Source organism: Weissella oryzae SG25 (assembly GCF_000691805.2).
GTDB lineage: Bacteria > Bacillota > Bacilli > Lactobacillales > Lactobacillaceae > Weissella > Weissella oryzae.
On sequence record NZ_DF820488.1, the window covers coordinates 1 to 57,671 of the forward strand.

Genomic DNA, 57,671 nt, shown 5'->3' on the forward strand with positions numbered 1-57,671 from the left:
ATTCTGCAAATGACCTTATGTCTCCAAATCAGAAAGAATCAAATTTTCATACCAATCATTAAATCAAAAACTGTCTACTTTATTGACATTTGTCCACTTCTACATCTCAGAATTAGAAATATCCGGAATTTTACCAATAACTTCATTATTAGACTTGGCTGACTTATAATACTTCGACTTGTCAAAGGTCCGATATAAGTCAAAAATTCTTGAAAGCGACATATTATCAAATTTTTTTGCCATGAATAACCGAATTAACTCTTTAGACTTTTCAATATCTTTTAGGTCTTGATTATTCTTAATAGCAAGAAGCTGCATATAATTTTTTTCGGTTATTCTTACCGTTCTCATTTGATTTTTCTTTCCCATTTTTAAAATTATTTTGTTTAGTCTCTAATTCATTCATCGATAAATTGATTATCTGTATTGGAACTAAAAAACATTCAGCAAAACCATTACTTCTATGATAATCAGCGTTATAACGGCTCTTTTTACAGAGAAGTTTGTACTTTTATAGGGTATAAAGTACGTACCAAGAAGCCATAGAAAACTAACCAGAATATTGACGAATATATAATCATAAACGTTAGGCATATATTTACTACTTACAGATTCAAGTTCAAGCGCCTGATCTATCGACCACGTATTTTCTATCAACCGTGTATTTGACGAAATTATTTCCTGACATGCTCTAAAGAAAACCCAACTTATCAAAATTTGAGAAATGACCAAAATTAAATCAAATGCCATTTTCTTTATAAACATTTTTTTCGTGTATACAAAGTTTGAAAGTAAGGCCTCATCACTCCACTTATTTTTTTTAATCCATCTATCAGTAACGACGATAAGTCCAAACTGACGAATCAGTTTTATAAGTTCCTTGTTCAACATTTTTCTCAGTGTTTCTTTATCAGCTAAAGCGAATTTTAAAGCGTTCAACTGGCGTAATTCATGCTCATTCGTAAGAAGAATTAACTTATGGTCACCAATGTTGGCAGTGAGATTGTAAGACTCTAACATGTTAAAAGTTATCGAGAATAAAATCCTATTATTATGAGACTTTGCCAATGCCATCAGCAGTGTTTCTCTGATGTTATTTTCTTGGTCTTGCAACATACGCTTAATAACTTGTCTTGCATTCTCTTCTATCTGCTGCCGATTTAATGTAACTTCTTGTTCTCGTTGCGCTCCTTCTTGTACCTGTTGTTTTTTTACACGCCTCAATGCATTCGCAAATTCATCTTGTTTTGTCATATCTGGGAACCTCCGCCTATAAATTAATTAACAAACTTGGTTTTTATCGAGTTAATATTTTTGATATTGATTAACGAAGTTCCGTTACTGTCATTAATAAATTGAATCAATCTATCGTCCTTCAATAATTCAGCTGGTACTGACAACTCAATGCCTGAATCCAGCTTAAATACTCTTTTATCTAACTTCTTTTCATACCCAACCGGAATGTCAATGAATTTACCAACCTCGGGTTTGTTTAAGTTCTCGATTAAATCTTTTTGTGCAGCCTCATTCTCAGAGAAAGTAATCTTTGCAACGTTATCAATTTCAAGTGAATCAACGAGCTGTGCATTCTCATATAAATAATTTTGAACATCTGCAAAAGCTTTAAACTCTGGAATATCATATTTATCAGCTGTTTTTTTAACTGCTTGACGTAAATATTTCAATTGAGTTCTTGCTGAGATCTTTGGCTTTAGATCCAGTAAAGGTGACAGGATATTTACCCGATGACCATCAATCAAATATTTCCCTTCGGTCACCCAATACGTGCCATGGGTTTTGTCAATAATTAGCCCATCGCTAATCTGCTGTGAATTAGGCTGAAGAATGTTGTAACTTCGCACTAGTGTATTAGCTATACCAGATTCAGTTGAGTTGATGCTCTGAGAATACATACGAGTAAAGTTCAATTTGAAAATAGCTAGGTAGTTGTTTGCCCCTTCCGAGTAATCAATAACTAGTAAATCACCAGACGGAACCTCTTCAGCGGTAGCAATAGCGTTAAATAGATCCTCAGCTAAATGCCCTGTTAATTCTATAAATGACTCTGAATTGTCCAAGACAACCAATTGCTGAAGCAATTTATTGTTACCAACATCGCCTTCTTTAAAGTCGCTACTATTAAATTTGCTTACGAAATTCTCAAGATACTCATGAATACCTCCAGCATTCACTTCAAGCTCTTGTTCCGACTTAATCAGTTCGCCATTGTCTTTATTTAGTACGTGTAAAATTGCGTGTTTGATAATCATTCTTAACCCTCCAAGCTTTTAGCTCTACTTAATTCGCACTGATTTCTCGTATAAATGACCATTCTTATAAGTCAAATCTTTAACATTCTTTATTTTTTGATACTGAGCTTTAGTAAGATTTACTTTATGCTTTTTCCCAGCTGCATCTTTGATTTCCAAGGTTACATAGTTTGAATGTCCGTTTATAACGTTGTTCCAAAACAAGAATTTCAATAGCCCATTAGACGTTGAATAACTCTTAGTCATTCTAAGGTGGCTAGTTGAACTTGATTTGCCTGCGTTCTTAATAGCTGAACGTCTAGAATTGGCCGATTTACCTGCTACTTTAGAAGTCTTTACACTTTTAACGGGACTACTTTTTACAGTGCTTTTAACAGTAGTGGGAGTTCGAACTGTTGGTCTAATGTGGGGTGTTGAAATATGAACGCCACCTATTAATAGTGGCGTGATTATAAAGATCTCTTTTATAATTTCCATTTTTTATTTACTGATCCTCTCCGCCTTCGAATTCATTAGAACCAACTGCAAATGATAACTAGGAGTACATAAAAAATTGGGAGGCCTAGCGGTAGCAGCATAAAAACAATTGGCAACCACCACATTTTCTTTCCGAAACCAATATTCAAATCATGCAAGATTTGAAGTACTCCCGCGATCAAAAAACAAACGCCACTCGATAATAAACAAAATGGTATTAGGTTATCCATTTGTACATACCTCTCTATTTATTAGTCGATAGTATTTTTAGTTAAGAACTTATCTATTACTTCTTCAGGTGTAATATCAGTCCAGGTATAAGCTTCTGCTAACCCTTCGTCATCTCGAGCATTTTCATAGGCAATTAAAATGTCTCTGACTTGCTCATCGCTATAAACAAATCGAGTAACTTTACCACCAACTTTTTCTAACCCTTTTTGTAAAGTTAAATCCGCATTCAGAATACTATTTATTTCAATATAAACTGTGTTATCTTCAGACTTCTCAAACGTCATTTTTGAAAGTGGCTTCACCCCACCAATTGCTTTATCATTCATTTTTCTACCTCCAATTTTTTTGTTTCAGGAATTAAATATCGAAAACAATTTCTATATTTACTTTTTGCCAAATATGGCCATCCTTCTTAACCCGTACCCTTTGTTGTATTCCAACCCGTTCCGTTTTAATTTCATCAATATCATCTATTCCGTTAATACGTATAACAGTAATTTGAGGCATTCCACGTGATTTCCGTACTTTTCCAGGGACAGAATAAAGTGGTAACTTCTTAATCCATTTCTTTGCAACTATAACTGCATCTTCTTCAGTATCAACTGGTGGCAATGTTATAGCTGTTTCTCTAGTAACTATAGTAATTGGATTGTTAAACACATCTTTTTGCCCCGCTGATAAATATCTAGAATAGGTAATTTTGGGTGCGTAAATCATACAATTAAGCTCCTTTCAAAATTGATAGTCTGTTGCTGATAGGCAATAGCAGGTTTCTAATGAAACCAACCAAATCATGTTGCTATATTCTGCCTGTGCTATCCCGATACTGGTGCTTAACACCAGATAAATAACCGATAGGTTGGTTGGGACAGTTCGCCCTATAGCGAGCGAACCCGACAAAACACTGAACTCGATCAGGGTTGATCAAAATCACTGTTTCATCGTCCAATTCAAAGAATTGACACACATTTAAATCCAGTACTGCCCAGATACAACGTAAGATCATTTCGAGTTTATTGGTCGAATTATGAGCTAAGCACCATTTACTTCTTACATTGCCGTGTGGCGCCTTTTTCAGTACGTCCACCCTGACCGTTCAGCACATTTACCAGGGTCGTCACCACCCTAAGTAGCATCAAACATCTACCATTACCTCGGCCACTCGTTACATAGCCTCAAGTACCTTTTTGACTCCGTAGAGGCGATACGAACCTCCATATTTGCCATACTCAAGCACGACGGGGCACTGAATGTGTTGAGCTACTAGCAGTATTGCAGACACTAAAAAAGCAATGCCTACCTTCTAAATACAGAAAGTTAGCATTGCTTCACAAAAAATTAGGCCTTTAGAGTTCACAAAGTACCAGATTCGTGCTAATATACTAAGTAATCGATTGTGAAACCCAATTTGGGCGCACTTAACAGAGTACCTTCTCAGATACTTTTTTAAGCCACAATCTTCATACTTTCTATATGAAGAAATATTTAATTTTTCTTTCTGCATGAAGAAGTATTAAATTGTAATGAATCGATTGCGATTCAATTTTCCTTTAAAGGCCAGTAACTATAGAGCTTTTTTAACTTTGGCGAGTTAGTTCTATAGACCTACTGGTATTTTTTTTCATCTTCACTCTTAAAAAGATAACGAGAGTAAAGTTCATTTGGTGGCATTAATAACACCTTGGATAGCTTAGCAATGGTTGCTGAACGAGGCTCTGAGCCATGTTCAATACGTCGTAAAGTTGCAAACGGAATACCACTGACCCTGGAAGCCTCACTTATAGAGTAACCATGGTCATTTCTCCACTTGAACACCAACGCTGCTAAAGAGATGGGTTCATCAAAAGTCATTCATTTAGTACCTCCTTTCCTATCCTAAAGTGAATAGATACTTGCAAAAAATTAACCAGCAAAAAGCTGGTAAACATATTGAGAATGCATGTGTTAACTGAACAGAAAACACAAAAAAAGATTCTCAAAACAAGAGAATCTCCAATAAAATATGAATCATTACAAATGTAACAGTTGTGTTACAAAAGGTTGCTGAAATAAAATAAGCAACAAATGATAAACCCTTATTTAATATAGGTTTAAGATACCTTGTTGCAACTAATATAGATGTAACATAACTAGGAATTGTCGGGAAAATGTCAATACCTTTTTTTCTATTCTTTTAACTAATATTTCAACTGTTACAAACCCCGCTACATCAAGGTTTATAACGAAATTAAGTATGCTTTTATAAAAAATATATTTAAAACATACTACAAAACTTGATTGACTACTTTAAATAAAAATGATTTTAACTTCTAAATCAGCTTATAGTCTAACAGCTGACCGTCTTTTACACAGTATATCAACAATCTTATACATACACACAAAAAAAGCACTTGTTTTACTCACAGTTTAACAAGTGCTTTTACTTATTTTGTTGTTTTTTGCTCTTTATAACGTTTTAATCGTTTAGCACGTAGTGCTTCATGAATATAGAGCTCATTTGGCGTTTTATCACCTAAACTTTCACGCATGGGCTTATTGTTGATTAAATCAGCTATTTTATCCCAATCAAGTTGTGTCATTTTTAGATAATCTTGATAACCAACATAATGCCTTATTAACCGATTTTTCCACTCATTAGAACCGCGTTCTTGTGGTGAACTTGGGTGTGCAAAGTACATTTTTTTACCATAAGTTACTTGTACACGTTCCAGGAACTCCCATGCTATGAACTCAACACCATTATCAAACGTCAACGAGCGAACAAAATCACCATGTAAAGTCATAAAGTAATCTAGAGCTTCAATCATTTCATTACTCTTTTTACCGGTTAATCGAACAATTACTGTATACCTTGTTTTACGCTCAACAAGCACCATTATAGGCGTTTTATTGCCGTCACGTGAAATCACCAAATCAACCTCCCAGTGTCCGAATACACGACGATTGCTAGCGGATTTAGGGCGTAATTCAATTGGCAAACGTTGTAACACTATTGGATTTTCAGTATCAGCACCAGAAACTCGCGTTTCTATTTCTTCAAGTGCTTTTTTCTTTTGCAATTGAATTAATTTAGCGGGCTCTTGTTTCTGTTTCCAACGTCTACGGCCATAAGCTCGTTCCTTTATTTGAATATCCCCACGTGCAATATAATTACGAATTGTTTTTGGTGACATGTCTAATTCTGGATATTTGAAAATAATGTCTTCAGGAGACCAGCCCAAATCATTTAAATGGTGTTCGATTAACTGCTGTTTAGCAAACGTGAGTTTGCGTGAACCACGATAATTAGTCCTAGCTTTTTGTTTAGTGTATTCACCTTGCTTAGCTGAATAAATCAAGAAGCCATGCCGATTTTTCTTAAAAACTTCTTTTGGAATATCCGCAAAATTTGTAGTTGCCCCTTTGCGTAACTCTCGCCAAATAGTCGATTGTGTAAAGCCCAAACGCTCAGCGATTTCAACGGTTGACATCTTATTATCATTCCAAAAATGCTCAATCATGATACGCTGTTCAAACGTTAAACGAGTGCCGTTACCTTGTCCTTTATGACTACCAACCATGCTAAGATTAACTCCTTAAATTCATTGTTTTATTAAACAGTTGCAACACTGATAACTCATGAGCTTTATCATCAGGTACATAACCGTAAATAGAATGTTGGTTAATAATGTCAGAAATACGGTCTAAATGTTCCTGGTGAAGATTAAATAAATTACTAGTGCCTGGCAAAAAACTATCTATAAAACTAAACCGGTCATTCAGCTTTAAATCATGAGTCAAGTTAAATGAATGGATATTCATTTTAGAGTTTTGTTCTCGCAAATCAGCGATATAGCTTTGCGAGTTTAAAATAAAGAAGCCTACAGTCTGCGCTTGAAAATTAAATAAAAATGTTCTCAACCCAAGTAAATAATCACTTAAAGCTTTATCCTCAATCCGCACTAAAACCGTGTAATATGTGTGACATTCAACAAAAATCATAATTGCTGTACGATTATAAACCGCCTTATCAGCGTATACCTTTACAGCCCAATACTTACTATACTCTGCTAGTGAAACACCTGTGTTTCTTATTTGCGCCTCAATTTTTGAAGCATTATCTCTATATGTATCTAGCTTTTTACTTGAAGTATTTTGAATAAGACCTTGTTTAATATAATTACGAATAGTGATCGCACTAACGGAAATTTCACCAGGATAAAGTTTTTTAATACGTTCAGGCGATAACCCTTTACGTAAGTTGCGTTCTACCAACTCCCTAATAGCTGGCGTTAGCTTATGCCGTTCCTCATGTACAATTTTATTACTGTCTATAAATTGTTGTGCGTATCGGGCCGAATATTTAACCTTGGTATGAAGCTTTAACGACCTTAAGGTCGTATCAGTCGTATCTTTAAAATACAACATATTGCCACGTTTAAGTTCCTGGTCAATTTGATACCTCGGTCGATTAAGATAACGCGCAATAAAATTAACTGATTTTAACTGTACATTCCATAATTTCTCAATGACTAAACGTTCATCAAATGAAAGCATATTTCGGCGGTTGGTTTCTTTCTTAATACTCATATAACCACCTCCTACAGGGAAACCATAAAAACATAATAGCATATAAACTATAAATAGCTCAAATACCAACAAAACTATATAAATTGAAATCACTCAAAAACTTAGTTTACATAATCTTTGTTATAAATACCTGCCTATATATCAAGCTTTAAACATATTTGTGAATTTACCCGAGTTCACAAAGTCTCCCAAATGCCTTTAATGGACTTCACAAGCTCTTCTATAGACGGAATTTCACAAATTTAAAAAACCTTATCGTAATCAATTAAAACCAACAAATCTCATACAAAATAAAAGACCAAGTACCGTAAACTCACTATTAAGTTTTACGATACTTGGTCTTTTGTCTTTCTTATTCTGCGAGTAATGCCATAAAACGAGCATTTATAGTCTCGATATTTATTTCTATCGTTGTTGTTGCCAAGGCATTAATCTGTAGGACTATATTTAACACATCTGTTAATACTATCCCACGTTTAAATGCCTTAATGTCATAACTTTCCTGTTCTGGAATGGTTAAGGCTAGTTTGTTGATATACATGATATTAGTCTTTAGAAGCTCTAAGCCGTCTTTTAACTGCTTATCTTCTAATATTTCGATATTCTCTAGCTGTCTTGTCAAACTCTTATCTAAAGCCAAAGAGAAATTTATTAACGAACTATACGAGACATCAAAGCGATAAAAAAGTCCTTCATTTTGTACCTGGTTAAAGGCATGAAGGACTTCTTTGTAATTTTCTAACGATTTATTGAACTCACGATAACAACGTTCTAAAAAGCTTAGTTCAACTCTCGATTTATTTAAATTGCTAAATAAGGTATCGTGCACATCTTGAATGGCTTGATATTTTAACACTTTGAACTTACGCATTTGTTCATGTACACAATCAAGCATTTCATAAGCACGTAACTGTCGATTATCTTTTAAGCGGATTACATCATTTTTTGAATATTGATAATACTTTGTCTCAATTTGATATTTAACCTGTAGTACAACTTTATACAGAGCCCGTAGGCTATCAGGTTTAAAACCGTCACCCAAGACATCTAAGCCACCAGCCACAAGTTTCCAGTCCTCCTCAAAATTCTCACTAGTTGCTATAAACTTTTTTAACTGTCTGAAAAAATCAACGGTTGAATAAGTTACGTTACTAGTCACGTTATAAACAGCACTTTCAAATAATTCAGCGTTCGTTAAGGTGATTTCCTCCCATATATAAAAATTAGTCACATGGTCTAAATCATCTTGGCTAGCTGTATCATTCTTCAAGGTAACGGTTGTACTCAATTTAGGGCTCCTTTCTTAATTTCTTCCATGTACTGATCACTCGTTAAACCTGTAAAGGTTCCATTGTGATTTATCAATGTAGGCACGCTTGTTAGGTTGTACTCTTTAATCAAATAACGATTACCCTTATTGTGCATATTCACAAATAGAATATCCTTCTTAAACTGATAGCGTAAATAAAAGCCTTTGAAATCCTTTTGACATTCAGGGCAATTATCTCGATAAAAAACCACTGTCTTTTTATCCGCTATAGCTTGTTGCACCTGGGATAACTGAACAGTGGTTTTAGATTTAAGTGTTTTATTGTATTGAGCGAATTGGTAACCACAGAATAGTAGCAAGACTATACCGAAAATTGACCACTCCTTAACGCCGAAATCGCTAAAAATATTGCCTTTAGCTTTTGCACGCTTTGCCATATTTAATTACCTCCTAGCCATTAGCACGTAAATTGTACAGATATTGCACATCAGTAATGACTTTGTCAGCAGTATTAAACTCAACATGATACAGAGAATAAGACGGTTGATAATTATTCATACTACCGTTACTAATGGCAGATTTAACTAGCACATTACCTGCTAAAACGTTATTTTGATAGCTTTGTGCATAAAATTTAGCGGATTTAAAAATCACATGAATATCGTCATTATCAACGTAATTTTCATGTGTTTCTTGCTTATCAGTCTGGAATAGCTTGCCAGTATAGACATTTTCAGACGCCAAGCCAGCCGACTTAACTTTCTCACCACGACTATTATAAGTAGCTGAACTGGAATAAGTCCGAGCTATCTTAAAGAATTTAGTTACAACTGGCTGGGCCAAATCAGCTACATAATCATTTTGGTAGTTAACAACTAGCTTCTCATTTATCTTGGCTGTAGCTTGCTTAGATTTGTTAAGTAAATCTCGCTTTTTAACATACGTTGATACGGCCTTTTCGGCCTTAGCTTGTTGCACGTAGTAAATGTAAGCGGTCAAAACTACAGAGGTTAACCCGATAATCGCTAACGTTGTTGGTAAATATCGCTTAATCTGATTTTTACTAAGCATTTGTATTTGCCTCCCGATAAAGTGTTACATCAGTCACAGTGCTAGAAACTGGGTCTACCGTTAAATCGAACACCATATGTTGATTGGCGTTTTTATCTGGAGCAAAAACCACTAGATATTTAGCAGTATTCTTATCTACAGTCTGCCGGTTGACACTGTCTAGCTTATACGTTGGTAAAGTCTGATTATCTAACGTCACTGTAGGTTGCCTGAAAGCCGTAATTTTACTAACAGCAACACTAGTTGCGTATTTAGCTAATTCTTGCTTGAACGCCGTGCTGTTATCGTCTTTGCCAGTAACTGGGTAATTTAACGCAGTTGTCGTAAAATCAGTCACACGACTATCTAAATCAGTTAAATTAACCGTTTTAATGCTTGATTTTGCTTTTTTGTTCATGACTAGCTGATTAATCGAATTAATTTCTTTTATAACTTGCCTACTTTGAGCATTAGCTGTGTTAACCGTACCAAGATAGTTATTTGCTTGAATTACTAAAGCAGTAGAAGCTACTACGCCAATAGCTAACAACGCTGCCCCTTGCCATAATTTCATAATTGTTATTCCCTTTCTTAAGGCTAACTAATATCTTTGTTTATATCAATTTGTTGATTGATACGCTCCTCAATCTCTTCTGCACTGTATCGCTTGATAAATGTTCTAATATTTGTGAACGTTGAAGTCATTGATAATTTCAGCCAGTCCCTGATAATAAGATGGCTTACGAGAAATGCGTTCCCATATAACCTGTTCACTCAAATATACTTTAGGACTGACAGATTCATCTATGACGTCCACTAACTCCTTAACCTGTTTTAGCTTATCAGCAACAATAATTATTAATAATAAAGGTGGAATTTAATAACATGTTCGAATTTCCTTTCAAGTTCTCAAAGAAAAAAATAAATGACGATAAAAAATTTGACTTTGAATATGCAACATCAAAAAATCTTGACTATAAAAGCATTAGACTTTAATAATGAACAAAAAAACTCATATGTTTTTAGAACATTCTAAACATATGAGTTATGTTAGTTAAATTATATAAAAATCAATTATATGTTTTCTCTTGCCATACAAAAACTCCAGAATCTGTCTGACCATTATAATTTGACATCAAGTCTTTTGCATTCCACGTTGAGAGATTCATCATATTAATCCATTTTCCTGTATATTGTTGATTTATTGGTGCATCATGTAACTTAGCAGATGTGCCAATAAACTTAAAACGCTCTCCTAATTGCAAACTTGAAAATTCTGCGTCTAACATTGAGTCCATGTTACTAACGTTAGCTGTATCAAAGCTTGATAAATCAATAAATTGGGCTGTAGAACCTGCAAACATACTACCCATATTTGTTACATTTTTAGTATCAAAGTTTGATAAGTTTAATTGTCTCGCTCCAATGCCTGCAAACATCATAGACATATCTGTTACTTTAGAAGTATTAAAATTAGCAGGATCAATATTATCAATTTTTTTTACATTGAGAAACATTGAAGACATATTAGTAACTTTTGATGTATCAAATCCACCTACGTCTAAAGCTATTAAACCACTATCTTCTGAGAACATACCTGCCATATCTGTTACATTACTCGTATTAAAATTACGCAATTCAATTAACTCTAGTTTTGGATTAAATGAAAACATATTTGCCATATCCGTAACATTCCGTGTATCCAGGTTCTCTAGGTTAACAATTGATGTAATTTCAGAATATCCAAAGGTACTTGAAAACATATTACTTGCAGAGCCTTCAATGTGAAGATGTCCATCTAATTTAATAGATTTTACTGATTTGAAGTTCTCAAATCCTACTAACTCCAAAAGTGACATGTCATCGTGAGCGCCGACCTTAATATCTCCACCTGGAACATGAAGAGTTCCACTATCGTCTAAAGTTAAGGTAAGACCGTGCCAGTTAAATTGTTGTACAGTATTTTTCTTCGCAATTGTTTCGGAAGCAATAGCTGTATTTTCCGATGAACTAACAATTGGTCCAACTGTACATAAGGAAATTAAACATAAAGTACTAATTTTAAAGATATTCATTTCAATGCTCCTTTAACAACATACGTAACATACTTTTTAATATCACTATGATTATATTAAATAAGTAAAACGAATAAATTGCGACAAATAATTGAATAAATTTCACTTACCTTCAATAAAATTCAAACCCTGACCGCTAGAAATTTCACGAAAAGAAATTGTACCGGAACCAGGGTTCATAACATTACACTCACTTACTAAGAACGAGCCGTCATCATTTACATGTTCAACGAATGCAATGTGACCATAAGGCGCAATTGCTCCAAATTGTCCGCCTTTAAAACTAACCGCCCAGCCTTCATGTGGCTTATTTGCCTCTACATTAAAGCCTTGTTGCTTAGCAACTTCACCCCAATAGCCACCATTTCCACCGTCCCCAGAGAACCAAGGTAAGGGGTGTCCTGTTTGTTTCATACGGTTATATACATACCAGGTACATTGTCCGAATGGATACTTATTATCTGGATAAGTAGTTGTCCTATCATCTGAAAACTTAATTTGACCCTTATATTTATCAGGAATGTTAGCCACCGAAGCTCCAGATTTTTGCCCGTTAGATTGAGCTGGTGTATCACATTTCAATTCATCAGCTATATCTGTAGCACTATCTGCTGAACCTGCTTCTGCATCTTTACCGTCTGAATTAAGAGGCGACTTAGTATTGTCAGCAGAATAATCAAGCTTAAAAATATCCTTAATAGATTGAGCGTTACGTTGTACCTCTGAAACTTTACGTTGTGAGTCATTTGCTCCAAGGCCTTCAAAGCCGGTGTCCCACAATGTAGCACTATCTTCGATACTCGTTGTACTTTGCATTTTCATTAAGACAGGCTTTTTAGTAGAGGTCAGTTCTTTTTTAGTAAGTGATAGCTGGCCGTCTATTGTATCCTCTGTGTCCTTATAGCGATTACCGTTTATTTCATTAAAGCCCCACTGAAAAATCCCTTTAACTCCGCCTGAATTATTAACAGCTTGCGGGCTCCAATTACTCTCACGCCAACCAATTGCTAAAACAGCTGCGGTATTATTACCAGAAAAGCCAATACCCTTAAAGAAATCTGCACCTTTTTGCATGTTTTTATATGCAGTACTATCTTTATTGTTCCAGTCACCTGGCACCATTGTTGTATCGCCTGTAGCTGTATTATTGTCAACATTACTACCACATGAATTGTCAGAACCAGCAATCAAACTAACAAGAACTATAATGACAGACAAACCAACGCCAAGGGCACCGGCTAACAACAAAGCCATTTTTTTAAATGACATTTTGATATTACCTCCAAAATAAAAGACATCACTTTTTTAAGTCATGTCTTAGGTCAGTTGATATTTATAATTTAATACCCTGTCATGATTAACCATTAAGAGTATAGGCTCGGGATAAATTTGCCCTGCCTTACTTGGGTAGTTCTTTTGCAAATTTTGAAACAGTAAGCATTTTGTTTCATTTGCACCGTAGACCTTACCTGAAACCTTACCTACAGCATAAATCATCAAATTCCTCCTACACTAAATCAATATTTTTATCTTCATCAGGTTCAGCATTATCATTGTTGCTGTACTCTTGCATATCCTGTTCAAGTTGCTTATCCATATTCAAATCATGATTAGAAGCTTGCACTGTTTCTAAATCTTCTTGTTGACTTTGAATATCTGGGTTTTCATTATCATGTTCAACAGTATCAGTAGTTGTATTATCAGAATTATCAGGATAGCTATTGTCATCGTCTGAACCATTATCAGTCCCAGACATATCAGGCTCTACATCATCAGGTTTGACATCATCTTCATCAGGCTCGTCATTTTCAGGTTCCATATCTTCATAATCAGGGTCATTTTCAGGTTCTGATTCATCTTCATTATCAGAGTCCGTTGTATCTCCACCTTCTTCGCCCTCATTATCTACATCAGTATCTGGCTCATCGTCTTCTAAGACTGGGTCTTCATCATCTTCTGTATCCGGATTGTTTCCTTCACGATTATTAACGTCTGTTTTATCCTCGTCCTGATTACCTGAACCTTCGTCTTTTTCTGTAGGCCTATCCATATCATATTGACTAAATAAAGGTACATTTTTCATGTTTTGTAACTTACGACTCAGTGCGTCACCCATAGGTGCAAAGTCTATATGTCCGCCACTTAAGGTTGAAGTTAGAACCTTCTTATTTTTCCAAACTAGGTAAAGCAATATAAAGTTTAGGACGGCACCAACAAGCATACCAACCCCACCTACAACTCCTGTCATGTTACCTGACTGTGACTGGGTCAATATAACAATAATCTGATGTGAGATTGAGAATAATACAAGTCCGAGTAAAACAACGCCTCTCGCTAACATGTACAGAACCATTTTTGCTACACCATTTGTAAATGAAGTTCCATACTTTGGAAACATTGACATAACGGCTAGAATAGGCAAAATCGTAGCAATTGCAAAAGCTAGAATGGTAACAACCCAATTTATCAAACCAAGAAATACATAAGGTACACCATAAAGCACGCTCACAAATCCTGACATTGAGGAAATCATGAGTTGATACATTGAATTATTCTTACTCATTTTGTCCTTGAAATTTTTATCGAGTTTATCATTTGCCAAAACCTCTTTTACTTCATCGTCAGACAACGTTTTATCAGTTAATAACAATTTATTAGCTTCATTAATTTTGTTGTTATCTTCATCAGACGCAGTACCATATTCAGCTAATCGCCATGAAGTATAGTAAGACTGATCAAAATAACTTGTTCTAATGGCATTCACTGTCGTTGTTTTATTTTCAGAAGTATCAGAAGCCATTTCAGCAAATGTATCATCATTTTTACCGGTTGATATTTTTGAAATACTCGTCGCAATATTCGCACTTAAATTATCAGCTAATGAATTTACATCTTGCAAAATAGGAGTAACATGTGTGAACCAAATAGCTTGGAACAGTAAAATAAACAAAATACTACCTACTTGTTTATAAGCGGCACTCTTACCTTTTGTAAAATACATGATAATGCTAATTACCATACCAGCTAGAAAAGCTGATTTTAAAATGCTACCAGCCAATCCCTTATACAGACCTTTTGATAAATCAGCTACGAAAGTAATAATTGGGTCCATACTTGATGTATTAAATAAAACGTTTAGCAGATAATCAAACAAGCTATAAGCAATTGTATTAAAGCTCCAAAAGAAACCACTCAATGCATAATTAACCGTCGCAAGCGGGTGTGTTATACCAGTTGGCTCATGATACAACTGCATTATTTCAATGTTTTTTGCTATTTGTGTCATATTCTGCATTGAAATATAGTTTGCTAAAGTTTTAGTGTTGTCATCTTTTGCAAAAACAACAATCACAAAAAACAAAGTGAATATTATAATAGTCGGTATTATAATATATAGTTTTTTCTTAATTAATTGCATTTTATCTCCAATCATTTTTAAGCAATAAAAAACACTCACTATTGAACTAATGAGTGTCTTTTTAAATATATTATTTTTGTTCTGTTTTATATGAATCAATGGTATAAACTTTCGGTCCATCTCCAGTCTTACTGGTTGAATGTACAGACCTTGATTTAGTATCTACTAAGTAAATATTTGTCTTTTCCTTAAACTTCAATGTATTTTCATCTATTCCGGTTGCTATATAAAATTTAGCTTTGCCATCAACTATCTTCATTAAAGCCTTGTAAGCAATCTCATCATTATTAGCCACTTTGCTGTATTCTTCATAAGGAACCTCCTTATAATTATGCTTTGTCTTATCCATATCCAAATCAGAATAATTAACGGTTACATAAAACTTCGGATTAGAACTTGAATAATCTGAAACTGGCACCACTTCAATATCCACATTCTTATTAGTATATGGTTTTAAATACTTTTTTGTATCGCCAGAATATTCATCTTGGTTAAGTTTCTTGATTACTAAAGTAGTCGCAAATTTTGCGTTGGAAGCTTGCTGACTATTTGCATACGATTGATACCCAAAAATAGCTAAAATAATGACAACTAACCCAATAACCCCACTAATAACCCATTTTTTCTTACTCATTTAAAATCACTCCAAATTTTCTTTGTGATTATTGTACCATATCCTAAATTCAAAGCTAACCGTCTCGTACGTTTAACATTTCTAATGCTCCTTTTCTATATTTTAAATAACTCGGAAATTAATACCATTTTTAATGAATTCTTATTCAATAATTTCTAACTAAGGTCGCGAACCCTTTGGAGCCTTTATGCTCTGTTAGAAAACCTTAAAACATGTGATACAATGCACTTATCAGGAATTTTATATTAGTATCTCTGACATATTTCTCAACTAACAATTAAAAAATTGAAATATGCTGGAGGTGTTAATATGCTTGAATTTTTTAGAATTGTTTTTGTCTTACTATGGTTGATTATAAAAGGAACTGTATCCCTAATTTTCCGCTTTCCACTAGTGACTTTGGGACTAGTCTTGTTATTATATGTTCAACACTTGCTAAACCAATTGTAAATAACCGAGTAAAAATTCCTGACAGGCACTGGTAACAGTGTCTTTTTTGTCATTTCTGACAATTTCCGGTTAAGGTCATGAGCCTAAGTCAGCCTTTATGCTGTACCGAAAACAAACGTATAAAGCTACTAAGAATTTAATTTGAATAGGTTTATTTTAGGGAGAAAGTCGCTTTATACATTTATGCCATTTCTGGCAAATCTCAGTTAAGGTTATGAGCCTACAGTACCAAATTCGTACAACTGAGAATGATATAATCAAATTGTGAAACATTTCATAATAATTCAGAAAGGAGTTATCTATTATGGGATTTTTCTTTGAAGATAAGTTTCAAGTTATCGAAAAAGGTGGCCTTCTCTCTTCGGATAAAGTCGCCCTAGACAATGTATCTGAAAAAGAAGCTCAAAAATTTATTGATAAACGTTCGGGCCTTTTCGGTGACGGCAAAACTTATTACATCAAAAAGAAATAGTAACAATTATTTCGGCGATACTCTTTGTATCGCTTTTTATAATTCAGTTAACAAGGTATTAACCTCTAATAAAGTCATGTCAATATTCCCTTTAACTTTCCAAAAATGTACTAAATATTCATACTTTGGATTCTTATACGTTGTCTTAACTAAAGACAAGGTTTTGCTAATTTTATCTAAACTAGCTTGTGTCACAGTTAGTTGATCAACTACATCTTTTAAATTAACCTCTAAATCCTGCAACATTAAATCTTCATCTTGAGCCATAACTAAATCCTCCTAATTTGTTTATTCTAAAATTCCGCCATTTCTGGGAACTCCCAACTAAGGACATGAACCTTGCGAAGCCTTTAATTTGCTTTGTTGGGAAATTATACTTGATAAAATTTTGTTACTACTTATTGCTACTTATTAACATTTACTTTTCGGAATTTTTTAAAGTACACTACTACTCCAGTAATACCTGCGAGCAACGTTGTTACTAACCCAGCCAAAAGATATTTATTGATAGTTAAACCAGTATTAGCGAAGGCCACGGCGTCTTTATCCCATGAAAACTTATTGTTTGCAGAAGCTTTACGAGTTGCCGTCTTACTATCATTAACTTTGACCTCTTTTTGGTCCGAGTAATTAGCATTTACATCCTTATTTTTACCAACCTTTACCACTTGGCTATCTTCAACCTTATCAGTTGCTTGGGTTGCCCCCACATTCAAAATAATTGTTCCTACATTTTGAATGCCTTCGATTCCTGCTACACCAGCCCCGATAACACCAACTTCGGCACCCTTTTGGTAAGTATATTCTTCTGACACTTTTGCAGTATCGCTAGCACTTGACTGTACACTGTCCTTTCCTGACAAGTTTGTCTTTGCTAACTCTTTAAAATCTGATAATGAAATAACAGTGTTACCAACCACTTCATATCCTAACGAGTCCGTATCACTATCAGCGCTGGCTGGCACATGCACCTCAAAATCAACTCCATTTTTAATAGTATAAGTTTGACCGTCTTTTGACGTTAGCTTCTGACCGTCTTGTACTAAATAAGAGCCGTCTGGTAATTGCTTATCCAACTTAATTGTTAAAGCATTGATTGTATCTCCTGTATCAGTATTAGCACTTAGATTACCGGAAGCTGTAGTCGTCATGGAACCTGTGTAATTCTTATCGACCTTTAAATCAATTGTCTTGTCCCTAACAAGTGAATGAACGTCACTAACACCTAAGTCAAATTTAGGCATAGTTGCTTTAGGCGAAAAGCTAAATACCCTAGTATTATCTGTTTTCTCTAAATAAGCGTATTTTTGATTTGTCAAAGTAGCCGTTGCCTTATACTTATCACCATTAACCGCTTGTGTACCATTGCTAAGAAGGTTAATAGCGTCCGTCTTAGCGTTATTATCTACTGTTGATAATGCTTTATCAGAGACGGACTTCATGTAATTCTGCATTTCTGATTTTTTAGCTGTTTCTTTGCTAGTTAAATCAGCATTAACCTTATTATTTAATTCAGTCGTCTTAGAAGCAACTGCCTTAGTCAAATCAGCAGTTAATTTAGCCTTTGCTGTAGCCTCCTCTTTATCATGTGTATCAGCCGTCAATGACGCTACACCACCTTTAGCTTCTAATGCTTGTGCTTTTTGATATAACTTATATCCAGCTTGTGCAACTCCTGCGTTATCAGACAATGAGCTTAAATCAACCATACCACCGTCTGCACTTTCAACTTTACCGTCTTGTTCAGCTGCCCAAATTGCGTACTGTGTTGCCATATAAGCATGTAAGGCTGAATTTTCACCAGTAAAACCTAAATCACTGCTTGAAGCATTAGGAAAACCTAGTACCATAACATCTTGAATTAGGTTTGAAGCATACTTCGAAAGGTTGTCGTCCCAATGAACGCCGTCTTTACCCACTGGGTTACCCTTTGAATTTTGAATACAGTAAATAAACTGACCATTGAGCCACATAACAGCTGTAGGTGTAACCCCACCATAACCAATGGCTACATTGTTATGTTCAGTGTTATTAACCATTGAGCCGGCATTATCACCATTCAGAACATAGTAACCAATTTTACTAGTATCTCCATTGTGATAAGTTAAGGCTCCCAATCCGTTCATATCACCGTTTAAAGATTTAAGCTTGCTACTCATCAATTGAGTTACATTTGTGGGTAATGCAGTATCAGCACTAGCAACTACCGGTGCCATAATGCCCGCTAATGAAATTGTAATTGAAGCAAGTGCCATTGTGCGTTTGAACTTACGTGCTTGTTTCATTGAGATATACATAATTTAAAAACTCCTATTTGTTAAATCTAAACAGGTTTTGTACCTGTTTTTGTGCATTAGAAAAGGCCACTTGATTAACTAAGTGACCTGTAACAACTACTCGATATTTTGCATGATAATAATCGGGGTATTCCTCGAAACACGTTGATAATGTAATTTGTGGTGTACTTGTTGATACTGCTGTATCTTCTAGTACATCAGAACGACTTAACGGCAATTTATCCCAAGTTGTAAGCTGATAAACATAAATATTTGTGCCGTCATAAAGATAAACTAATGGTTTTGCACTAACTGATACTCTTGCCTGTAATGGACTAAAGAAAGTTGAATTGTCTGCAAAATTATGTGCCTCAACTGCTAAATTGTTTTGACCTAAAACTTCATTAGGTTTAGCAGTACCAGCTCCATTTTTCAACACATTTTCGCTTGTACCCTCATAAATCGGCATTGTTTTAATTGAAACTCGAACCCCATTCTGTAATGGCAGTGAGAGATAACCTCTTAATTCTAACTTGCCTTGTGCATGATTGTTATTCAGCCCATTTAAATCATTATTACCATAAATAATAGATTTATCTGGCCTGCCTTGCTTATGAATTTGTCCCGTATTGCTTAAATTTTTAGTCACTCTTAGGCCGGCTAAGTAGCCCCATATTTGAGGCTTGAAAACTTGATAACCAATCCCTAGCGAACTTGCAATAATTACCAACGTAAAAAATAATAATATCCAACGTTTCTGTCTCTTTTTTGAGGGTGAACGTAACTTAATAGCCATATAGATAACTCCAATCAGAAAAATAATTAATTAAATATTTTTAAACTAACTACTCCATTCAATTAAGAAAATAATTCTTCGGCCTTTGCGCTATCAGACTTTTCAAGTGTCTTAAACAGTTCTGTAAATTCAGGAAACATTGAATGAACCGCTAGTTTTCCAACACGTCCATACACATCACGCATAAGTGCCTCCCCCTTGATAAAATTTTCAAACCATTTAACATTTTTTTCGTTTGCTTCAAGCCCTACGAAATCTAAAATTTGTTTTGTTTCTGTGGGCTCATTAAAAGCAAAAACAACACCAAATTGCCCGTGATCATCATCTGAATTAATATCGTCAACAGATTGTGTCGCATAGACTAAGGCATTATTGTATGAACGTCCCACACGCTTAATTGACTTCAAGATTGCCCGACCAACTGAACTAGCTTGAAATATCCAAGCTTCATCAATAATTTCAAATGTATATTCATCAGGATTTTTACTACCAAAGCGGTCTGCAAACTTTCCAAGTGCAAACATTGTAGCCAATGACTTGCGTTGAATATTGGTGTAAGTATTTTCCTCTTGACCCTCACTTGGTAAGTCGAGGCCAGCTACTTCAAGAATATTGACACGGGTATTAAATGAAACGGCGTCTTTTGAGCCGTCCGAAAAACTAAGCTTTAAAATACCAGTTGAAACCGTACTACGTAATGCTCTTGATAACTCTCTAGTTTCATCTTTCAAAGAATTATCCAAGTAATCAAGAACGTTCAGCATACCAACTTTTTTACCCCGCCATTTATCGGTAATAACATCACTAATTGCCCTGGATAAATCTGCTTTAACATATTGGTCAGGCATTCTAAATACTTGCTCAAACATAGCCAAAGCAACATCAAAGGCTGGGTCAGAATCAGCAGTAGCATTTGACCCACGTACACCAGTACCAGCCAAAAAGACAATTGGGTCAAGAACCCCCCAATTATCAGAATTTTCAGCATTAAGCGTTGTAAAGTGATATTGATTAATTAGCTTTATTAAATACGGATACTTTTTCTGGAAATCTGGGTCTGTAGTAGCTCGATTAAACCACCTTCTCACTTCTTGCTTTGGGTCAATATACAGTAACTTAGCATTCATCATTGATAGATAGAGCATTATTAGCTTGACTAAGAACGACTTACCTCGCCCAGTCTGACCTGTAACAGGGATATGTGGACTAGATGTAGCAGAACCAGCAACACCTTGATTAGACACCAAAGGATTGAACATAACTAAATCTCTAGATGACTTGATACTGCGAGCAATAGTCTGTGACTGATTTAAATTAGAAACTCGGCCAATCACATAACCGGTATTATTCCCAAGTTGGTGTGAAATTCCGAATAAATTTTCACCTAAACCTTCATGTGAAGAATACTGTAACCAACGTGTCTCACCTTCAAGCGAATAACTTGGTAACATACGATAGAACAAATCAATTTGCTGTGCAGAAGCTGAACTTAAAGTTACATGTCGCCTTGTCATATGCGCTTTAAGTGCTTTGGCATTTTTCAAAACCTCTTTTATAGTTGAGCCATAGACAACAAAAACGCCTAACCAACTAAAATACTCCCGGTCTCTTTCCATGCCGTTTTGCATGCTTTTCAGAAGTATTTTTTTGATTTTGCGTTTATCAGAGTTATTATTTTGCCGTGCTTGTAACGCATCTCTATCCTCTGAACTAAACTCCTTTTCAAGTCCTGATAATTTTGACTTTAAGGACCGACCAAAACCAGACTTTTTTTCAGCCTTAACTTTGATTTTTAGTTCCATTGGGAAGCGCATTTGTTGAGCTACCTCAAAAAAATGTGAATTAGTTAAATCAGTAGGTGTTTCAGAAATTGGCATAATTTTGGCATAGCTTCGGCCAAGCTCCGTGTTTAACTCAATCACACCACGATTAGCACCGCTTAAAGTTGCGTCACTTAAATTGGGTAAGAACCGTTCCTCACTCTCACCAAGTACATTGTGAAGTTGTCCGCGAATATAATCGTGCCGAATATAGTAAGCTAATTCATCTTCACTTAATGCGATAGCATTTATTGAGGATAACGTGCTTTCTAAATCCCTTGCAACGTCAGAAAAACTGTTGAAATATTTCTTATCAATATCAACTTCATAACCAAATAATGGCATTAATTGGCGCTCTAATTCTTGAAACGTTTGGGTGACATTTTCACGCAGTGTATTATCAACCTTATACGATTTCAACTTAACACCTAAAACATAATAACTTTGAGTAACAATCCCTAAGTCTCGATTTAACATTGCAACTTGCTTACGGGCATAATATTCGGCCGTTTCTTTAACATCAGGTGCAAAATCGTTAGAGAGTGAAGTTTCACCGAAAAATCTTTCCTCTAGGTCTAACTCTTTTGGTATCATTGATAATTCAAATTCTCCGAACCTAGCTATCTCTTTAAAAAGAAACGATAATGTTATTTTTCTTGCCTCTTTTTTCTTTAAATCATGATTAGCAATACTTTCACTTGGGACACGAAAATATGCCCATACATCACCCGTTTTACTAAGTGCTAAATTACCTGCAAATAGCTTCATCGGATTTACTAACACTGTTTTCATTATTAAACATCCTTATCTCATATTTTCGGTGAATTACCGAATATAAAAAATAGCCTGGCAGGGCATGACCCCCAGAGAAGCCAAAAACTTCTAACCAAGCTATAGGTATTATCAGCGAATGGCCATTCTGCCAGCTCCCCAATACCTGTAATTGTTATAATCACTTAACTGTTCCCCACTAATAGGCAATAAATTTTCAACAGTTAAATTCTTCCCCAGATTTTTAATTACTTTGTCAGGTAATTGATAACCGACTAAAGCCAAATTCTCCAGGTAAACATCTTTTTGCACCGTAACCCACGTTAAAAATTCGTTTTTTCTTATTGGGTAACGAAACCTTCGCGTTTTACCTTTAAAACGAATGTCGACATAATCAGCCCTCATAACTAGCTCCTTTCCAAAGTAAATCCTGCAAAATAATCAGCACCAAGTGAAATGAATTTATCCTTGCTTTTCATGTAATCTAAAATATCCCACCAAGAACAACGTTCAAAAATAAAAGTCATTTTTAAACCCGGAACATTTTTTAAATTAAATACCCGACTAATTGCAAGCTCCAAGTCATTCTGAAAAAGTGCGCGCACCGCATTTATCTCGCTATCACTATAAACAACATCAAATTCCGTATTGTTAATGTAGTGATAGATTTTAACAAATGTCGGAATGATTGTTGGAAGATCAGATACCGAGCAAATATGATTTGCAACCGGAAAACCTAGTATTTCTGCTAAACGTCCACCTTTTTTAGCGACTTTTTCAAACTCATCTATGCTCCAAGGATAGGGATAAAAAGTTTTTTGCCCGTCTTGTCCGTAAACAAGTATTTGAATTTTACTCACTTGTTAAGCTCCTTCATGTCTGCATAATAATTTAACCCTAAATCTTTTAATCGATTAATGGCGATTAAACGTTCAACAATTTTTGCCCACGTTATGCTTATAGGTAAGTTACTGGGCTCAAAAACACTCAAAGCAGCTTTACGAATATCGTACTTAAACAACATACGTACTGCTTCTAACCTACTTGGTGCATAAACTAAAGAAATTCCTGCATTCTTAAGACGAATAATATTATCAATAATCGGTAAACGTTCACGTAAATCAGTCACATGCACAATTAGCTTTACATCACTAGTTAGTCCAACAATATAAGCTTGCCCCACACTCTTTTTTGCAAATCTATAAATTTCTTCATTCAGCCATGGATATTTAAAAGTGTGATTAATGCCAGTTCTATCACGCATTTTGATAAAGATTTCTTGCATAGTGTGAGCCTCCTAATAAATTTGAATTTCTGAACCTATATCTGTAAAATACACTTCTTCATCATTATTTAAGTGACGATTTTTTACACGATAAATCCATAAATATTTTAGATATTGCCATGCCCATTGGTGAACTTTTAAACCGTCAGGAATTACTGTGTCATATAGCTTATAAACGAGCCAAGGAATACCCAAAATAACAGCTAAGCTATACTGTGGTACATACCTAATAGCAAGATAGATAAGTGGTATATCAAAGATAAATGCCAGCAAAACTACAATAAATGTTTCAAAGGAGAAAGAATAGGCGATACCTCCACCACCAAGCAATCCCTTTAACATTGCCCCACGAATTGTGTAACTATGCCGATATAACGCACGGTAATTGTAAGTATCTTTCATAATTACTTACCCCTTTACCATATTTGCGATATTACTTATCCAGCCAAACACAGTTGCCGTATCATGAACTAAGTAGTACGCTAATCCACCTGCTATAGCAATGATTAAAAGGCCTTTAAAATCACGACCCGCAAAACGTGACACAACTAATACGGCAACTATTGCCGTTAGCACACCAGCAACTTGACTAGTAATGAATTGTGTTAAACCCGAAAAATCCATGTTTTCTCCTTTTCTAAAGATTAATGTGTATATGAAAGGACAAAATATGTGCCCTCTTGCTTCTGCAATTTCAAATCAAACTGTTCAGTGTGTGTAATGTTAGTATCTTTCTGTACTAACGAAACTGTCCCTGAAACTTCTGGTTTAGATTTAGAACCGGAAATGTGCAAATCACTAACTGTCTTAACCGTGTAATCACCATTAAGGCCTACTGGATTAGACATAATAAAGCTCATTTCATCAGCCGAAGATGAAACATACTTATCAAAAAACTTGTTGGTAAAGTTAGTAACATCACCAGTAACTGCTGTATCAGCAATCGCTAAAGTATTTTCATTTCGTTTTTCTGCTGTAGAAACTTTGCCAGTAAAGCTTGGCTGTTCAGTAACAAATGGATTTGCGACAACTGTAAAAACATTGTCTTTCACTGCATAAGGGACATTTAAATAGATTGTCTTAGAAGCCCAATTGTTTCCGCCGTCCATATTAACTTTATAATCTACTTTTGACTGTGCTATTTTCACGCCATTTTTCACGTAGATTGAAACAATTGAAGTACTAGTCAGACTTTGAGCCTTTAAATTATTCGTGCCGATTAATTTTTGAGTATCAATGCCATTTGCTAGATATGGCTTTAAATCTGATTGCCATTTGTTCATGTCCTCTGTTTTACCAGTCATATTTATATATGAAGTAATAAAATTAGACATATACCCACTCAATGCAGGCGTATACCCCACTGAACCCGTTTGAGCCTTATCCATTTGAGATTTAATCGTACTTAATTCATGTCTTAATGATTTATTCTCTTGTGTGGCCTTGGCAGTTCTCATAAATGCAAAAGGCCCGCTAACAATTAAAAATCCTAGGATTGAAAACATTAGAACACGGCTAAACCGTCTACTAAATCCGTGTTTCAATACTTTAGGTTTTAATTTTTTAGGCTTGACCTTCACTATTTTCTTTAGATTGAGCTTTACAATGGTACTCAACCTCCTTTTCAAGATATTTGAAAACCCGCCATATTTGAATTTATGGCAATAAAAAAACACCTTGCTATTAACTAAGGTGTTGCTAACAATAATTTAAATATTTACTTCGAAGAACTTAAGAAGCGCTTGGCGGAACCAATCATTGAGTCACCTGCTTGCGATACATTTTTAGCATTCTTAACAATACCCGAAGCTTGTGAAATGAAACGAGCGTTATTTCGCAATTGTTTCAAGTCATCAGCGAAAAGCTTTTCAAGTTGAGGGTCCTCTTCGATTAGATTTTTAATCTCATTAACCCCAGCATATAATAAATCCTTATCCAATTTTTGCATTGAAGCCGTAACCTCGTTTGCATGGTCGATTGTTGCAGTGATCGCCTTAATTACTTGTGCTTGACTTGTTGCCATGATTAAATATCTCCATTAATTCTATTAGTTTTAGTTGTATATCTTGAATACCACCCTCATGTTTTCAATCCCACTCAAAATATACGAACAAAAACTTTTACTAAATTATTTAACAAAGTAAACAGGCTGGGGTTTATCGGTGCTTTTATCCAAATTAAAATCCTTCAATTTTTTAAATTCGCCTTTTCTCCCGTCTGCGCTTGCCTGTAGATAAACTAACTGATTTCCATAAATGTCATAAATTTGCTGATAGCCATGTTTAACTTCAATGAAATTATCAAAGTGCGTATAAACTGGAATTAATACAACTGAATTACTTTGATTTTCGATAGTATTAACACTAATAAGCATTTGATAATTAAAATTTGACGAAGTAGCGTCACCATAAAAGCCTATCCCATGAATAACAGAGGCTTGCTCCTCCTTCAATTTTTGAGCAAAATTGATTGCAACACCCTCATAAAAAGTATTACCACTGAAAGATACCTTGTTAAATTCAGCAACATCAACGCTTGAAACAGTATACTCTCCATCAGCAAATACGTGCTTTTGCGTTTCTTGCTTTAGATAATAATCAAAACTATCAACAATATTAAGCAGGTCTTTTACTGAACGAACATTCATAGATAGAAGCTCGCCAAACCTTTGGATTTCTTCTGGAACAATAATACCTTGTTGCTTAATTCCTTTAAACATAAATCCTCCTAAAATAATCAATGCCAAGTCTCAAAATCGTCAGCAATTTCTTGTTCTCGACGGATTTGTTCATTGACAATATCAATAATCTTTTCGTGCTTTGGTGAAAGGCTGGCCTCTTTCAGAATTTCAACGATTTCACCAAGACCTTCAAGTTCACTAATCATCTTCAAACTAGGGGCAACCGACCGTCTTATCCATGCTTTAGTACGTTCAAGACTAATTTCTTCGGCATGAGTTTCAAATTCGATTTCTTTAGATTTCAAAACGAAATAATGCCAAGGCTCCCAAACTTTCCACTCTTCCTCTGGAATATCAGGGTCAACGCTATCATAGAAAGTCAGATAACGATTAAAAAAGCCGTAAACACTCTCTACGACTTTCCCTTCTCTTATCCAGTCATTAACCAAAGTTGTAGCCTTTCTTGTATCTGCAACCTGTAGTTCATAACGATTTTTAATACCATACTCAAACATTGAAGTTCCTAGTTTAGTAGCAATTTCTTTGTCTTTTTCGTAAAATCTAAAAAACACATTGCCACGCTTACCAAACTCTAACGTCCAACCACTGTACTTGTTACCATGTATGATTTCATCAGACCTAAAACGCGAAGTGTACTCACCGTTATGTGCTTTCTCGATTAAATGTTCAATATCAAACCATTTTACATAATCATTTATCGCCATATCAATACGAGTAACAATTCCGTCAAAGTTAAAAACAGCATTATAAAGCAATGTACGCCAGTCCGTATTTTTCTGTTCCATTATAAACTCTAATGAACGACAGCCTCGCCCGGACACTTGCAATAAAGCACCGTGATCTTCAGGAGTATCACCACGTGAGAACACACGAATGTAGTTAAATCCAGAATAATTTAACGAAGAGCGGTAAAGCATTCCAGAGTTACCACCACCAACTGTAAAATCTTTCATATCAAGGCCGAGTATATTTTCAATCACATCTTTCGGTGAACGGTGTTCAAAGCTAATGCGTAAGTAATCTACAGCAATACCAAGCAATCCATTGTAATTTACGAAAGCCATTTGCACTCTTTCAGCTACCTGTTCAGGTATATCACGCTTACCATTTTCATAATTGCGATAAGCAGATTGGCTAATATCTAAATAAGCTGCCATTTGTCTAAGGGACCACTTATTTTGTGCTCGATACTCACTCAACTGTTCAGGAGTAATCATCTTAAATCACCCCTCCGTCTGAAATGGTCGAAACACCAACGAAGGCTAACTTTTGTAACCTTTGTTTGTACTGTTCCCACTTCATAATCACTTTATTTTGTTGCTTAAACCCCAAGTCATTATCAACTTTGAAATTGATAATTGAATAATTATTATCTACCTGTTGAATACTCTCAATTTCCATAGGGTCTAACATGTTAGGGATATTTGGTGGTAATGTATAAGGATTTGCGATACCTATAACCTCGCCACCGTCAGGAGCAATTAAAGTAAAGATAAAGTCACCGTTTTCTTGAACTGATATAAGGTGTTCAATTCCACAATATCTGTAGCAAATACCTTCATTCATAAAACCACCTTCTGCATACTGTTTATCAAGTGTGCACAAAATTTAAATCGTGCACACTTGCTCAAATCTTTGCTATAAGCGCTGTATCAACGTTTACGGCGTGTTTTTGCTTATATTTAAGCCCCCCTATTAGGTAAACGGGGGCTACGGTAATTGAACCAAGTTAGACTAAGCCCACTACCGCAAGAAAGGCACTATCTCCGCAACTCTCACACTAAGGGGCTGTAAGAGACATTCCACGAACGGGTGCTTCCGCCGGCATAGCCGGCTCGCACCCTCGGCACAGCATAGCTGTACCAGTCGCTACATAATCCCAACAGCCCCTAAGTGTTCAATCACTGCGATAGCACCTTTTGGGCTAAGACTAACTAAGATTTAATTACCTTGTTGTTTAGCTTCCAGCTTCTAATAAATAGACCATAACAATTCCAAATAAGAAATACATTTCCGTTAAGAAATAAAGTATTGAAGCGTCAGACCTACTCAGTTCACCGTCTACTTTCGCATTATGGTATGCAACAAACCAAATAACGAACGGAACAATTATAGCGTACAAGATAATAAAAATTATTTTGAACATAATCACACCTTCATAACAAAAGAACCTAGAAATACAATTACCGTTTGTAAATATCCAAGTAATGCATCAAGTTTACTCATCTTACCTGTAATATTTACTGCCTCATATGCAAAAAACCACACAACGGCGGGAGCAATAAGAATGTACATCAAAACAAAAAGTTTATGCATAATCAACTCTCCTCATCCTATTTAGACTTTGCTAATTCTCGTTTTTCCAGCATTTCGCCTAATTCATTGAAATACGCTTTTGCCTTAAAGCCTTTGGGAATTTCAGGTGCAAAGAAATCCCGAGGTTTACCCGGCGACATTAACGCATAACCCCAACCTTTCAAATTCTTATCAAGACTTGCACAATTATCAGGGTTTTCATCAGGAAACATCATGTTTAAACCAGATGCTTTCATTTTTCCTAATGCTACACGCATTTGAAACTGGTCACGAGCTGCCGAGCCGATAGCGTCAGCATCCGGACGTTGCATAGCTGTAATTACAAAGAAACCAAGTTGTCGCCCAAGCATTGTGATACTAGCGAGTATCTTTTGCACGTTGTCTTGACCCCTATAATCGAGCATATTAATAAATGCAACAAATTCATCAAACACAAAGAAATGAGCCTTTAAACCGTATTCACGATAATTTCCCATGCCGTCCTTGTCTTTTAAAATCTGTTGATATTCATCTGCTCTGTCTAACATTTCCTGATTAAACTTTTCAAATTCCGATAAAATTCTATCATTGGTATAGAATACACGCCCCTTTAATGGCTTTGTTCTTGATAAACTTGCTAAATCCGTCCTTTTAGGGTCAGCAATCTTTAAATCTACGCCAGCTTTAAGTAATGAACTAATTACAGAAAATAAAAAAAATGATTTTCCTGCCCCAGTATCACCAGAAAGTAACATGTGCGGGTGTTTTTCAAAATCCCACACCATACCTTGCATAATCTCAATCTTATGAGAACTAACCTTAGCATTATCAAGACTTACTCTAAAATTCAATGGAAATAGCAAGTGTTCATAAACAATAAAACCGTCAATAGTATTTGTATCTGAAACTGTTGCACGTGTAGCAATCACTAATTCACTATCAAATGAACCGTCAATAAAACGCTTCTGAAATTTATTACCGTCCAATGGTAAATAAACACTAAAAGAATTAAGGCTGTTAAACTTCATGTACATTCTAGGAAAATATTTGAATTTCTCTATATCTTTCTTCCCATTTTTTTTAGAAATACGCTCATAAATGCCCTGGCTAAAAATAACATTTGCCAACAGACTAAGCTTGTAAACTTTGCCCCAAAATTTAGATTGATAACGATATTTGCGATAAAAATAATAAAGCCCTAACCATAATAAAAAGCCGACTACAATAAACGTGCCGACTAACCATAAATTAATATCGAAAAAACCGTTAAATAGGTAGAAAACTCCACTCTTTAACAAATACAGAAACAAAGCTAAAATCACAGGGGACGTAAATAACCAAATAAAATAAATCGGAAGCTTTTTATACCATGGCCTAATTCTATGACCTCGTTTGAATATCAAAACTTAACCCCCTAATTATTACTTTTGTTCACCCTTGTTACTATCATTCTTTGGTGCTTGCTTAGAAGCTGGAGCTGATTGTGAGCCAGTTGTTACAGGTGTCATAGCATCAGCAGAGAAAATATGCGCGTAGTTACCAGTCTCTGGCATATAAAAACGAACTTTAAAATTAATAAAGTCAACATTTTGCCCCATTGAGAAGTCACTTTCTACTGCTTGGCGCATATTGATAGGCAAATCAACCGTCATATAATCGCCCTTTTCTTCATCAAAAATTGTCACTTTGATTACGTCTTCTACAAGACTTGCAGTATCATCACCATTTCGAAGAGCTGATTGCCTTTGGCTTGAACGAGCTTGTGAGTAACCTGTAGTTACACCAGCAAACTTTAATGTTTTACCAATATAACTTGCAACTGGTACATCATAAAGTTGGCCAGCAAAATTTAGCTTCAAATTTCCTTTAGCTTCTTCTGCCCACATAGATTTTTCGTCACTTGCTTCATTAACAAGCTTCCCAGTCAAAACACCTGAATTATTGCGACCTGAACCAATTTCCGAAGCAACAATTGAGGGATTAACTAGCTTAACTGGTTCTTGGAACGTAAAATCATCAGACTTGAATGTAGAATCAGGCAAAACCTTTAGCAAATGGTTACCAGAAACATTTTCAGCAGAAAGATTAATAAAACCACCGTTAAATCCAGCATATAATAGCTTACCTGTAGTCTCAGCTGTAAAAATTGGTAGTGATGAAAGTTGTAAAGTCATAATAATATATCTCCTATTTTTAATTAATTTCACAAAAAAACGCTCCCAATTATTTAATTGGAAGTGTTCATTTTAAATAATTGAACAACAACATTGTTCTATAACCTCATATACTTAATAATCGTTTTTATCAAAGTATAATTAATAATCGCCTGCTCATTATATATAATATATAAGTCATCGCAATATGCGTTAAAGGAATTATATTCCCGCAGTTGTTAGTCAACCAACCAGTTATTTCAATAACGTAGCCACCTATATTTCAACGTGGTCTGCACTTTGATAACGGAGACAAGACATTTCTCTCTTTTTTACACTCCGTAATAAGGTAAGTTAAATTTTTCCTTTTTATAAATTCATGCTATCATTTACTTGCGACAGTATTTGTATAGCTAAATGTACCTTATTAAGTATATAAAGTTATCAATGAACGAGAAACCGACTAATTTTTATTAGTTGGTCTTTTTTTGCTGTACTATGTGAATAGTATTACAAAAAATAAAAGCATAGAGTAGCCGTTTGTGCTATCTGTAACAATGTTGTTACAAGTAACTACTGGCTATCTATGCTTTTAAGTTTACGTTATGGGTTTCAACCCCATAAGGCTATCTGTAAAGAACTGTTAATTAATGTGAAATATCTTTGTAAACAAAAGTCCTTTTATTACACAAGCGTTTCACAAGGATAACGATTAATACAATTCTAGTGTTACTTAGTATAACAGAGTTTCATTTTTAACACCATTATTTAAGGCTTTTTAGGTTAGCTTTTTCACGACTTTTGTGACATTATTACACATTTAATTACTCTTAAGCCAAACTTATAACCAAAATCATACATATAAAAAAAAGCCGGTTTTATAGCTTTTAATGCTACTTAACCGGCTTTTTTATTCTGTTTTATTTTCTTGTTGTTTTGCTAACTGTTGAGCCATTTGGTTTTGTTTACGTTTATCATAAGCACGTTTATAACGAGTTAATCTACGATACTCAATCTCAAACAATTCTACTGGGCTACGTCCATTTAAAGCCTTTAACATGGGCTTCATGTTAATTTTATAAGCAATATCTTCAAGTTTACGTTGGGTAACCGCGTAAAATGTTTGTCCTTTAGGCAGATACTTACGTAACTCACGATTTTTACGCTCATTAGTCCCCCGCTCTTGTGGTGAAGAAGGGGTAGAGTAATACATTTTAACGCCTAAATCTTTTTGTACGTGTTCTAAAAATGACCATGAAGTAAACTCGATACCATTATCAGACGTAATACTACGTACTAGTTCCCCATAATCTTTCCAAAACTTATCTAAACCCGCTATCACATCATCTGCTCGTTTACTTTCAATTTTATACAATGCAAAGAAACGGGTTTTACGCTCAACAAGCGTCATGATTGCGCTGGGATCAACAACAGCACCATCTGAACTTTTAGCAGGTAATACTAAATCAATTTCCCAATGTCCAAACTGTTTACGCTGATTAATTGTTTCAGGTCTGTCATAGATTGAATGTCTAACTAATTCACCAGTTTCTTTTAAGTGTTCCCTTAACCTTCTAAGCTCTATTTCTTTGCGTCGTAATGACTTGTTACGTTCGCGGTCAACTTTATTATTTTCCTTATACCTATCAATTTTAATCTTAATTTGGCCTCTGTGAGCCCATTGTCTAATTGTTGAAGCTGAGATATTAACACATCTTCTATATCAGCAGACACTTGCTCTGGCGTCCATTTTTCGTCATTTATCCAGTGTTCAATCAGTTTCTTTAATTCTGGTGTGAGCTTTGAACCTTGCCCAAATCTAAAAGCCTTTTGAACGGAATTATATTGACCCCGGGCTGCTGAATATTTAATACGGGCATGAATAGGCATGTTTAACAACTCTCGTCTGCTTAAATGGCTATAATCAACTGTATTTCCGGACTGTAATTCTCGAGCGATTATAGACTGTGACCTATGAAGTTGCCTACCAATTTCACTCTGTGATAATCGTTCTACATTCCATAGATACTCAATCATAGTTCTTTCACTCTCATTTAATTTTGGTCGTCGTTGTCTAGGTGAAGGCACCTTTTCATCTTCCATATTCATTAAACCCCTGCTATAATATTTTTATAACCTTTCTACATTTTTATTTTTAGCGGTGTTTAACACTTAAAAAGTACTAATATAACTTGTCCTCTTCTGTTCTAGTTATGTTAGTGCTTTTTTATTTTTCTCTTAGTTCTTAGTTGTAGTAAACATACATAAATATATCACAATTAACAATAAGCATAATGCTTGTTTTCAATTAATTGATTAAAACGGCTTAAATTCTCATCTTTAACAATTTTCTGATTTTTGTTACAATAATATTGTTATTTAAGTTACTCCTAAAATAACACCCAAAGTAAGCACTGATAACCTGTATTATGCAATGTTAGGTATTATCAGTGTTTTTTTTGTAAATTTAATCTATTATAGTAAAAGTTTCTACTTACACACTTTTAAAATTCATGCTAAACTATTGTTTGTATACCACTATACAAAAAGAGCATTAGCTACCTACCTACTCCAATTACTCAGGTTTCTAATGCTCTTTTTTTTTGCTTTTTTACAAATCAATAAATAACCGGTATTTTAGTACTGTCAATTGACATATTTTCGGTATTGACTGCTTGTATCAGCTTTTTCTTGTCATCTGACAAGTCAATTTCTCTGATTGTATCAAGCAAGTTCTGCCAACGCCCCGTTTCCTGAATAATCTTTAATGAAGGTGCTACGTACTTACTTATCCAGCTCTCAATGCTTTCAATACTTTGTTCTTTAGCTTCGGTCGTAAATTTCATTTTTTCACCGAGTGAGACAAGCAAAGCCCATGCCGCAATTGGTTTTAAGCTTTCTACATAAGTTCGCCTGTCACGTGCCTTTTTAAGTAGTTCGTCATTGATTGGCTCATCTACAAAATGCAAATAGGTATAAAGAATATCAAACGTAATGCCTACTAAATTATCATTGTTCAGCCATTCTTGAATTACATCAGTTGCCTTATCACCATGTAACTCTAATTCTACACGGGTCACAATATTAGTATCTTTGCCTTTTTGCTCTTGTTCCTTGGCTTTGTCATACATACGAATAACAAAGGGTGAAGTTCCAAAGTCTAACGTCCAACCAAACTCCTCACTACCATGTACAGCGTAGTGCCGGGTTTTAGTCCAAAAACGGCCTTCTCTGACAGCGTCTACAAGTTCGTTCATTTTGAGCAAACCGCTCGTATCATTTACTGCCACATCTAACCGGGTTGCATGACCTCGATATTGATACATACGGTTAAAGAACTTTTGCCAAGTTAAGCCTTGCTCCAGTAAAGCTTTTTCAAATAGACGTGTACCGACACCAGTTAAAAATAAGGTTGCCCCTTTTTTACTAACATCAGCATTATCACCACTATCAGACACGTGTTCGGGTGCAAAATCCTGTACATAAATACTTTTTTCACCAGCATACGCATACTCACGAGTATAAAAGTTTTGGGACGTTGTCCGTTCAATAAACAAATCTGATTTAATGCGCAGCACATTATTAATGATTTCCGCTCCAGTTAATTCTGGAAAATTAAAACTGACCCAATCTAATTGAATGGTGACTTTATCCGTTAAGCTTGGTATTACTGTAATCAATCTATCGACCATATCTTGCGATACTTCTTTATTATTCGCTTCAATCTGCTGCACTCGTTGCCGAGTTAAGCCGATTATTTCACCAATTTCTACTTGAGTCAGATCTAACTTGCTTCTTAGTAGTTTCAGTAAACGGCCGTTAAACTTTGCATGTGCGATAAAATTATCCATGTCTTGACTCCTCTGTAATATTTGATAGTTACCTACATTTTTTAGCTGATATAGCTGTTCAAATTGTTCAACGTAATTGTTAAAGTCCCAGTTCCAGCCGTCACTAAAGTCCGCTTGATACCCTTTAAGCTCACTGCCTTTGATTTCATCAATAAATAACAATGTCCCAATCGGTGGCAAAGAACTAACTTCTGACATACGTACTTTAATATCAAGCTTTTTAACAAATTCATTGTACTTAAACAGCGCAATCGAAATAGTTGGCTCTAGCGAAAACATTAAGCTATGCTGGTTTGTGCCAATAAAAAAAGCCTGATAAGGCTTAAACTCGTTATTTATTATCATTATTCAATCCTATATATCAATATATTTAAGCATTTGCAATTAAATTCACCCTTTTTACTCCAATGAAGATAACAATAAACACACAAACCCTACAAGCACTATCAGAAAGAAGCCAAAAAATGCCACTATTTTCATAAAATCAATCAAATCAACATCTTTACTAAATAAGAAAATAACCAAGTTAAGTAACAAAAGCACTGTCATTATACTCAACAACATGTTCTAATCTCCTAATCTTTGAAAATATTTATTAATCATTTCTATCTGAACGTTTATTCGTATTAGATTCGGATTCTCAACTAGCACGTGGTGATTATCTTTTAAATAGGCAACGTATTCGGCCAGCTCATCATCAAAATACTCATAGCTTGGCTGTGTTAAATTATGCAGCCTATCTGACAAGGGGCCGATAACACTATTAAAAATACCAGTTGAACTAAACCATTCGTTTCTAATTAAAAACACAAAATCAGCATGCAATTTATTAATAATGTCCTGTCTTTGCTGTAAAGTAGCTTCAAATTCATTCATTATTTCTCTCCAAATAGCAAATTTACTTTCTATTCAAGTTATCAACTAATAGCAAATATCCGCGTAAAAGCCGTAACCTAGCGACTTTAGACGTTGATGATCTAACATCAAATCTAAAATAGTTTGCCAATTTGGCTTACTAATCACTGACACTAAATTATCTTTTATATCCCGATTAGTAACTAAAGAGTACAAAGCTTCGCTTAAATCACTGTCAAATATCAACTTAACAGCTTCTAAAGTACTAGGCGCATAAACTACTTTGTAAACTCTTAGGTACTTAATAATATTTATAAAAATGCTAAGGCTACCTTCTAAATCACAAGGTGCTATTTCAACCGTAAGATTATTTGCTACTAAACCAACCATTTCAGCTTTACGCACACCAGCCTTACTCATTGCACCAATAGCTTCATAGTCCCACGGATAAAGAAATTTGTGAGTCTCAAATTGTTTATCTGTTAATTTTAAAAACATATTGTTCACCTTATGCCCTTACTGTGTCTGCATAAAAATTGCCGCCCAATGACTTCAACCGTTGATTTATCAACATCAATTCTAAAATATTGTGCCAATTTACTACTTGCTTCTCAGAATTTGAATTACGTTCGTTATTTTCTGTAGAAACTAATTCAGTCAATGCCGTTTGTAAGTTATTGCCAAATAGCAACTTCACAGCACCAATTGATGTAGTTGAATAAACCACTTTGTTGCCAGATTGCTTGATTTTGATAACCGCAGACAAAAACGTCAAATTTGTCAACAATTCAGTTACATGTAAATCAAGCGGGCCATTTTCTAGTAAGCCAATCACTAAAGCACGGCCAACACCTCGGCTTGCAGCTTGATAAACTTCATCACTGTCCCATGGATAAGCATAGGTATGAGAAATACCATGCGTATCAATTATTTTCAACTCAATCTTTTCCAAAATGAAACTCCTTTCTTTAAAAAAACTTGCTTTTAGCTCTTAAAAAGCAAGCGTTCATAAAATCGCTGTAAATGCCGACCTGATACCCGTTCAGGTTATGGCGCTCGTAGCGCTTTTTGCAATCTAACCCCCCTGTTAGTGCAGGGGGGTTAAGGTCATTTTTACGCAATAGCAGGTGCAAGGTGGCAGGCGCTGGCGCCCGCTTTGCGGTACGCTAATCAGCACCCAAGCCACCGTGGCTAAAGTCGCTTTGCGACACGCCACTGGTGGTGCCACTGGCTCTCCCTTTGGTCGAACCACATCTACTATTGCTATATAGACAAAAACACCCCATACCTGTAACAGAGCAAAAATCTCGTACAAGCTTAATTACCCTGTAACAAGATAAACTACCGCCTTTCACTGCGTTCCAGTTGGTTGCCAACAAATTAAGGAGAACTTTACCAAAAACACGGTAAAGCTCTCCTTAATTTGTCGGGAGTAGAAAACCACCAATAAAATAACAAGAATGCCCGGCTAGGCATAAGTACCAAACAATAATTTAGCTAATAAAAAAAGCCCCTAAGTTGTTTACTTCAACGTAGAAACTTCTTGCATAAGATTTTGAATTTCACCGGCACGATTCTTCACATGCGTATGCAAAGAGTTCATAGTACCAATCATAAACTTCATGTTCTTTTGAATATCTGCCATATATGACAACATCATAGGACTAAGCCCGCTTTCTGTTCCCATTTGTGTAACTTTCTTTAACTCGTCATTCAGTGCAATACCTGCAACCTTTTGCATTTCTGCCAATGCTGAATCACTCAATGATAAAATTTGCTTTGCGTCAATCATAATAAAATACCTCTTTCAATTTTTGAATACGGGTACTTATGCCTAGCCGGGCATTTTTGTTTAAGTCATTTAATTAATACCACTAACGTAATTACCGCCGCCAATATTGATATAATCACGATGATTTATCAAATCTCTAGCAAACCCTTCATAATCAAAATATTGAAGTAGCTGCTCGGTTAATAGTGCTGAAATACCACCCATTTTTTCAATAGCTTGATAACCCAAATCTTCATCATCTTCGGCTTTGATAATTACTAAACTATGAAGATAATCAACATTTAAATTAAGCGGGTCAATGATACCGGCATGAACTAGTGCACTAAACGTTTTCAAAGTCATATCCACATCTTTAAATAAATCAACAAGTGCATTCAATTTCTCAATTGGCTCATATTCATCAATCTTAAAGGGTGCTTCATAGTTACTAATTTTCAAGTCAACTTCATAATTTTCTTGTGTTAATACACCACGACTAAGTAAAGTTTGCCTAATTTTGGCTACATCAATAGGTAATTTAAACCAATAACCCTTACTAGAATTTTTAACAGTTGTAACAAAAACATACACATTCAGTTCCATTGTTAATCTCCTTTAACTAAACGTTCGTTCATTAATAAAAAATAGTTACTATTTAACTAGCTTCACGACTATCAGCCATATATTCAATCCAATCATGTAAATTAAAGCCCTTAGGTATTTCAGGCGCAAAGAATGAACGAACTTGACTACTACCAGACTGCACAAACCCCCAGCCCTTCAAATCCTGAGAAAGTGGGCGTAAAGTTTTATCACTATCGGGAAACAGCATTTTAGATACCTCCGGTGTAGGCATACCCATAACCATTTTAAAATTAAGCTGATTACGAATAGCCATAGGCAAACTATCAGCTGACGGCCGCTGCATACCAACAATGATATAAAAGCCAAGCTCACGCCCTAGCATAGCTATTTCTTTCATATCTGACATTGCAACATCGTATGATTTTCGAGTTTCAGAACCAAACGCTGCCTTGTCATTCATTTCAACCCATGCACCAAATTCATCAAAAAACAAAAAATGCGGTGTGAAATTGAAGTCCATATACGCACCAATTTGACCCTTAGCTTTAATCTTTTCCATTTTTTCAGCACGTAACATCATTTCTTCATGAAATACATGTACTTGTTCATTAATTTCCAAATTTGTACTAAAGACTTTGCCTTCTAAAGCTTTTGTATACTTTAAGCTTGCTAAGTCTGAACGTTTAGGGTCAAAAACTGTTATAAATTTTGTAACCTGTAAAAGCTGGCCTAAAATTGAAAACAATGTGTAAGATTTACCAGTTCCAACATTTCCAGCGATTAACATGTTATAAAACTTGTCATATTTCCAATCAATACCTTTCATCACATTCAAAGTACCTTCAACTGGTTTTAAATCAGCAAGTCTAAGGCGGAATTTAATAGGGTCAAAAGCAAAAACAGTAATCATTTCACCCTTTTTAAATTCTGTCGTTTGTTTATCAGCTAACAAGACAGTTTCCACCCATTTATTAAAATCACCATTAGCAAAATTATCCATATACTTCTCACCGTCAATAGGTTCTTTAATATATAACTGACCTGTTGAATAGTTAAACTTAATGCTAACTGTTGGAAAATACTTAACGTATTCGCCTGTATCATCGGAAGCCGTTTCAAACATGCCCTTTGATACAAGTAACTTAGCAAGTAACTGTTTTGTTTCGATTAACAAAAAGATTCTTGATAGCCAATTATCATGCTTAGCACCATAAGACTTATACAAATATTGTAAATACAAACCAGCAACAACAATCAACAATAAGCAAATACCACCTAAAATAACTCATTGCATCCTGAACACCTGTTTTAATAAAATGTATTTTAAGCATCAAAGGCGGAATAAATAAAATTATCGAAATAAAAAGCAAAGCCCTATTATATAAAGTCTTTGCTAGTTGTTGATCGGAATATTTAATTGTCTTATACATAGTGTTACCTCAAAACATATCCGGCAGAAACCACACAAAAATCATCATCTAATTTCAGCAAATAATCGCCTGCCGTTAATTGAATATATAATTCTTTTCTAAATGGAACATATACAATGATTTTCCTAAAAAGACCAGCTCTCAGATAATTACGTTTTAAATCTGGTATTTCATCTACAATCTTTCTACATCTAGTTAAATTTCGAATAGAAAGCTTTAAATGCAAAGCACTTAAAATAGCTAAAGTATTTGAACCAAAAGCAGGGTCACATTTAATATTTGTTTTAAGCCACAATACAATAACCAAATAGCAAAAAAGAAAGCCCAAAATAAACATATCCCACAAACTTAAATTTATACTACCCATATTTGGCCTCCAACTTTGCGCTCGCATTCTTTTCAACCGTCTTAAATGCTGTCGTCCATTCGTCAAATAATGAATGAATTACTACTTTACCAACACGCCCATAAATATCTCGATATAAACATTGTCCCTTTTTAAAATTGTCTAACATCGCTATATTTGTTTCTGTAGCTGGCAAGCCAAACTCATTTAAAATACTTGTACGGTCGTGAGAGTCATCAAAAGCAAAAATTTGCCCATACTGCCCATTATTTCCTTCACCACCTACATCAGTAATATTCTGAGTCGCAGAGATTAACATGTTATTTTCTGAACGTCCCAAACGTAAAATGCTATCCAAAACTTTCTTTCCAGCTGGTGAAGTATTAAATATCCATGCTTCGTCCATGATTTCCATAGTAAACTTGTTCGTGTCAGCTCGACCAAACTTTTCTAAGTATTTTCCTAAAGCAATCATAATTGACATAGAATAACGCTGTGTATCAGTGTAATTTTTAGCAAGGTCATTAACTTTAGGTAAATCAAGCCCAGCAACCTCTAAAATTGTACGTTTGTCAGTAATTTCTAGACCTCGATTAGAACCATCACTAAATGCCAATCGCAGCATAGAAGTTGGTATTGTTGTTTGATAATATTTAGCTAATTGACCGGCTTCTTCATGCCCCTGCATTTCACCACGACTAGTTAATTCATCAATAACATTCATCGTACCAACTGAATCACCAGCTAAACGCTTCTTACAAACTTCGTAAATTGCTTCGGTTAAATCAGTTTCAAGCGTCATATTATGCGATACTGACCGAATTTGTACTAACATTTCTTTAACCAACGTTAAGACATCTGGTATATCCTCAATTGAATCTCGGCCAGCTTTTAAGGTCAAAATAGGGTCAAGAATACCGTCATTTGCTCGGTCACTAGCGTCAAGCGTTACAAAATTAAACGAGTTAATCAACTTATGAAAATACGGGTTATCACTTTGCGTCAGTGCAGCATTAAACCATTTTCGAACTTCTTGTTTTGGGTCAAAATAAATAGAATTAATCTCAAACAAAGCAGAATGCAGTAATAATGTTTTAACTAAAAATGATTTTCCCTGACCAGTTTCACCAGAAATCAAGATATGAGGGCTATCAGTTTTAGCACCTTTAACGCCCTTATTAGCAATGATTAGGTTAATTAGCAATAATACACGAGAAGAAGCAACAGCCTCCTCTACAGTTTCATATTTGCCATTATCAAGAACTCTACCAATATAAAAACCGGTCTGCGTTCCCAATTGCGTGCTAATACCAAATAACAGTTCCGCAAATGCTGGTGCGGTAGTATATTGACGCCATTGTTTGAAAACGCCTAATGTTGTGCCGGGTAAATTTTGATAAAGCAACATTTCTTGATTAAAACTTGGCTGAAATACATCGATGTCATTATCAAAATTACTTAAATTACCTTTGATTTTTCTGATTTTACGCTTTACCTCTGATAAATCGCTATCACGTACAACCAAAATCATTGACCAGCTTAGAAAGGCATACTTTGAATCCAAAATATTAACTAATTCCTCAGATAACTCATAATTTCGACTACTCTTTGTCGATTCGCTATCGTTAGAAATTTCGGCGTCCGTCAATTCATCACGATACTTCACACGTTCACTTTGAGCATTTTGCTTCATACCGGTAAGCCCGTTCTTCTTTGGAAAGTTAATTTTAAAATGAACTTCAACCGGAAATTTAAACGACTGAATGATTGGCACTAATTCAAGATAAGATAATTCATCAGGTAGATTTAGAACCAAATGGCTCATATAATCAACCTCGTCCCCATTATCTCGCTTTAAAACACCTTTTTTTGCCGGGTCAAAAATAGTGTTTCTCATTTCAGAAAATGAACGCTCCCCTTGATGATGATAGGCGAAGCCTAATAAATTAACTAGTTGCTTCTCGGTAACAGGCTTTGCATCTAATGAGCGTAATATACCCAGTACATCATCATTCATAGCTGAAAACTTATTAAAAAAGTCACTTGAAAACTTAACATCATACCGCATAACCTCGGCAATTCGTTTCAAAGATAAATCAACTACATATTTAGCTTGGTCTCTAAGCCCCTCACCTACTGCGGTAGCTTTTAACTTTACACCGATGTAAAACTCATCAATAACCGCCGGCTTAAACTCTGCTTGCAACATATTAACCTCTTCTTGCCAAAGATAATAATTGCCTACATCTTTGTTATCGACCGCCCAATCTTCACTAGTACCACGAATGCGCCCCGGCAAGTCCATGTCAGCGGGTAATAACTTCAAGTCCAGATCTTCGTACTTTTGTAGTCGCTCTAATACTCCAGATAAACGAGATTGAAAATTTTCTTTTTCTTTCATATTTGCGACATTTATTTGAAAAGGCTGTAGTTTAAAATATGCCCATACATCACCTAGACGAGTTAACACTAAATTTCCGTTATATTGGATAACTGGATTTTCATAGCGTATCGTTACTTTTTTAGCCATTTGTAAAATTCTCCTTTATTCATACTAGTTATTTATATACTTGCTAACATCTTTAGTATTGGTAATAACTGAATTACTATTGTTTGCTGGGTTTATAAAAGTTGGTGTAGCAATTAAACCTTTTTCAGCGATAAAGTGCTTGTTTGTTGGTGCGTCAAGGTTAATAGTCTGAATTTGCTTACTTGGTTCAGCAAAATCTATAACATTATGCCAAAAGACTTTAGGATATACCTTGGCACAATCGGAACATTGAGCACTGTAAAACATTACACGTTGCTCACCATTTAAACTTGCAGCGTTGTTGTTTTGAAAGTGCATAGAAGCATAAGGAGCAAAGAAGTAGCTGACTACAACCAAAACAAAAAGCAACCCGATTAAATTAAAAAACCATGATTGCTTGCTCATATTTGATTTAGTTTTTTTGCCGGTATTAGTACGGTCTTTCTTTAATAGTCTTTCTTTCATAATTCCCCCCTAAACAATTTCGTTAATTTGAATATTGGTTAAATAACCCGAATCGATGTCATAAATTGAATGAATTGTTACCTTTTGAGTTTTGATACCTAAATCATCACTACCGGCATTAACTGAGACAATACTTACAAGTTCTACTTTGTTAGCATTTACTTGTTGAAATGTGGAACTCAAAATACTTTTAAAGTCGCTTCTTAAGGCTAAATTTTTGATACGGTCTACCTGCGTTTGCTCATCATCAGGAGCAAATAAAGTCTTTAAATTATCATCAGACAATTTCATTACAGTCGCTAACTTGTCTTTTCTTGCAAGGTAACTGTCCGCCCCTTTATAAGTAAAATAGGTATCAGCAAATTGTCTTACTTTGTCCTTTGCTCTTGAAACGTTAGTGCTTTCAGGCACTACTTGTTCTCCAATTAAAGCTTTTTCATCAATTCGCCCCAAAGATCTATACTCACTATGTGCCTTATCAAGTTGAACAGCTACAGTGTTATTCTTGTTCAAAGTCGAGATAAACAAAAATGCAAAGATTATACAAAGTAAAAGCGAAGTTATTAAAGAAACCCAACGCCATTTTTTAGTTAAGTTCATTAAATGCCCCCTTTAAAGCCGCCCTATCAATACTAGTAATTTCATTGTTTGATAAATCATAAGTCACATAATAAGCATTCTGCTGCGTATCATTTTTAGAAACTAACATAAAATTCAATGGACTTTCATATTGATTCACAACCCCAATATAAACGATATTTTGACCGCTAAATTGGCTTGCCGTAACCGTTGGTGTTAATTCACTCTTTAATTTAGTAATCATGGCCGGTGAAACTTTCCCGACTAATGAAGTATCAAACTGTCTAGGGTCACTATTAACAACTAACTGCATAGTCTGTTTAACTTGCTCATTAGCTTCATTCAAGCTTTTATCTTTAGTTTCTTTAACGTCTGGTAAGGCAACTTGCTGCTCTTTTTGGACTGCTAGGCGTTTTTTCAAACCTTTATTATCAGCCTGAACCCTTGAAAGCTTTGAATTGGTTGTTTGCAAGGTGTGACTTTGCCAAACATATCCAACTAGTAATAAACTAGCCAGCACCCAGAAATACTTAGCCCATTTCATTCTAAAATCTCCTCACTTAATGTTTACCCTGTATAAATATCATGCCATTACCGGGTGTTAATTCTCGAAAGCTGACAGTTCCTGAACCGGAATTAACAACATTACACTCGCTTACAAGGAAATGTGAACCGTCATCACTTAGCGCTTCAACTACTGCCACATGCCCGTAAGTTGGGTCAGCGCCCGCTGCACCTTGCGTAAAACTAACAGCCCAACCAGCATGTGGCTTTGTATCAGTTGTATAGCCTTTTGCTTTAGCATTTGCACCCCAATCGGCACCATTTCCCAGATAATTTTCTACCGGCGTACCCAATGCTTGCATACGATTAAAGGTATACCAAGTGCATTGCCCGAAAGGATAAGTATTACTAGGCGAAGTAACAGCAAAATTTGTATTCTGAACTTTACTTTTATAGTTATCCGGCATTTGCGTAACTGGTGCACCAGAGGAAGCCATACCTTGGCTTGTATCGACCTTGCACCCATTAGAACTAGTAGAAGTCTTATCCTCATTAGTTGCCGCATTCAAACCATTATCAGCTACATCAGTAGCCGGGGTATCACCACCTTTGGCAAATTTTGAATACCACTGTTTAGCGTGATTGATTCGCTTCTCACTTGTTCCAACTCCACCACGTTCCCATTTAGACCGCAGAAACTCGGTTGCTGACGATACGTCAGACATTGCTAAACCTTGCTTTAATACAGTGGAATCTGAACCATCATTATTTAAAGCAAAATCTAATTGTAAGCTGGGGTCAGTCCATGATTTACCTTTAGAACTAGCATAATTCAATAAATTAACCCGGCGTCCTCCGTCCCATTGATTAAAACCAAAAGCGTAACCAGATAAACCTTTATCCATAGCTTTTACTTGATTAAATTGTTGCCCTGATTGAATACTAGCAAAGTTTAATTGGCTCTCCTCCTCTGCATTACCCAAATAAGCAGCAATACCGGCGTCTGTAGTATTAGGTAACGCCTTTAGATTCTGATAAACAGATTTAGCTGTTTCTTGTTTATCCGCAGAAGTTACAACATTACTGCCATTAGTATCGGTATCACATTGTTGATATTGAGTGTTGCCAATCATACCTACCACAATCACCAAAAGAAACATAATAGAAAAAAGCATAATCGCATAATGTTTTAAAATTTTCCGCATAAGCTATACCTCATTACTTCTTATACGGCTTTTATTGCGCTCATCTCGCTTAATATCATGGTTATTATATTCTGGCTTATGAAGTGTAAATGAGCGTGCAGCTTGTCTTTGCCGTTTAGCCCTTTGTACTTCACTTGTATCAGTACGGCCAGCATAATTTTTAGCAGTTGCTTCCTGTTTGTCCGGCTTATTATTTCCAGAATTTCGGTCACGATTACGGGCTCTTTGCCGAACTTCTTCACTAGTTCGTGCTTCGTCCGGGTCTGAATTTGATTGTTGTGAGCGGGGCTCTGATTGTTCCTCATAATCATATTTTCCGAACTTTTTCTCAGCCCATTTTTTAGCCTTTTGATAGTCGCCTTGTGCTTTTCTAGCCTTTTTACGGCCACTATCAACTTTATCTTTAACGTTGCCATATGTCTTTTTCATTTCTTCATAAGGTTTGCGGGCGTGAGTTTTATCTGCTATTCTTTCAGCCACATGCGAACCGGTTATTGTGCCAAATATCCGACCCTTGTTTTTCCAAATTAACCATAGAAGCGTTACATAAAATACAGCATTTAATATTGAACTACCGCTGTCAGTAGGCGGCACTAAGTGGTCAGCAAAACCTTGTACCCAATTCAACAACACAATGCCAAAAATCAGAAATACTTTACCGAATAGGACGCCAACCGCTGAAATTGCTGTTTTGACACCACTTGCAGCATATTTTGGTATTAGTGAAATTAATATAGCAAAAGGTGCAAAGAAGTAAATAACCACTGACGCAAATTGCAACCCAATATTAAATAAGCCGATTGTAAACAATGGAATGCCATACGCTAGAGAAGTTACAGGTGAAATTAAAGCGATAATAAACTGATACCAGCTCTTTTTGCCGTCTTTTTGCATATTTGGGTTTTTATCAGGGACATCATCACTACTGTTATCAACAGCCCCCCGGATAAAGTCGATAGGGTCACCCATTTTTTTAGTATCAATACTTTTATTTTCTGTGGTGTTAAAGTTTTCCAAATAAAAGGGACGTTCGATCGCTTGCTTAAAAAATTGATACCTTAAAGCTTGCTGAAAATCGCTAACTTGTGTCACATTACTATTTGAACTTGTCGCTTGAAATGCAGTAATCTCAGCCGTAGAAGTTATATTATTAACCTTTTCTAGGACAATTCCTCCACCAGCTATCCAAGCACTACCTAAAATAAAAGCTGCCAAAAGTAAAAAGATTGCTTTAAAGCCGCCATGATTTCTTAATTGACGAATAAAAACCGTTAAAATACCAACTGCAAAAGCAAGGTAAATAAATTGCTTAAAGGCTTTGTTGTTAAAAAATGAAGTACTAAAAGTAGTGGTTTGTTTAAACAAATCATTTGTAGAATTTTGCACATTAGTTAAATCAAACAACAATGCTAATGCCTTATCAAAAACCATGTAAATAACGTCTTTGTTTATTGAGGTAAACAAATCAGCAAATATATGTGCCGCAGTGGTTGAAAAATCAAAACTGCCTTCTTTCTGATGATATGGTTGATAATTTGATAATAAATTAGTGTTTATATAATCAATATCCTGATTATTCAGGTGTTTCAGCACTTCTTGTTTATCAAAACCTTTGGCTTCGTCTTTTACCTCTGAAATACTTTTAGTATTGGTATTTTTATTATCGTTAAACTCTGAATTTTTGCCGCCATTATCTGTAATATTTCCAACTGTTTCAGACTTTTCTGTATTGGCAAAAGGGTTGCTATCATTAGCATATACAGAATTTTGAAACAAAAAAATAGAAGTAACTAATATAACAATTACTCCCAGGCACCTATTTAATATTTTCATGACTAACCTTTCCAATAAAAAAGCCCTATTATCAAATAGGACAAGTTAATATTATTTTGTACTTTCAATATTAGTGAATTTCCATACCTGCTTAGCGGTACCATTATCGACATCATGGCCGAAATAAGTAGAAATCGAATTATAATCTTGATTGCGTTGATCGTCTAAATCATAAGCTAAATAACTATGTTTTCCCGACTTCCAAGTTGCTTCAAAAATAAGTGAGTTACCGCCAAGCATTGAGTTATTATCATAATATCCCGTAATAGTAACATAATCTTTCATGTACTCAGCCATATTGTTATTTTGATTAAGACCTAACCCCATTTTTAACATAGTACTATCAACAACCGAATTTGTTACACCGTCAACCTCTGTGCGCTCAATAGAGTAGTCTTTACCTTCAACGTAATTTTTAGCACTTGAACTTGAAGCTTTTTTACTACTTTTAGAGCTTACGGTAGTTGTAGCTTTATTTGCATTATTGTTGGTATGTGTTAGATTTCCAACCAATGCACCAATACCAAATACTACAAGCACCCCCACAATACTAACAACAATTATTTTAGTTTTATTATTCATTCCCCGAAGCTCCATACTTTTATGTGTTATAAGCTCCATTTTATCACAACCTTTCAAACCTTAAATATTAATTTCACAACATAATTAAATTGTTTTGCATAGGAACTGCCCCTATGTGTCCTACCTTTCGGCGACCAAAACAGAATAAAGGGTGCACACGAATACACCCTTTGCAAATCACACGATTTGAAAACGTTTGTTGTTGCTATCTAAATGCTTATCCTGATAAATTTGCTTTTTCTTAATACGAAAATTCCAAACATATTTTAAATAATATTTGATAGTTTGTTCAAACGGTAAATCATTATATTTAAGTATATCGTCAAGCTTGACTGTACCGTATAACGATAATGCCAGCAGGACTATACTTATACTAATTGTTTTAGATGTATACAGATGAAAAACTACAATGATTAGAATATCAATAACAGACGTAACTGCAAATATTCCAATCTTTCTAGTATTTATCCAGAAAGGCGAATAATAGTCACCATATACATGTTTGAATCTAGCAGAAGATGTAAACACTCGTCGATAATTATTCATGTTTACCCTCCTATTGTACTTATCCAATTAAGGACTAGACGAATTAGTCCATTGCCTGCATTTATAGTTTCTTGTGGGCCATTAATAAAGAACCCAAGCACTGCGACAATTCCAATCGTCATCCACATAGTACGCGTTTGCTTTTGAAAGAATAGGAAAAGAACACGTCCACCACCTGCAAGCAAAAGTAAAGTAACAAAAGCCGGTTTAATACTAGAATACAAATCCATGATTTCTCACCTCCCTTCTAAGCCTGTACTAGCTTTGTGACAAAGTAGGTATTATCCTGCTTTTTTAGTTCGAGGTGAATAAATTGCTCCTGCACAATATCGCTATCTTTAGCTTTTACAGTAAATTTAACATCAACTTTCGGGTGTGTTTCTGTACCGGAAACGTTTACATCACTGTCGTTCAAGCTATCTAATATGGCGCTACCGTCCAAGCCTTGTGGGTCGGACATCAATAAAGACATCTCTTTTTGTGAAGAAGATAGATACTTATTAACAAACTGCTCAGTAAATTGTTGAATATGCTTCACAGTGTCCGGGTTTGTTAATGACTTACCATTTTTAGCAAATCTCGCTGCACCAACTTGACCGACACTATTAATTTGTTCAGCAATATATGGATAACCGACAACCGTTAACTTCTCATTATTCTGCTGATAGGGAACATTTACAGTCAGTTCCTTGTCCTGACCGTTTTCGTTCACAGTCAAATCAAACTGCCCGGTTTTAATGCCGTCAACCGTGAAAATACCGTTTAACTTTGTACGTTTTAGAACCATATCAACGTTATTACGGTTAGAACTACTGAAGTTTAAATTCTTAGCAAAAAAACCTCGTAATTTACTATCACGGTCGCTTGTTTGTGACTTATCAACGGTGTAATAAGCAGTTAAGAAATCAGACAAATACTGTCCAACAACTGGGTTATAACTAGTTGAACCGGCACTTGCTTCATCAAGCCTTTTAGTTAATGTAGTAACGTTTTCACGCAATGAACGATTTTTAACAGCTATCGCTCTAGCCTGAATAACTGAAAATGTACAGTAAACAATTATAAGAATTAAAATAGCCCCTGCTATAAACCTTGCTTTACGCAACGAAACAGCATGGGACTTTTTGATTTTCATTGGCTTATCTTTAACTCTTTTTTCGTAGTCAAAGCTAACGTTTATTTTAGGAATGTGCATTAAAATTCACTCCTAGTTATTAATTCTTTTTGAACTTTAAAAAACCAAATAGACCAGCAATGGCAGTTAATACGATACCGGCAACACTAAAACCAGCTTGATCCGTGAACCCTGTTTCGGGCAAGGTATCTGCTACAGCCTTATTAACAGCTTCTTTTGCTTGAACAACTGCAGCCGCATTACTATCACCGTTATTATCAGCTAGAGCTTGATTATAACTAGTTACTGCTTTAGCAACTTCTGGAGCTGATTGTGCAATCGTTGGAACTTGAATAGTATTACCTGTGTTGTCGGGGTGCACTGGCACTGGCGTTACTGTACCAGAATTTGAGTCTGTATTGGTTGAATTACCGTTAGACTTGTCGCCGTCAGTGGTTGAGCCACCTTTGTCCTTGTCGCCGTCAGTAGTTGAACCACCCTTGTCCTTGTCGCCGTCAGTAGTTGAGCCACCTTTATCCTTGTCGCCGTCAGTGGTTGAACCCCCGTTATTATCTTTGCCACCGTCATCGGTATTCTTTCCAGTACCGTCATCAGTATTTTTGCCTGTACCGTCGTCGGTGTTTTTTCCGGTGCCGTCATCAATATCCTTACTAGTACCGTCATCAATATCCTTATTGAGCGTTTTACCTGAAATAATACTGATAGTATTTGCCTTTGTAGGAGTAGACGTATTAGCTTTTGGCGTATCACTTGCAGCCTTGACCGTCTTAGTTCCCAAGCTAAGAGTATTAGCTTGTAAATCTACCGCAGTTTTGCTGGATTGAGTAACTGATGAATTTTGAGCGTTAGCTTTTGGCGCAACTTGATCGGCATTTGCACTTGTTACACCTACCGCAGTAGCACCCAATGCAACAGCAGAAGCAATCATCACTTTTTTAGTATCCATAATCTTAAAACCTACTTCCTATTATTAAATAATTAATTAATTTCCTTCTTGCTACGCTTCTTTGCCGCACCAATTGAAGCCATTGTTGCCAGTAGCGCAAATCCTACACCGGACAACCCAATGCCTTGTTCCATACCAGTTTCAGGCAGTGAAGCTTGTACTTGCGCCGGCGTTGGCTGTGCTGGTTGAGCTGGCTCTGGGTCAACAGTTACTTTATACGGTGTAACTGTAGCCTCCTGTGTCTTTGGCGTATCAGCCTTAGGTAATTGCGTTACTGAATAATTAGTAACCTGTCCCTGCACCTTATCTGGTGCCGTTGGTTCTGGTTCATAATCTGGCAAATCTGGCGCTTTGTTAGTATTTGTAAAGGCGATTTCAACTTGTCCATGCGTATTATAAATCCAGTTATCAGCAATCTTTAAGAATGAGAACATTGAAGATTGTTGACCGGGTGTCAACTTAAATGATTGGTTCAAGTTAAAGGTTTGATTAATATCCTTTTCGAATGAAGTTTGCCCGTCATGAGCAACTGAAAATAGTTCGTTTCCGTTGTTGTCGTACACATGGAAATTGATATTTTTGTTGTTAGCGGTATTAACATTCAAGTTGGTGTAAATATACTTATAAAGCTCAATACCGGTTACTGTAATCGTTTCTGTACCGTCACCATTTGATACAACGGTAAAGATAATCTTTCCAGTTAATACACCTTGTCCGATAATTGAATTACCGTCATTCATATCATGCTTAAGCGTAAATTCTCCAGTTTCTGAGTTTACATCAGCCGTCATCATGGTTTTATATTGACCGTCCCCCATATCTGTATCAGTATGAGCGTCCATGTTAACATTTACATTCGTGCCATTCATGAAGTCAATAAGTGCTTTCTCATAAGCGGCTTGTTTTTCGGCATTTTCCTTATCAACTCGAGCTTTTTCGGCTTGATATTGTGCTAATGCAGCTTCATACTTAGCAGTTAATTCCTTTAGCTGCTTTGTATCACTGTTAGTGCTATCAGTTGCTTGTTTCATTGCGTTTTGATAAGCGTCAATATTATGCTGCATTGCATCTAATAGTGCTTGACCTGTAAGACCAGTTAAATCTTGATAATCTGGAGTAATAACCTTGTTATCAACGTTTGTATCAACACCGGCGTCCTTACTATCATCAATTTGGTCTTGTTGGTCGTGTTTAGCCTTATCTAAATCATCTTCACTATGATTGATAGCGTCATCACGTTCAGCATTTGCCTTGTCTGCTGCTTCTTTGTTAGCTTGCTGCTCAGCATTTGCCTTATCGACATCAGCCTTTTGCTTATCTAAATCGGAAGTTGCCTTGTTAGTTTCCTCCTCGGCATTGTCATTGTTCATATGAATTTCATTCGTATCATTATGATTAATCACCACGCCATTATTCTCTGCATTTGAGGTACTATCATCGACTTGCTTTTGCTTGTCATCAATTGCTTTCTTGCCCTCGTCAGCCGTTGAAGCCTTTACTTGGGTAGCACTTTCAGCACTTGAAGTTTCTGCGGTTTTATCCGCTGATGTGACAGTAGTACTTGCTGACTTCAAGGTTACTTGATTTGCTTGTAAACCATTATCCTGCGTATTCACCGATTCATTAGCAGCGCTATTTGAATTAGTTGCCATCTCGTCCGCATTAGCATGTGTACCCGATTGCATTAACAACATACCGGCGACAGCAGTAGCACCAATTACCCACTTCTTGCCGTCCTTATACATTTTTAACCGACTTACTTTTTCCATAACTCTCACTTAATCTCCTTTATAAGCTATAAAATAGCCAAATTAAAAGGCACTTGTTAAATGAAACAGTTAACAAATGCCAGCGAAAATATATATTTAATTTTTTCAAATACTTTAAATAAACAGACTCTTAAATTGATTTAAAAGCTACATAATCATTCAATTATTTCTTAGCTTCATTGTTAGGCTTAGATTCAGCTACCGGCTTACTTTCAGGCTTTGAAGTAACATTGTTGTTATTACTTGGTGCTAAATCAATTTGGTCAGCGTAAACAGTCCAATCAGTAGAAGAGTTCCCAACGAATGCAAACTTAAGACCTTGTGGGTAAACTTGTTGCCCTGGCTTCAAATCATCAATAACTCGGTCATACTCCTCAGGCTTAACTAGAATACGAATATAATCGTCCTCTGTAACCTCACCATTAACCTTTGACTTAGGAATAAAGTTAAATTGATAATTACTGATGATTGGCTCATCGGTTTGACTATCACGGGCTACGCCATTACGGTCATCGGTCTTATAGTTGGCAGCAATTGAGAATATAATCAAATCGTTGCGATTGAATGCGTCAGCACTGCGAACCCTACCTACTACATGTTGTTTCTTACCAGTAACAAAAACAGCATCGTACTCATCAATAGAGAACTTATCTTGTTCATTACTTGAAGCTGGTAAAATTGTACCCGAATAAGTTGCTACACGAGCGCCAGCACGTGCATTTGTTCGTGCTTCTCCAGCAATAATTTTTGCATCAATCAAACGCATTGTTTCGCCAAACTTGTGATTGAAATCAAACGCAACTTGTGGCGTAACTTTGATTGTTTCAAAACGATTTCCTACATTAAATTGTGCAACTTTTACATCGTTATTGCGACCAACAACGTCAGGTCCGATATAAGTTAATTCTCCAATACTTGAACCTAATAACGATAAACTTTTGAATGCGTTAATCATAAAAAAATCTCCAATACTTCAATAAAATAATTTTCTAAAAAATCGCCTGCTCGACATGCTCTCACATATGTCATCGCAATATGCGTTAAAGGAAAAAAATTCCCGCAATAGTAGTCTATTACCCAGTTATTCAATAACATAGCTACTTTGATTCTTTTCAACGTAGACTGTAACCTTGATAACGGAGTTTAAGACATTTCTCTCTTTAGAGTACATCTCCGCAATAAAGCTAAATTTTAGGAATATTTATTAAAGCCGTGGTATCATTAACTTGTTCTAGTAGTTGATAACCGGACTATGCTTTATTGAAGTATATGAAGTTTTCAATGAACAAAAGGCTGACTAGCTCCAACTAGTTAGCCTTTTTCTTTTTCTACCAAACATAATAATAAAAAAAGAAAAAGCACAAGGGATAAGAGATTGTAACCTCTCATTACCTTGTGCTTTTTAAATATAAATAATATTAATAACTTTGAATTATTTAGATAATAAGCACAAAGTAATATTACAAAAAAGTTACAAATTACATTTAAACTTTCTCTATCACCTTATGCTTATAAGTTTATTCTCAACCGTTTCAATACCTTTTTTTAACTTCTTTTATGTTATGTTTCAACTGTTACAAAGCCCCGCTACATCAAGGTTTATAACAAAAATGATTATGCTTTTACAAAAAATATAATCAAAACATACTACAGAACTTGGCTTACTATTTTTAATCAAAGTGATTTACACTTCTAAACCAAGTTCAATCTAAATATCAAACTGTCTTTTTCACAGTATATCAATAATCTTATGCATAAGCACAAAAAAAGCACTTGTTTTACTCACAATTTAACAAGTGCTTTTTACTTATTCTGTTTTTCTCGTTCTTTATAACGTTTTAAGCGTTTAGCACGTAGTGCTTCGTGCATGTAGAGCTCACTTGGCGTCTTATTTGCTAATGCTTCACGCATTGGCTTATTGTTTATTAACTTAGCAACTTTATCCCAATCTAGTTGGGTCATTTTTAAATAATTCTGATAGCCTACATAATGTCTTATCAAACGATTTTTCCATTCATTAGAACCACGTTCTTGTGGTGAACTGGGGTGAGCAAAGTACATTTTCTTACCATAAGTTACTTGTATACGCTCTAGAAACTCCCAAGCCACAAACTCAATACCATTATCAAACGTTAATGAACGTACAAAATCACCATGTAAAGCCATAAAGTAATCAACTGCTTCAACCATTTCACTTGATGATTTACCAGTCAACCGAACAATCACCGTATATCTTGTTTTACGCTCGACTAAAACCATTATAGGCGTTTTATTACCGTCACGTGAAATCACTAAATCAGCTTCCCAATGGCCGAATACACGTCTATTAGTAACGGATTTAGGGCGCATTTCAATTGGTAAACGCTGTAAAACTACTGGTTGTTCAGTATCTGCACCAGAAACTCGCGTTTCTATTTCTTCAAGTGCCTTTTTCCTTTGCAGTTGAATTAATTTAGCTGGCTCTTGTTTCTGCTTCCAACGCCTGCGCCCATAGGCATGCTCCTTTATTTGAATGTCACCACGTGCAATATAATTACGGATTGTTTTTGGCGACATATCTAATTCTGGATATTTGAAGATAATATCTTCCGGAGACCAACCTAAATCGTTTAAATGGTGTTCAATTAGTTGTTTTTTAGCAAACGTCAATTTACGTGAACCTCTGTAGTTAGATCTCGCCTTTTGTTTAGTATATTCGCCTTGCTTTGCTGAATAAATTAAAAAGCCATGTCGGTTCTTTTTAAATACTTCTTTGGGAATATCTGTAAAATTTGTAGTTGCGCCTTTACGTAATTCACGCCATATAGTCGATTGTGTAAAGCCTAAGCGTTCAGCAATTTCAACAGTAGACATTTTATTATCATTCCAAAAATGCTCAATCATAATACGCTGTTCAAATGTTAAACGAGTCCCTTTACCTTGCCCCTTATGACTACTATCAAGCATATTCTTATTTAACTCCTCAAATTCATCGTTTTATTAAATAGTTCGAGTACTGACAATTCTGTAGTTTCATCATCAGGTACATAACCATGAATAGAATGTTGATTAATAATTTTAGAAATATGGTCTAAATGTTCTTGACGAAGATTAATGACATCATCAGTGTCAGGTAGAAAGCTATTTATAAAATTGAAGCGCTCATTTAAGTTTAAATCATGAGCTAAGTTAAGTGAATGAACATTAATTTTTAGGTTTTGCTCTCTTAAATCAGCTGTATATTCTTGAAAATCAATAACGAATAAACCTACAGCTTGAAACCGAAAGTTAAATAAAAATGTCCTCAATCCTAGTAAGTAATCACTTAAAGTCTTATCCTCAATCCTCACCAAAACAGTGTAATATGTCTGACACTCAACAAAAATCATAGTGGCTGTTCTGTTATACACTGCTTTATCAGCATATATACTTACAGCCCAATACTTACTATACTCTGCTAGTGAAACTCCTGTGTTTCGTATTTTAGCCTCTAGGGCACCATTTTTATATGTATCTAGCTTTTTATTTGAAGTATTTTGAATTAACCCTTGTTTAATGTAATTTCGAATTGTGACCGAACTAATTGGCACTTTATCAGGATAGAGCTTTTTAATGCGTTCCGGTGATAAGCCTTTGCTTAAATTATGTTCTATTAACTCTCTAATGGCTGGTGTTAGCTTATGACGTTCCTCATGTACAATTTTATTACTATCTATAAACTGCTGTGCGTATCGAGCTGAATATTTAACCCTCGTATGCGATTTTAAAGACCTTAAGGTCTTATCTGTCACATTTTTAAAATACAACATATTGCCACGTTTTAGTTCTTGGTCAACTTGAACCCTCGGTCGATTAAGATACCGAGCAATAAAATTAACTGACTTTAACTGTGTATTCCACAATTTCTCAATAACTAAGCGCTCATCAAATGAAAGCATATTACGGCGGTTAGTTTCCTTTTTGATTCCCATGTAACCACCTCCTAGTTGGAACCTTAAAATCATAATAGCATATAAGCCATAATCTGCTCAAATGCTAACAAAATTAGATAAATTTAAACTACTCAAAAAGCTAATTTATATAAGGCCTATTATAAGATAGATGTTGATTTACCTAATAAATTACATTGCTAATTTCAAGCTCGCACTTAGCTCTTGGCAAAGTCCATCATTTAGAAATTAACTCAGGATTAAGCCATGTGAGATACTATCATAACTATGATAGTAAGTTTTTAAGTCAATCAACATCACTTCACATCTGAATTCATTTTTGCAGGAAATATTTATCATCAAACACCTATATTTTAAATAGACCAAAATAAGTTTAAAAAATTAATTCTATATATCAAAAAAACTATCCAATATTATGGATAGTCAGTAGAAACTATTTAATCATATGAGCAACAATTATTTTAATTCTTCTTAAATTTTGAATATATACCAACAAATAAAGCATATCCTACCATCAAAACACCTAAAATAGATAAACTACTTGTTAATTTTGAATCAGTTTTTGGTAAAGATTTTTCTTTGTCTGTCCCAGTGGTTAACTTTTCTAAAGACGAATTGTTAGGGTTAGCAAAGCTTGTTGTATTTGATTCAGGCAAGATTGGTTTGTTAGGAGTTATAGGTCCAATGATGTTTTTTGAATATACAATCTTTTCATAAACACTGTCACTATTTTCAGTAATATTATCAACTCTACCTACTACACTTTTGCTAGGTGTATAACCTGCAATAACTGGTGAAACCTTTTTTGAAAAATAGTTTATATTTGATTTCCAACCATGATCACTAATCTTTTGACCTGTAACATTATCTATCACAAATTCGTGTTCGAAAGTAATTTCATCAAATACATCATGAAAAGCTTGCTTACCATTCTCATAAATGTAATGAATTGTTTCTGTAATATTCTTTGTTAATGCAGCTTTACTCGTTTCAATTCCCCATTTAGGTCCAGATACATCAGTAGGATTAATAGGTTTACCTGGTTTACCTGGTTTACTTGGGTTCACAATGGTTGTTTTATGCTTCAAGTGGACGTCAAAATTTTGATTTGCAGATGTAAATATTAAATTCTCACTTGGCACACTGTCTGATACTAAGGCATAACCCTTATCTAAATATTTCTTTATTTTATCGGCTGTTTTGTATGAACTTTTATCACCGATATTACCACCAATATTGTCAGTTAATAGTATTTTATTAGTACTGTCATCAATATAATTTATGTTAATGTTACTTTGATTTTTACTATATATATAAGTTACATTTTGATCATTTGCAGTATACTGACCACTTGTATTACCCTCAACCTTTTTTAAAGTAAAACCTGGTATTTGTTTTGGTGTCGTTGTCCACTTTGACTGTAAATCGCCACTTTGAATTGTATCCTCAGCTATGTTATTACCTAAAGTATCAATATAGTGAGTAATAACTGAACCTTGAGCTACAGTATAAGAAAAATCAGTCAATTGAAATTGTTGTAAATTATGAAATAACCCTGTGGAAGATGCTAGTCCAAACGACATAGATGTATTTCCATCTATATATTGAGCTACACTTCGACTCCAAACTTTCCCATCATAATTTATAGTCATTACTTTTGTATCCCCATCATAAGAAACTGTAATGTTTTTAAATTGGTTATTGTTTGGTGAATCAATCTTTTGAGCACCATCTGAAAGTGTCTTAGCCACTCCACTTGTTCCATCAACAAAAGCACCAAAAGCACTAAAATCCGAA

General features: G+C 35.2%; 60 protein-coding genes and 1 pseudogene (1 of these 61 running past the window's edge). 1 reads left to right on the forward strand and 60 read right to left on the reverse strand.

Translation table 11 applies throughout. The features are described 5' to 3' along the window. Window positions 1-99: 99 nt before the first annotated feature. From TT13_RS04050 to TT13_RS04140, 18 genes are all read right to left on the reverse strand, one after another. Window positions 100-318, reverse strand: a complete 219-nt coding sequence (locus TT13_RS04050) for a hypothetical protein (protein ID WP_045476607.1) — start codon at window positions 316-318, stop codon at window positions 100-102. Window positions 319-432: 114 nt separating this feature from the next. Beyond that, window positions 433-1,254, reverse strand: a complete 822-nt coding sequence (locus TT13_RS04055) for a hypothetical protein (protein ID WP_027698814.1) — start codon at window positions 1,252-1,254, stop codon at window positions 433-435. A 23-nt stretch (window positions 1,255-1,277) separates the two neighbouring features. Continuing rightward, complete coding sequence (locus TT13_RS04060) at window positions 1,278-2,270, reverse strand: nucleoid-associated protein (protein WP_027698815.1); 993 nt, start codon at window positions 2,268-2,270, stop codon at window positions 1,278-1,280. Window positions 2,271-2,294: 24 nt separating this feature from the next. Beyond that, window positions 2,295-2,747 carry a hypothetical protein gene (locus tag TT13_RS04065; protein WP_027698816.1) on the reverse strand — a complete coding sequence of 151 codons (453 nt, stop codon included), beginning with the start codon at window positions 2,745-2,747 and terminating at the stop codon, window positions 2,295-2,297. Between the two features lie 251 nt (window positions 2,748-2,998). Next, window positions 2,999-3,304 carry a hypothetical protein gene (locus tag TT13_RS04075; RefSeq protein WP_027698818.1) on the reverse strand — a complete coding sequence of 102 codons (306 nt, stop codon included), beginning with the start codon at window positions 3,302-3,304 and terminating at the stop codon, window positions 2,999-3,001. Between the two features lie 31 nt (window positions 3,305-3,335). After that, window positions 3,336-3,695, reverse strand: coding sequence for a hypothetical protein (locus TT13_RS04080; RefSeq protein ID WP_027698819.1), 360 nt, complete (start codon window positions 3,693-3,695; stop codon window positions 3,336-3,338). 888 nt (window positions 3,696-4,583) lie between these two features. Next, window positions 4,584-4,829, reverse strand: a complete 246-nt coding sequence (locus TT13_RS04085; protein WP_027698820.1) for a helix-turn-helix domain-containing protein — start codon at window positions 4,827-4,829, stop codon at window positions 4,584-4,586. A gap of 572 nt (window positions 4,830-5,401) precedes the next feature. Further along, complete coding sequence (locus tag TT13_RS04090) at window positions 5,402-6,538, reverse strand: IS30 family transposase (protein ID WP_027698821.1); 1,137 nt, start codon at window positions 6,536-6,538, stop codon at window positions 5,402-5,404. A 7-nt stretch (window positions 6,539-6,545) separates the two neighbouring features. Next, window positions 6,546-7,547: a helix-turn-helix domain-containing protein gene (locus tag TT13_RS04095; protein ID WP_027698822.1), complete on the reverse strand. Its 1,002-nt coding sequence runs from the start codon at window positions 7,545-7,547 to the stop codon at window positions 6,546-6,548. Between the two features lie 352 nt (window positions 7,548-7,899). Then, the gene (locus TT13_RS04100; protein WP_027698823.1) at window positions 7,900-8,835 is read right to left on the reverse strand and encodes a hypothetical protein; all 936 of its coding nucleotides are present in this window, start codon (window positions 8,833-8,835) and stop codon (window positions 7,900-7,902) included. Continuing rightward, window positions 8,832-9,254, reverse strand: coding sequence for a hypothetical protein (locus TT13_RS04105; RefSeq protein ID WP_052348531.1), 423 nt, complete (start codon window positions 9,252-9,254; stop codon window positions 8,832-8,834). The genes TT13_RS04100 and TT13_RS04105 overlap by 4 nt, the downstream gene beginning before the upstream one ends. Window positions 9,255-9,267: 13 nt before the next feature. Then, complete coding sequence (locus TT13_RS04110) at window positions 9,268-9,888, reverse strand: hypothetical protein (RefSeq protein WP_027698824.1); 621 nt, start codon at window positions 9,886-9,888, stop codon at window positions 9,268-9,270. Continuing rightward, window positions 9,881-10,441, reverse strand: coding sequence for a hypothetical protein (locus TT13_RS04115; protein ID WP_027698825.1), 561 nt, complete (start codon window positions 10,439-10,441; stop codon window positions 9,881-9,883). The genes TT13_RS04110 and TT13_RS04115 overlap by 8 nt, the downstream gene beginning before the upstream one ends. Before the next feature lie 496 nt (window positions 10,442-10,937). After that, on the reverse strand, window positions 10,938-11,942 hold the full coding sequence (locus TT13_RS04120; protein ID WP_027698826.1) for a BspA family leucine-rich repeat surface protein: 1,005 nt from the start codon (window positions 11,940-11,942) through the stop codon (window positions 10,938-10,940). A gap of 102 nt (window positions 11,943-12,044) precedes the next feature. Then, complete coding sequence (locus TT13_RS11550) at window positions 12,045-13,211, reverse strand: phage tail tip lysozyme (protein WP_052348532.1); 1,167 nt, start codon at window positions 13,209-13,211, stop codon at window positions 12,045-12,047. Window positions 13,212-13,259: 48 nt separating this feature from the next. Then, the gene (locus TT13_RS04130) at window positions 13,260-13,439 is read right to left on the reverse strand and encodes a hypothetical protein (RefSeq protein WP_027698827.1); all 180 of its coding nucleotides are present in this window, start codon (window positions 13,437-13,439) and stop codon (window positions 13,260-13,262) included. Between the two features lie 10 nt (window positions 13,440-13,449). Further along, window positions 13,450-15,294: an ICP22 family protein gene (locus TT13_RS04135; protein WP_190279612.1), complete on the reverse strand. Its 1,845-nt coding sequence runs from the start codon at window positions 15,292-15,294 to the stop codon at window positions 13,450-13,452. Between the two features lie 136 nt (window positions 15,295-15,430). Next, window positions 15,431-15,994, reverse strand: a complete 564-nt coding sequence (locus tag TT13_RS04140) for a hypothetical protein (protein ID WP_027698829.1) — start codon at window positions 15,992-15,994, stop codon at window positions 15,431-15,433. Between the two features lie 754 nt (window positions 15,995-16,748). Here TT13_RS04140 and TT13_RS11265 point away from each other — a divergent pair. After that, complete coding sequence (locus TT13_RS11265; protein ID WP_190279613.1) at window positions 16,749-16,916, forward strand: hypothetical protein; 168 nt, start codon at window positions 16,749-16,751, stop codon at window positions 16,914-16,916. A 36-nt stretch (window positions 16,917-16,952) separates the two neighbouring features. Here the strand turns inward: TT13_RS11265 and TT13_RS04145 are convergent, their stop codons facing one another. The 42 genes and pseudogenes from TT13_RS04145 to TT13_RS04350 all read right to left on the reverse strand — a co-directional run. Then, a complete protein-coding gene (locus TT13_RS04145; protein WP_027698830.1) occupies window positions 16,953-17,183 on the reverse strand; it encodes a hypothetical protein in 231 nt (76 codons plus the stop codon). A gap of 137 nt (window positions 17,184-17,320) precedes the next feature. Beyond that, the gene (locus tag TT13_RS04150) at window positions 17,321-19,213 is read right to left on the reverse strand and encodes a thioester domain-containing protein (protein ID WP_027698831.1); all 1,893 of its coding nucleotides are present in this window, start codon (window positions 19,211-19,213) and stop codon (window positions 17,321-17,323) included. A 13-nt stretch (window positions 19,214-19,226) separates the two neighbouring features. Further along, window positions 19,227-19,988: a class A sortase gene (locus TT13_RS04155; protein WP_027698832.1), complete on the reverse strand. Its 762-nt coding sequence runs from the start codon at window positions 19,986-19,988 to the stop codon at window positions 19,227-19,229. Between the two features lie 62 nt (window positions 19,989-20,050). Continuing rightward, entirely contained in the window at window positions 20,051-22,600 is a 2,550-nt protein-coding gene (locus TT13_RS04160; RefSeq protein WP_027698833.1) for an ATP-binding protein, read from the reverse strand. A 111-nt stretch (window positions 22,601-22,711) separates the two neighbouring features. Beyond that, window positions 22,712-22,984: a hypothetical protein gene (locus TT13_RS04165; protein WP_027698834.1), complete on the reverse strand. Its 273-nt coding sequence runs from the start codon at window positions 22,982-22,984 to the stop codon at window positions 22,712-22,714. A gap of 2 nt (window positions 22,985-22,986) precedes the next feature. Further along, entirely contained in the window at window positions 22,987-23,439 is a 453-nt protein-coding gene (locus TT13_RS04170) for a hypothetical protein (RefSeq protein ID WP_027698835.1), read from the reverse strand. After that, window positions 23,436-23,864, reverse strand: a complete 429-nt coding sequence (locus TT13_RS04175) for a hypothetical protein (RefSeq protein WP_027698836.1) — start codon at window positions 23,862-23,864, stop codon at window positions 23,436-23,438. The genes TT13_RS04170 and TT13_RS04175 overlap by 4 nt, the downstream gene beginning before the upstream one ends. A 12-nt stretch (window positions 23,865-23,876) precedes the next feature. Further along, on the reverse strand, window positions 23,877-24,266 hold the full coding sequence (locus TT13_RS04180) for a hypothetical protein (protein ID WP_027698837.1): 390 nt from the start codon (window positions 24,264-24,266) through the stop codon (window positions 23,877-23,879). A 6-nt stretch (window positions 24,267-24,272) separates the two neighbouring features. Further along, window positions 24,273-24,488, reverse strand: a complete 216-nt coding sequence (locus tag TT13_RS04185; protein ID WP_027698838.1) for a hypothetical protein — start codon at window positions 24,486-24,488, stop codon at window positions 24,273-24,275. 20 nt (window positions 24,489-24,508) lie between these two features. Then, the gene (locus TT13_RS04190; RefSeq protein WP_190279614.1) at window positions 24,509-25,321 is read right to left on the reverse strand and encodes a conjugal transfer protein; all 813 of its coding nucleotides are present in this window, start codon (window positions 25,319-25,321) and stop codon (window positions 24,509-24,511) included. Window positions 25,322-25,581: 260 nt separating this feature from the next. Further along, window positions 25,582-25,887: a hypothetical protein gene (locus TT13_RS04195; RefSeq protein WP_027698840.1), complete on the reverse strand. Its 306-nt coding sequence runs from the start codon at window positions 25,885-25,887 to the stop codon at window positions 25,582-25,584. Window positions 25,888-25,992: 105 nt separating this feature from the next. Continuing rightward, on the reverse strand, window positions 25,993-26,610 hold the full coding sequence (locus TT13_RS04200) for a hypothetical protein (RefSeq protein ID WP_190279615.1): 618 nt from the start codon (window positions 26,608-26,610) through the stop codon (window positions 25,993-25,995). After that, a complete protein-coding gene (locus tag TT13_RS04205) occupies window positions 26,601-27,782 on the reverse strand; it encodes a replication initiation factor domain-containing protein (RefSeq protein WP_027698842.1) in 1,182 nt (393 codons plus the stop codon). The genes TT13_RS04200 and TT13_RS04205 overlap by 10 nt, the downstream gene beginning before the upstream one ends. Before the next feature lies 1 nt (window position 27,783). Beyond that, window positions 27,784-28,131 carry a hypothetical protein gene (locus TT13_RS04210; protein ID WP_027698843.1) on the reverse strand — a complete coding sequence of 116 codons (348 nt, stop codon included), beginning with the start codon at window positions 28,129-28,131 and terminating at the stop codon, window positions 27,784-27,786. A 582-nt stretch (window positions 28,132-28,713) separates the two neighbouring features. Beyond that, window positions 28,714-28,881, reverse strand: coding sequence for a hypothetical protein (locus TT13_RS11270; RefSeq protein ID WP_190279616.1), 168 nt, complete (start codon window positions 28,879-28,881; stop codon window positions 28,714-28,716). Window positions 28,882-28,898: 17 nt separating this feature from the next. Beyond that, window positions 28,899-30,158: an FtsK/SpoIIIE domain-containing protein gene (locus TT13_RS04220; protein ID WP_190279617.1), complete on the reverse strand. Its 1,260-nt coding sequence runs from the start codon at window positions 30,156-30,158 to the stop codon at window positions 28,899-28,901. A gap of 123 nt (window positions 30,159-30,281) precedes the next feature. Next, complete coding sequence (locus tag TT13_RS04225) at window positions 30,282-31,034, reverse strand: hypothetical protein (protein ID WP_027698845.1); 753 nt, start codon at window positions 31,032-31,034, stop codon at window positions 30,282-30,284. Between the two features lie 889 nt (window positions 31,035-31,923). Further along, window positions 31,924-33,122 (reverse strand): annotated as a pseudogene (locus TT13_RS04230) (IS30 family transposase). Between the two features lie 509 nt (window positions 33,123-33,631). Then, window positions 33,632-35,143, reverse strand: a complete 1,512-nt coding sequence (locus TT13_RS11160; RefSeq protein ID WP_190279618.1) for a replication initiation factor domain-containing protein — start codon at window positions 35,141-35,143, stop codon at window positions 33,632-33,634. Between the two features lie 288 nt (window positions 35,144-35,431). Beyond that, the gene (locus TT13_RS04240) at window positions 35,432-35,740 is read right to left on the reverse strand and encodes a hypothetical protein (protein ID WP_027698846.1); all 309 of its coding nucleotides are present in this window, start codon (window positions 35,738-35,740) and stop codon (window positions 35,432-35,434) included. Between the two features lie 45 nt (window positions 35,741-35,785). Continuing rightward, window positions 35,786-36,217, reverse strand: a complete 432-nt coding sequence (locus TT13_RS04245) for a hypothetical protein (protein ID WP_027698847.1) — start codon at window positions 36,215-36,217, stop codon at window positions 35,786-35,788. Between the two features lie 10 nt (window positions 36,218-36,227). Further along, the gene (locus tag TT13_RS04250; RefSeq protein ID WP_027698848.1) at window positions 36,228-36,671 is read right to left on the reverse strand and encodes a hypothetical protein; all 444 of its coding nucleotides are present in this window, start codon (window positions 36,669-36,671) and stop codon (window positions 36,228-36,230) included. Window positions 36,672-37,241: 570 nt separating this feature from the next. Further along, on the reverse strand, window positions 37,242-37,511 hold the full coding sequence (locus TT13_RS04255; RefSeq protein ID WP_027698849.1) for a hypothetical protein: 270 nt from the start codon (window positions 37,509-37,511) through the stop codon (window positions 37,242-37,244). Between the two features lie 69 nt (window positions 37,512-37,580). Then, window positions 37,581-38,093 carry an antirestriction protein ArdA gene (locus TT13_RS04260; protein WP_027698850.1) on the reverse strand — a complete coding sequence of 171 codons (513 nt, stop codon included), beginning with the start codon at window positions 38,091-38,093 and terminating at the stop codon, window positions 37,581-37,583. A gap of 52 nt (window positions 38,094-38,145) precedes the next feature. Next, window positions 38,146-39,336, reverse strand: a complete 1,191-nt coding sequence (locus tag TT13_RS04265; protein ID WP_242868518.1) for a cell division protein FtsK — start codon at window positions 39,334-39,336, stop codon at window positions 38,146-38,148. Window positions 39,337-39,509: 173 nt separating this feature from the next. Continuing rightward, window positions 39,510-39,872 (reverse strand): hypothetical protein, encoded by a 363-nt coding sequence (locus TT13_RS04270; protein ID WP_027698851.1) that lies wholly within the window; start codon window positions 39,870-39,872, stop codon window positions 39,510-39,512. After that, window positions 39,865-42,381, reverse strand: a complete 2,517-nt coding sequence (locus TT13_RS04275; protein ID WP_027698852.1) for an ATP-binding protein — start codon at window positions 42,379-42,381, stop codon at window positions 39,865-39,867. Before TT13_RS04275 ends, TT13_RS04270 begins: the two co-directional genes overlap by 8 nt. A 24-nt stretch (window positions 42,382-42,405) precedes the next feature. Further along, a complete protein-coding gene (locus TT13_RS04280) occupies window positions 42,406-42,846 on the reverse strand; it encodes a hypothetical protein (protein WP_027698853.1) in 441 nt (146 codons plus the stop codon). Window positions 42,847-42,855: 9 nt separating this feature from the next. Next, window positions 42,856-43,446, reverse strand: coding sequence for a hypothetical protein (locus TT13_RS04285; protein ID WP_027698854.1), 591 nt, complete (start codon window positions 43,444-43,446; stop codon window positions 42,856-42,858). Next, complete coding sequence (locus TT13_RS04290; RefSeq protein WP_027698855.1) at window positions 43,433-43,969, reverse strand: hypothetical protein; 537 nt, start codon at window positions 43,967-43,969, stop codon at window positions 43,433-43,435. The genes TT13_RS04285 and TT13_RS04290 overlap by 14 nt, the downstream gene beginning before the upstream one ends. Before the next feature lie 16 nt (window positions 43,970-43,985). Further along, window positions 43,986-45,134 carry a phage tail tip lysozyme gene (locus TT13_RS04295; protein WP_027698856.1) on the reverse strand — a complete coding sequence of 383 codons (1,149 nt, stop codon included), beginning with the start codon at window positions 45,132-45,134 and terminating at the stop codon, window positions 43,986-43,988. Between the two features lie 3 nt (window positions 45,135-45,137). Further along, window positions 45,138-46,967 carry a CD3337/EF1877 family mobilome membrane protein gene (locus tag TT13_RS04300; RefSeq protein WP_145912339.1) on the reverse strand — a complete coding sequence of 610 codons (1,830 nt, stop codon included), beginning with the start codon at window positions 46,965-46,967 and terminating at the stop codon, window positions 45,138-45,140. Window positions 46,968-47,018: 51 nt separating this feature from the next. Further along, window positions 47,019-47,549: a hypothetical protein gene (locus TT13_RS04305; RefSeq protein ID WP_027698857.1), complete on the reverse strand. Its 531-nt coding sequence runs from the start codon at window positions 47,547-47,549 to the stop codon at window positions 47,019-47,021. Window positions 47,550-47,726: 177 nt separating this feature from the next. After that, window positions 47,727-48,095: a hypothetical protein gene (locus TT13_RS04310; protein ID WP_027698858.1), complete on the reverse strand. Its 369-nt coding sequence runs from the start codon at window positions 48,093-48,095 to the stop codon at window positions 47,727-47,729. Between the two features lie 2 nt (window positions 48,096-48,097). After that, window positions 48,098-48,325: a TcpD family membrane protein gene (locus TT13_RS04315; RefSeq protein WP_027698859.1), complete on the reverse strand. Its 228-nt coding sequence runs from the start codon at window positions 48,323-48,325 to the stop codon at window positions 48,098-48,100. Window positions 48,326-48,342: 17 nt separating this feature from the next. Next, window positions 48,343-49,290: a conjugal transfer protein gene (locus TT13_RS04320; protein WP_045476618.1), complete on the reverse strand. Its 948-nt coding sequence runs from the start codon at window positions 49,288-49,290 to the stop codon at window positions 48,343-48,345. Window positions 49,291-49,309: 19 nt separating this feature from the next. After that, entirely contained in the window at window positions 49,310-50,176 is an 867-nt protein-coding gene (gene uasX / locus TT13_RS04325; protein WP_027698861.1) for a serine-rich aggregation substance UasX, read from the reverse strand. Window positions 50,177-50,208: 32 nt separating this feature from the next. After that, window positions 50,209-51,945: a KxYKxGKxW signal peptide domain-containing protein gene (locus tag TT13_RS04330; RefSeq protein WP_027698862.1), complete on the reverse strand. Its 1,737-nt coding sequence runs from the start codon at window positions 51,943-51,945 to the stop codon at window positions 50,209-50,211. A gap of 163 nt (window positions 51,946-52,108) precedes the next feature. Beyond that, a complete protein-coding gene (locus TT13_RS04335; RefSeq protein ID WP_027698863.1) occupies window positions 52,109-52,900 on the reverse strand; it encodes a hypothetical protein in 792 nt (263 codons plus the stop codon). Window positions 52,901-53,748: 848 nt separating this feature from the next. Continuing rightward, window positions 53,749-54,891, reverse strand: coding sequence for an IS30 family transposase (locus TT13_RS04340; protein ID WP_027698864.1), 1,143 nt, complete (start codon window positions 54,889-54,891; stop codon window positions 53,749-53,751). 8 nt (window positions 54,892-54,899) lie between these two features. Then, window positions 54,900-55,895, reverse strand: coding sequence for a helix-turn-helix domain-containing protein (locus TT13_RS04345; protein WP_027698865.1), 996 nt, complete (start codon window positions 55,893-55,895; stop codon window positions 54,900-54,902). A gap of 440 nt (window positions 55,896-56,335) precedes the next feature. Further along, window positions 56,336-57,671, reverse strand: the 3' portion of a protein-coding gene (locus TT13_RS04350; RefSeq protein ID WP_052348535.1) for a lectin-like domain-containing protein. It continues 500 nt past the right edge of the window; 1,336 of the gene's 1,836 nt are visible here — the last part of the coding sequence; its start codon lies beyond the right edge, outside the window — the gene reads right to left on this strand; it ends in the stop codon at window positions 56,336-56,338.

Bases quoted from the DNA above. Each gene is read 5' to 3' on its own strand.
- TT13_RS04205 (WP_027698842.1), bottom strand. From the start codon at position 27,782: ATGATTACTCCTGAACAGTTGAGTGAGTATCGAGCACAAAATAAGTGG.
- TT13_RS11270 (WP_190279616.1), bottom strand. From the start codon at position 28,881: ATGCATAAACTTTTTGTTTTGATGTACATTCTTATTGCTCCCGCCGTT.
- TT13_RS04140 (WP_027698829.1), bottom strand. From the start codon at position 15,994: ATGAGTAAGAAAAAATGGGTTATTAGTGGGGTTATTGGGTTAGTTGTC.
- TT13_RS04060 (WP_027698815.1), bottom strand. From the start codon at position 2,270: ATGATTATCAAACACGCAATTTTACACGTACTAAATAAAGACAATGGC.
- TT13_RS11160 (WP_190279618.1), bottom strand. From the start codon at position 35,143: ATGTTTTCGCTAGAGCCAACTATTTCGATTGCGCTGTTTAAGTACAAT.
- TT13_RS04345 (WP_027698865.1), bottom strand. From the start codon at position 55,895: ATGGGAATCAAAAAGGAAACTAACCGCCGTAATATGCTTTCATTTGAT.
- TT13_RS04280 (WP_027698853.1), bottom strand. From the start codon at position 42,846: ATGAAAGAAAGACTATTAAAGAAAGACCGTACTAATACCGGCAAAAAA.
- TT13_RS04240 (WP_027698846.1), bottom strand. From the start codon at position 35,740: ATGAATGAATTTGAAGCTACTTTACAGCAAAGACAGGACATTATTAAT.
- TT13_RS04295 (WP_027698856.1), bottom strand. From the start codon at position 45,134: ATGCGGAAAATTTTAAAACATTATGCGATTATGCTTTTTTCTATTATG.
- TT13_RS04270 (WP_027698851.1), bottom strand. From the start codon at position 39,872: ATGGGTAGTATAAATTTAAGTTTGTGGGATATGTTTATTTTGGGCTTT.
- TT13_RS04340 (WP_027698864.1), bottom strand. From the start codon at position 54,891: ATGCTTGATAGTAGTCATAAGGGGCAAGGTAAAGGGACTCGTTTAACA.
- TT13_RS04095 (WP_027698822.1), bottom strand. From the start codon at position 7,547: ATGAGTATTAAGAAAGAAACCAACCGCCGAAATATGCTTTCATTTGAT.
- TT13_RS04310 (WP_027698858.1), bottom strand. From the start codon at position 48,095: ATGAATAATTATCGACGAGTGTTTACATCTTCTGCTAGATTCAAACAT.
- TT13_RS04120 (WP_027698826.1), bottom strand. From the start codon at position 11,942: ATGAATATCTTTAAAATTAGTACTTTATGTTTAATTTCCTTATGTACA.
- TT13_RS04075 (WP_027698818.1), bottom strand. From the start codon at position 3,304: ATGAATGATAAAGCAATTGGTGGGGTGAAGCCACTTTCAAAAATGACG.
- TT13_RS11550 (WP_052348532.1), bottom strand. From the start codon at position 13,211: ATGTCATTTAAAAAAATGGCTTTGTTGTTAGCCGGTGCCCTTGGCGTT.
- TT13_RS04190 (WP_190279614.1), bottom strand. From the start codon at position 25,321: ATGAGAACTGCCAAGGCCACACAAGAGAATAAATCATTAAGACATGAA.
- TT13_RS04300 (WP_145912339.1), bottom strand. From the start codon at position 46,967: ATGAAAATATTAAATAGGTGCCTGGGAGTAATTGTTATATTAGTTACT.
- TT13_RS04180 (WP_027698837.1), bottom strand. From the start codon at position 24,266: ATGAAAGATACTTACAATTACCGTGCGTTATATCGGCATAGTTACACA.
- TT13_RS04130 (WP_027698827.1), bottom strand. From the start codon at position 13,439: ATGATTTATGCTGTAGGTAAGGTTTCAGGTAAGGTCTACGGTGCAAAT.
- TT13_RS04050 (WP_045476607.1), bottom strand. From the start codon at position 318: ATGCAGCTTCTTGCTATTAAGAATAATCAAGACCTAAAAGATATTGAA.
- TT13_RS04085 (WP_027698820.1), bottom strand. From the start codon at position 4,829: ATGACTTTTGATGAACCCATCTCTTTAGCAGCGTTGGTGTTCAAGTGG.
- TT13_RS04155 (WP_027698832.1), bottom strand. From the start codon at position 19,988: ATGGCTATTAAGTTACGTTCACCCTCAAAAAAGAGACAGAAACGTTGG.
- TT13_RS04245 (WP_027698847.1), bottom strand. From the start codon at position 36,217: ATGTTTTTAAAATTAACAGATAAACAATTTGAGACTCACAAATTTCTT.
- TT13_RS04090 (WP_027698821.1), bottom strand. From the start codon at position 6,538: ATGGTTGGTAGTCATAAAGGACAAGGTAACGGCACTCGTTTAACGTTT.
- TT13_RS04185 (WP_027698838.1), bottom strand. From the start codon at position 24,488: ATGGATTTTTCGGGTTTAACACAATTCATTACTAGTCAAGTTGCTGGT.
- TT13_RS04290 (WP_027698855.1), bottom strand. From the start codon at position 43,969: ATGAAATGGGCTAAGTATTTCTGGGTGCTGGCTAGTTTATTACTAGTT.
- TT13_RS04335 (WP_027698863.1), bottom strand. From the start codon at position 52,900: ATGATTAACGCATTCAAAAGTTTATCGTTATTAGGTTCAAGTATTGGA.
- TT13_RS04330 (WP_027698862.1), bottom strand. From the start codon at position 51,945: ATGGAAAAAGTAAGTCGGTTAAAAATGTATAAGGACGGCAAGAAGTGG.
- TT13_RS04225 (WP_027698845.1), bottom strand. From the start codon at position 31,034: ATGACTTTACAACTTTCATCACTACCAATTTTTACAGCTGAGACTACA.
- TT13_RS04175 (WP_027698836.1), bottom strand. From the start codon at position 23,864: ATGCAAGAAATCTTTATCAAAATGCGTGATAGAACTGGCATTAATCAC.
- TT13_RS04305 (WP_027698857.1), bottom strand. From the start codon at position 47,549: ATGAATAATAAAACTAAAATAATTGTTGTTAGTATTGTGGGGGTGCTT.
- TT13_RS04315 (WP_027698859.1), bottom strand. From the start codon at position 48,325: ATGGATTTGTATTCTAGTATTAAACCGGCTTTTGTTACTTTACTTTTG.
- TT13_RS04055 (WP_027698814.1), bottom strand. From the start codon at position 1,254: ATGACAAAACAAGATGAATTTGCGAATGCATTGAGGCGTGTAAAAAAA.
- TT13_RS04110 (WP_027698824.1), bottom strand. From the start codon at position 9,888: ATGCTTAGTAAAAATCAGATTAAGCGATATTTACCAACAACGTTAGCG.
- TT13_RS04165 (WP_027698834.1), bottom strand. From the start codon at position 22,984: ATGAGGGCTGATTATGTCGACATTCGTTTTAAAGGTAAAACGCGAAGG.
- TT13_RS04275 (WP_027698852.1), bottom strand. From the start codon at position 42,381: ATGGCTAAAAAAGTAACGATACGCTATGAAAATCCAGTTATCCAATAT.
- TT13_RS04285 (WP_027698854.1), bottom strand. From the start codon at position 43,446: ATGAACTTAACTAAAAAATGGCGTTGGGTTTCTTTAATAACTTCGCTT.
- TT13_RS04080 (WP_027698819.1), bottom strand. From the start codon at position 3,695: ATGATTTACGCACCCAAAATTACCTATTCTAGATATTTATCAGCGGGG.
- TT13_RS04115 (WP_027698825.1), bottom strand. From the start codon at position 10,441: ATGAAATTATGGCAAGGGGCAGCGTTGTTAGCTATTGGCGTAGTAGCT.
- TT13_RS04255 (WP_027698849.1), bottom strand. From the start codon at position 37,511: ATGATTGACGCAAAGCAAATTTTATCATTGAGTGATTCAGCATTGGCA.
- TT13_RS04260 (WP_027698850.1), bottom strand. From the start codon at position 38,093: ATGGAACTGAATGTGTATGTTTTTGTTACAACTGTTAAAAATTCTAGT.
- TT13_RS04065 (WP_027698816.1), bottom strand. From the start codon at position 2,747: ATGGAAATTATAAAAGAGATCTTTATAATCACGCCACTATTAATAGGT.
- TT13_RS04320 (WP_045476618.1), bottom strand. From the start codon at position 49,290: ATGCACATTCCTAAAATAAACGTTAGCTTTGACTACGAAAAAAGAGTT.
- TT13_RS04105 (WP_052348531.1), bottom strand. From the start codon at position 9,254: ATGGCAAAGCGTGCAAAAGCTAAAGGCAATATTTTTAGCGATTTCGGC.
- TT13_RS11265 (WP_190279613.1), top strand. From the start codon at position 16,749: ATGGGATTTTTCTTTGAAGATAAGTTTCAAGTTATCGAAAAAGGTGGC.
- TT13_RS04145 (WP_027698830.1), bottom strand. From the start codon at position 17,183: ATGGCTCAAGATGAAGATTTAATGTTGCAGGATTTAGAGGTTAATTTA.
- TT13_RS04210 (WP_027698843.1), bottom strand. From the start codon at position 28,131: ATGAATGAAGGTATTTGCTACAGATATTGTGGAATTGAACACCTTATA.
- TT13_RS04195 (WP_027698840.1), bottom strand. From the start codon at position 25,887: ATGGCAACAAGTCAAGCACAAGTAATTAAGGCGATCACTGCAACAATC.
- uasX (WP_027698861.1), bottom strand. From the start codon at position 50,176: ATGGATACTAAAAAAGTGATGATTGCTTCTGCTGTTGCATTGGGTGCT.
- TT13_RS04150 (WP_027698831.1), bottom strand. From the start codon at position 19,213: ATGTATATCTCAATGAAACAAGCACGTAAGTTCAAACGCACAATGGCA.
- TT13_RS04160 (WP_027698833.1), bottom strand. From the start codon at position 22,600: ATGAAAACAGTGTTAGTAAATCCGATGAAGCTATTTGCAGGTAATTTA.